Below are 41,526 nucleotides of genomic sequence, written 5' to 3' on the forward strand. Positions count from 1 at the left end.
CATGCTGAAGCGCCGGCCGGACCTGCCCCGCTATATGGCGGGCGGCCAGGACAATCCGCTCGGCGCGAGAGCGCTCTATCTCGGCTCCAGCGATTATCGCATCCACGGCTCCAATGAGGGCGAGACGATCGGCGAGGCCGTCTCCTCCGGCTGCATCCGCATGACCAATCGCGACGTCGCCGATCTCTATGATCGGGTGAAGGTCGGAACCCGCGTGGTCGTGCTGAAATGACAGGGGCGCCCTTCTCGAGCTATCAACCGCGCAGCCCTATTCACGGCGGCGGAGTTTCGAGGAAGAGGATCATGCGCAAGCTCTGCATTCTGGCGGGTCTCGTCGTCGCCTATGCGCTGCTCGCGGGTTGCGACAAATGCACCCACGAGCTGCAGGACATACGCCTGCCGCTGCCGCCGCAGGCCTGCGCGCGCTGAACGCTTTTTCTGCGGCCGCCTTTGCTCTATAGAGCGCCCTGACGCGGATCGGGAAAGGTGAGCGCAGATGGCGGCTGGCCATTTCGTCGAGATGAAGAAGCGCGGCGAGAAATTCGTCGTGCTGACCGCCTATGACGCGCCGACCGCCCGGCTCGAGGTGGAGGCGGGCGTCGATATCGTCATGGTGGGCGACAGCGTCGGCACCAATGTGCTGGGCTATGCCAGCGAGCGCGAGGTGACGCTGGACGATATGGCGCATCACATCGCCGCCGTGCGCCGCGGCGCGCCGGGCGTCTATCTCATCGGCGACCTCCCCTACGCCACCTATGACAGCGAGGCGCAAGCTCTCGCCAGCGCCGCGCTTCTCGCGCAGGCCGGCGCCGATTGCGTGAAATTCGAAGGCGCGCAGCCTGACATCGTGCGCGCTCTGAAGCGCGAAGGATATGAGGTGTGCTGCCACATCGGGCTCGAGTCGCAGCATCAAGAGGGCAAGCGCCGCCAGGGCAAAACCGCCGAAGCCGCCGCCAAGCTCCTCGCCGACGCGCTGGCGCTGGACGCGGCGGGCGCCGATTTTCTCGTTCTCGAGCTCATCCCGCGCGAGCTCGCGGCGAAGATCACAGAGCGTCTGCGCGCGCCGACGATCGGAATCGGCGCCGGCGCCGATTGCGACGCGCAAGTGCTGGTCGTGCATGATCTCGCCGCGCTGGGAACGCGCGACTTCAAGCATAATCGCCGCTATGTGGAGCTGGGCGCCGCGTTGCGCGAGGCGGTCGCCGCTTACGCGCGCGATGTCCGCGAGGGGCGCTTTCCGGCCGAGGACAATGGTTTCTCAATGGAGGCGGCGGAACTCGCGGCCTTGGAAAAGATCATCGCATGAGCGCGTCTCGCATCGGACTTCTGCTCGTCAATCTCGGCACGCCGCAGGGCGCCGATTATTGGTCGGTGCGCCGCTATTTGCGCGAGTTTCTGTCGGATCGCCGCGTCGTCGATCTGCCGCCCGTGCTGTGGCGTCCCATTCTCGAGAGCTTCGTGCTCACCTTTCGGCCGCGCCGCTCCGCGCGCGCCTATCGCTCCGTCTGGAACGAGGAGCGCGACGAAGGCCCGCTGAAGACGATCACCCGCGCGCAGGCGGAAAAGCTCGACGCCCGCTTCACGGATACGGGCGTCGTCGTCGATTTCGCCATGCGCTACGCCGGGCCTTCCATCGGCGAGAAGATCGACGCGCTGCGCGCAAAGGGCTGCGAGCGCATTCTTCTGTTTCCGCTCTATCCGCAATATGCGGCCTCGACGACGGCCTCCGTCTTCGACGATGCGGCGCGCGCGCTGGCGCTATTGCGCGAGCAGCCGACATTGCGCATCGTCCCGCCCTTCTATGACGATCCCGCCTATATAGAAGCGCTCGCCGCCTCGACGCGCGCGCAACTCGCTGCGCTGGATTTTACGCCGGATGTTCTGATCGCCTCTTTCCACGGATTGCCGCAAGCGCAGATCGACCGCGGCGATCCCTATCGCCGCCATTGCGAGGCGACATACGATCGTCTGCGCGCCGCGCTCGGCATGTCGACGCAGCATTTGCGCCTCGCCTTTCAATCGCGCTTCGGCCGCGCGCAATGGATCGGCCCCTATACGGCGAATGTGCTGCAGGAGCTGGCGCAGAGCGGCGTGAAACGCGTCGCCGTGCTGACGCCGGGCTTCGTCTCCGATTGCCTGGAGACGCTCGAGGAGATCGGCGTCGAGCTGCGTCATTCTTATTTGACAGCCGGCGGCGAAAAATTCGCGCGACTCGATTGCCTCAACGACAGCGAGGATGGATTGCGCGCGCTAGAGACGATCGCGCGACGAGAGCTCGCCGGCTGGCTGGACTCGTGAGCAGCCTCAGGCTTCTGCCGAAATCTTTCCGCCGCTGATCGTGACGATGCGGTCGGCGGCGTCGAAATAGCGATCGTCATGGGAGATGACGACGAGCGTCTTGCCGCGCCGCTTCAGATCGGGAAGAATCTCGCGATAGAAAGCGCGGCGAAACGCCGGGTCCTGCTCCGCCGCCCATTCGTCGAAGACCATCACCGGCCGCCCCTCGGCGAAGGCGGACACGAGCGCGAGACGCTTGCGCTGTCCGGCGGAGAGCGCCGTGGTGGTATAGACGCCATTCTCGATCGCAGTCTTTTCCGAAATCTCCATGAGCGCGAGATAATCCTGCGCCGCGGCGGCCGACTCCTGCGAGACGCTCACATCGTCGAAAAGGAAATAATCGAAGAAAACGGCGGAGAAGAGCTGACGATAATCGTCGCGCTCGGCGTCGGAGACCGGCCGGCCATCGACGAGGATTTCGCCGCTCGTCGGCGGATAGACGCCGAGAATGAGCTTGAGCAGCGTGGTCTTGCCGCCGCCATTCTCGCCGACGATGAACACGATCTCGCCGGGGCGAATGTGAAAATCCGCCGGCCCGAGCGTGAAGCCGGCGACATTCTCCGCCTGCGAATATTGGAAGGTCACGCCGCGCAACTCCACCGAGCCGAAGAACGGCGAAGGCGGCTGCGCTGCGCTTTCGACGAGCCGCGGCTCCGCCGTCGTGAAGCTCTCGGAGAGATCGACGACACGGCGAAACGACGTCGCGGCGCGGCCGAACCTCGGGACATTGGCGATCATCGCAATGACGGGCGTGCGCATATAGAGAAGCGCGACGATGAACGTCCCTGTCGTGGCGGGCGCTTCCCCCAGCGCCGATTGCGCGGCGGTCAGCGCGCCGATGACGATGAAGATGGACGTCGTGTCGATCGCCTCGACGGTGGAGAAAATCACGAAATTGCGCGTCGTCAAATCGCGTATGCGCTCGATCCGCGCGAACAGCCGATCATTGCGGAACGCCGCGCGCCGCGCGCGATTGAGGCGCAGCTCCTTCGCGCCCTCGATCAGCGCGTCGTAATCCTTCTGCAGCTCGTCGCGCGCGCGTCTTTCGGCGTCGAATAGCTCGAAGCCGCTCGAAAGGGCGCGCCGCATGAGATAGATCGGCAGGCCGGCGAAGGCGACGGCGACCAGCGCGAGGCGCCAGGACAGAAAAACGAGATAGGCCGCGCAGCCGAGCGCGGTGAGCACGGACACGAATAGAAAGGGAAGTCCGCGCACGAACTCGCAGATTTCATCGACGTCGTGATTGAGCGCGGTGACGATGCGATGCCGCTGCAAGCGCTCGAGCGCCGCCACCGGCGCGCAGAGAATCTTGTCGACCAGCTCCTTGCGAAGATCGGCGACAGCGCCCTGGACGACCTCGCTGTTCGAGCGGTTCGCGACGATTTCGCCTGCGAGAATCGTCGCGCAGAGCCCGGCGAAAATCGCGATCTCGGCGGCGGCGAGGCCATTGCCGAGGGCGCGTTCGATCATGGCGAGAACGCCGACCGTCGCGAGGCTCGCCGCGCCGCCCGTCAGCGCCGCGGCGAGAGCCTGCCTTTTATAGGGCGCGAGCAGACGAGCGGACGCGCGCAGAAGAGACCTGTTCCGCATCTATGGCCTCGTTGAAATGCATCGAATGAAATCACTGCGTCCGCCCCGTCAGCCGCCGCCACAGCTCGTCGAAGGGCCGATAGACGAAACGCACCTCATGCTTGCCCTGCGACACGGCGACGGCGCGGAACATCACATTGGCGCGGAGAATTTCCGCCGGCTCGCCGTCGATTTCCGCCGTCCAGGACGGGTGGTAGATGTCGTTCAGCACCACATAGCCGCCGCCGCGCGGAACATCGGCGTCGATCACCACTTCCGTATTGGCGTAAGAGCGGATGCGCGCGCCGCTCGCCTCGCCCTCCTCCGGCCGCGAATGGCGGCAGACGGGCGGCTCCTGCAGCAGAACGCTGGCGCGATAGTCGAGATCGGGCCAGACGCCATCCTCGATCATCTGCGCGAAATCGACGCGCGTGGCGCAGGTCGCGAGCAGCACGCGCGGCAGCGCGCGCTTATTCTCATAGACATAGGCGTCCTTGGTGCGCGCGATGAATTCGAGATCGCCGGGCTTCAAATTTTTGTCGATCTCCTCGATCGGCACGCCGGTCGCGATGAAGCGCAGCCCGATGAGATCGGCGAGCGTCGAGCGATAGGAGGGATAGAGCTTGGAGAAGACGCGCTGATCGGGCAGCGCGAGATGATCGCCGACGCCGGTCGCCTCCTCGAGCAGGCGCAGGCGCACCGGGTTATAGCCGAACTCCTGATCGAAGCCGTGCACGAGCGAGGCGTTGGGCCAATGGAAATCAATGCCGGCGAGCTCGGCGCGGTCGCGCCGATCCGGCGCCGCCGTCGCCGCGAGACGCGCCCGCAGCAGAGCGATCGTATCGTTTTGCGTGTCCGCGCGCAGCACGTCGAAATTCTGCGGCGGCAGCGCCGTCGATTCATTGGGGCCGTTGTTGACGGCGAGATCGAGTGTCATCGTCGCGCCGACGGCGGCGAGCAGCGCATAGCGGCGCATGGCGAGCCACGGCGCGAAGGCGATGACGAGAAAGGCCAGCGCCACGAAGCCGGCGCTCTCGGCCAGCGGCAGGAGCGCCGCGGAAAGATGATCCTTGCTCCAGGCGAGCGCAATGGCGAGCGCGAACAGCACGCCCAGCGCCGCCGCGAGATAGCGCAAGGGCGGTCTGCTCGGCGCATTGGCGACGACATTGAGGCCGAAGCCGGCGAGAATGGCGAGCACGGCGCAGAGCGGGAAGGTCGCGTCCGCCGGGCGGCGGAAGAGATCGACGCCCGGAATATGGAACATCAGCGCGAAGGCCGGCGTGAAGCGGCCGAGCGCATAGAGCAGCAACGCCAGCGCCGCGGCGGAAAAGAAGCTGATCTCGCGATTGGACGGCAGGCCGTGACGCGTCAGCGCGATGAGCGAGAGCAGCGGCAGCGCGCCAATGTAGACGTCGCACATATTGCGCGCGAGAAAGAGATCCGGCGAGCCGAAGACGAGCGCCGGCGGACCCCAGAAATTCGCGAGCGGACCATCCGTGCCGAAGAGATTGGCCGAGACGAAAGTGAGCAGCGCCGCCGGATGCAGCGAGCCGCGCAAGGCGCCTTCGAGATCGATGGCCGGCCGATTGGATTGCGACGCCAGCTCCATCGTCAGCAAGAGCGGAACGATGATGATGGCGACGCCGCAGGCCGCGCCGGCCGCGAGCGGAGCGACGGCGGTAGAGATCTTCGTGTCGTCGGAAAAGACGCGGAAGACGGCGTAGGCCGAGAGGATGAGCACTTCGAGAAAGGCGACCTGATCGCGGCCGAGCACGAGAAAGGCCGCCGCCACGCCGGCATAGGCGCCCCATTGCGCCGAGCGGCGATCGAGCGCGCGGGCGAGCAGAAAGAGCGTCACCGGGAACCAGGCGAGGCTCATCACCTGCCCCGTATGCTGAATGCGCCAGGCGGCCGAGCCGCCGAAGGCGAAAGCCAGCGCGCAGAGTAGCGCGCCTTCCGCCGAGAATTTGCGGTCGCGGAAATAGGCGATGAAGGCGAGCCCGCCCATCGCCAGCATCGAGAAGACGATGCCGTCCTCGAGCGCGAAACTGGGCTCGGGAACGAGCCAGGCCGCGAGGAGGAAGAAGGGCGAGAAGATCAGCGATTGCGGATCGGCCAGCTGCGGCGAGCCGGCGAAGACATTGGGCGTCCAGAAGGGCGATTGGCCAGAATGCAGCGCATGGGCAAGAAAGGCGAATTGCGGCTGGAAATGCGCCTTGGCGTCCCAGGGGACGGTGACGCGGCCGGACAGCCACGGAAAAGCGAGCACCACCGCCGCCGCCAGAAAGACGAGCGCAGCGGCGCCATAGGAAACATTGGTCTGCGGACGCTCGGTCACTCTCGGCTCACTCCGACGAATCTCATTCGCGCTGCATTGCGCATGATTTTTTCAAAAGCGCAAAGGAGAAGGCCGCGCTGGCGCGCTCACGCGCCGACGGCGCGCTGCGGCCGTGGCGCCGCGGCCTGCTTTTCCGCCTCGCCATCGAAACGGCGCCGCGATTCCTCGATGGTCTCGACATTCTCGAGCGCCCAATCGCCCAGCCTATGCAGCGGCTCGCGCAAGGAGCGGCCGAGCGGCGTCAGCTCATAATCGACGCGGGGCGGAATTATGGGATAGACGGTGCGCGTCACGAAGCCGTCGCGCTCGGCCGCGCGCAGCGTCAGCGTCAGCATGCGCTGCGAAATGCCGCCGATGCGACGCCGCAGCTCGTTGAACCGCAAAGGCCCGTTCCCGAGCGATTCGACGACCAGCACAGTCCATTTGTCGCCGATGCGTGACAGAATGGCCGCAATGCGCCCGCATTGGGCAGGAACATGAATGTGACCCCGTTCCAAAAATGTGCCTCCTTGCGCGTCGCAGCGACAGGGGGCAACCTAGCCTAAGTTACCCTTTGATACCAGGAGCGAGCCGGATGACCCGCCTTTTGCAGATCGATTCGAGCATTATGGGAGAGAAATCGCTGAGCCGCCGGCTCACCGCCGAGCTGGTGGCGAAGCTGCGCGGCGATCGTCCCGGTCTCGAGGTCGTCTATCGCGACGTCGCCGCCGCGGCGCCGCCAATGCTCTCCAGCGCGCTTTTTTTTGCTCGCGGAGCCGGCTCGGAGCCGGAGGATGCGGCGCTGCGGGCCGAGCTTTCCACCGCCCGCACGATTCTGGAGGAATTTCTCGCCGCCGATATCGTCGTCATCGGCGCGCCAATGTATAATTTCTCCATTCCCACGCAATTGCGCGGCTGGATCGACCATCTCGTCGTGCCGGGCAAGACCTTCGCCTATACGGCCGACGGACTTCGGGGCCTCGTGACCGGCAAGCGCGTCATCGTCGTCTCGACGCGCGGCAGCCTCTATGCGGGCAATGCGACGCTTTCGGCGCAGGATCATCAGGAGGCCTATCTGCGCACGACCTTCGGCAATCTCGGCGTCACCGATTTCGCCTTCGTCCGCGCCGAGGGCGTCGGCCTCGGCCCGGCGCAGAAGGAGGAGGCGCTGGCCTCCGCCCGCCGTGATATCGCCGCGCTGGCGGCCGCCTGAAACAAAAAAACGGCCCCACGGGCGAACGTGGGGCCGCGACCTGAAGGGGAAATGACTACGTCCTAGAATTCCGCACAACCGCCCGAAGGGCGGCGACTCGCGACGCCACACACGACTGACGCGTTCAGTCGAACACGGAGCCCAGCGCTGCTCCGATGAGACCGAAAACCACTGCGCTGGCGAGGATGGCCGGGCCGCCCAACAGGCCATAGCCCACCACCCCGCCGATGACCGCGGCTATGCCGCCGACGATCAGCTTGCCAGTGTTATTGTCCTTCTTGCCGGCCTCGCCGGACTTTTCCGCGATATTGTCGGCCATTTGCGCTTCTCCTCGAGAAGAGTAAGCCCTCGGACGCCGCATCACGGCTCCTCTCCTAGCAGGCGCGTGTAATGCTCTCGTGTGAGTCTCTTGACGGGGGAGTGACAGGCCTTTCGCCCGGCGCGGCTTTCGCCCGGGACGAAAGCTTAGTAAAGTCGCGCCGCATTTTCGGCCGGCCCGAGGAGCCGGTCCCCAATCGAGGACAAAAGACGTGACAGGGACATTGGATACGAGCGGGCGCGCCACGGCGAGCGTCAATGCGCTGGCGGGCGAGATCGTCGACAGGCTCGTCGCAGGCGCGGAGCGCTATCGCCTCGCCGTTTCGCGCGGAAGCCTCGGAGAGCTGCTGATCGACGCCGGCGCCAAGGTGGCGGGCGGCATAGACGCCGGCCTTCTGCTCACGGAAATCTGCCTCGGCGGCCTCGGCAAGGTCACGCTCTCGCCGGCTCCGGGCCAGAAGAACTGGCCCTTCTGGCTCACCGTCTCCAGCAATGACCCGGTCGTCGCCTGCCTCGCCAGCCAATATGCCGGCTGGAGCCTCTCCCATGAGAAATTCTTCGCGCTCGGCTCCGGCCCCGGCCGCTCGCTGGCGCGCAAGGAGGCGCTGTTCCAGGAGCTTCCCTATAAGGACTCCGCCGATCGCTCGACCATCGTGCTCGAGGCCGGCGCGCCGCCGCCGGAGGCCGTCGTGGCCAAGGTCGCCAATGATTGCGGCGTCTCGCCGGACAAGCTCGCCTTCGTCTATGCGCCGACGCAGAGCCTCGCCGGCAGCGTGCAGGTCGTCGGCCGCGTGCTCGAGGTGGCGCTGCACAAGGCGCATGAGCTGAAATTCCCGCTCGAGCATATTGTGGACGGCATCGCTGCCGCGCCGCTCTCGCCGCCGCATCCCGATTTCGTCACGGCCATGGGCCGCACCAATGACGCGATCATCTATTCCGGCCGCGCTCATCTCTTCGTGCGCGGATCGGCGGCGGCGGCCAAGGAGCTGGCCGAGAAACTGCCGAGCTCGACCTCACGCGACTACGGACGGCCTTTCGCGGAAATTTTCAAAGCGTATAAGGGCGACTTCTACAAGATCGACCCCAGCCTGTTCTCGCCCGCCGAGGCGATCGTGACGGCAGTGGAGACAGGCGAGACTTTCCGTGGCGGAGCCATCGACGAAAAACTGCTCGAAGCCTCTTTCGGCTGAGCCCGCGCGCCCCCGAGAGGGGGCGCTGCGCATCGCGATCTTCACCGACGAGCTCGACTGGCATGTCGAGCGTCTCATCAAGGGCTTCGCGCGTCACGGCGCGCGGGCCATTCCCGTGCGGCTCGGCGCCTGCAAGATCGACACGGCGCGGCCGCAGCACATCGCCATTCCTGGCTTTCACGGCGCGCTGCCGGACGCCGCCGTCGTACGCGCGATCGGCGACGGCTCGCTGGAGACCGTCACGCTGCGGCTCGGCGTGCTGCACGCGCTCGGCGCGCTCGGCGTTCCGCTGGTCAATAGCGCCCGCGCGATCGAGCGCTGCACCGACAAATCCGCCGCGAGCTTTCTGCTCGCCGCCGCGCGCATTCCGACTCCCGCGACCTTCGTGACCGGCTCGCGCAGCGAGGCGCTGCGCATCATCCGCAACGAATGTGGGCTCGCGCCGCTGGTGCTGAAGCCTTTGTTCGGCGCGCAGGGCTGGGGCTTGAAGCTCATTCGCCGCGAGGAGGATCTGCCGACGACGGAGGAAGCGCGCGGCGTCTTCTATCTGCAGCGCTTCGTCCCGCCGCGCGACGTTTGGTACGAGGATATGCGCATTCTCGTCTCCCATGGCGAGATCATCGGCGCGATGCGGCGGCGCTCGCGGCGCTGGATCACCAACATCCGCCAGGGCGCAAAGCCGGCTCCCTGCGAGCCGAGCGCGCGCGAGCGCGAATTGGCGCTGCGCGCCGCCGCCGCGCTGGGCGCCGATTTCGCCGGCGTCGATATCATCAGCGGCGCGGACGGCCTGCCCATGGTGCTGGAGGTCAACAGCATGCCGGGATGGAGCGGGCTGCAGAGCGTGACCCCCTATCAGATCGCCGAGCGCATCGCCGGCGACATAATGGCGGCGATCGGCGCCGCGGCGCGCCGCGCCAATGGCTGAGTCCCTTTCGGAGCAGATCGCGCGCGCCTTTATCGCCGCCTGCGAGGACGAGCTCGCCGCGCCCAAGCCCGGCAATGTCCATATATATGCGCCCGGCCATGGCATGGAGGCGCAGGACTTCATCGCCAGCGCCGCCGCCGCCGCTCCGCATCTCGCCGCGACGGGCGCGAGCGTCGGCGAGCGCATCTTCGGCGCGGTGGACGCGACCTGGGCGCGCGTCGGCTGCAACACGAATCTCGGCATTATTCTCTTATGCGCGCCGCTCGCTCACGCCGCGCTGCGAGAGGGCGAAGGGGGACTCGCCGAAAAGCTGGCGGCGACGTTGGAATCGCTCGATTCGTCGGACGCCGATCTCGCCTTTCGCGCCATAATGCGCGCCTCGCCCGCCGGTCTCGGCGCGGCGCCGCAGCACGACGTCGCCGCGCCGGCGCAAATCTCGCTGAGCGACGCCATGGCGCTCGCCGCCAACCGCGACCTCGTCGCGCGGCAATATGCGAATGGATTCGCCGATATTTTCGCGCTGGGCCAGGAGGCGATCCGAGATGCGCGGGCGCACGGCCATGACCGCGAGACGGTGACGCTGCTTCTCTTCATGACTTACGCACGACTTTTTGCCGACACGCATATCCAGCGGAAATTCGGCGAAAAAGTCGCTCTCGAGACCTTGACGCGCTTCCAAGAAGCGGCTTCTCTTCTAGACGCCGCGCACGATAGAGAGTCCATGTTCCGGATCGCTCTGGAATTGGATCATTCTCTCAAAAAAAGCGGCTATAATCCGGGCGCCTGCGCGGACCTGACGGTCGCCGCGCTTTTTGTCGATTATCTCCTCGCCATCTTGCCGAACGTCCACAAAAATGGTTGAGTTCGCGCCGCGCGAGATGGTCTCGCGACCGGCTCGTCCGGCTCGGCCGCATTTCGGCCTGACGCCGGAGAGACAGAGGGAGGCGCCCGCGCTGGCAGCCGCGTGGGCGACAAGTCGAGTTTATCGAAAGGAAGAAACATGGCCCTGATCAACAAGCTCATGGTCGGCGAGTCGCTCGTCGGCGAAGGCAATGAAGTCGCTCACATCGACCTCCTGATCGGACCGCGCGGCAGCGCGGCCGAGACCGCCTTCGCCAATGCGCTCGTCAACAACAAGGACGGCTTCACCACGCTGCTCGCCGTCGTTGCGCCGAATCTGCTGGCCAAGCCGAACACGATCCTCTTCAACAAGGTCACCATCAAGAACGCCAAGCAGGCCGTTCAGATGTTCGGACCGGCTCAGGCCGGCGTCGCCAAGGCCGTCGCCGACTCCGTCGCCGAAGGCGTGATCCCGCTCGCCGAGGCCGATGACCTGTTCATCTCGGTCGGCGTGTTCATCCATTGGGAAGCCAACGACGACAAGAAGATCCAGGAGTACAACTATCAGGCCACGAAGGAAGCCATCGCGCGCGCCGTCAAGGGCGAGCCGAAGGCCGCCGAGGTCGTCGCCAAGCGCAACGACGTCAAGCATCCTTTCGGCGCGAACTGAGCTCATCGCTCGTTCGGCCGGCGAGCGTCGGCGCGCCTCGCGCGCGTCGTCGCCTCGCTGCGATGCGGCGCCCGTCGCCGGATTTTCGAGGAGCCGTCCGCGGCTCCTCTTCGTCGACTCGAATTGAAGCGAATCGATCCGCGGTCGGCGCGTCACCAGTCGGCTTCCTGACGGAAGTTGCAGCGAGATTGGGGGGCCTCGCGCAGGCCGAGAACAACGCCGCCAAGGCGTGACGAACAGACCGAAAGGAAATCGAATATGGCTTCGATACTGGATAAGATTCTGGGCGCCCTCTTTCCGAAGGCCGGCGCCAGCTCCTCGACCCCCAAGCTGCTGGTCGGCGAATCGCTCGTCGGCGAGGGCAATGAGGTCGCACATATCGATCTGCTGATCGGACCGCGCGGCAGCTCCGCCGAAACGGCTTTCGCCAATGCGCTCGTCAACAATAAGGACGGCTTCACGACGCTTCTCGCCGTCGTCGCGCCGAACCTCCTGGTCAAGCCCTACACGATCCTCTTCAACAAAGTGACGATCAAGAACGCCAAGCAGGCGGTTCAGATGTTCGGCCCGGCGCAATATGGCGTCGCCAAGGCCGTCGCCGACAGCGTCGCCGAGGGGATCATCCCGATCGAGCAGGCCGACGACCTCTTCATCTCGGTCGGCGTGTTCATTCATTGGGAAGCCAATGACGACCAGAAGATCCAGGACTTCAACTATCGCGCCACCAAGGAAGCCATCGCCCGCGCGCTGAAGGGCGATCCGAGCGCCACCAAGGTGCTCTCCGAGCGCGTGACCGCCAAGCACCCCTTCGCCGCCGCCGACTGAGACGCAGCGCAGGCTTGCAATCGACTAAAGAGGAGCCGCCGACCGCGGCTCCTCTTTCTTTTTATGCTCTACGCAAATCGTCTGGCGACAGCCGCCCGTCATGCAGCGCCGAGGCGACGAGCACGCCGGCGACGCCGATACGCGCCAAGGCCTCGAGATCGCGCGCATCGCGCAGCCCGCCGGCGGCGTAGATTTCCCGGCCCGGCGCGCGGCGCGCCAGCGAGGATAAAAGCGCGACATCCGGCCCCGCGAAGGCGCCGACGCGCGCCAGAGTCATGGCGATGATTCGCGGCGGCCAGAGCCCCGCATCGTCGAGAAGCGCGCGCGGCCCGAGAAAAGCGTCGCCGCGAAAATCGAGCGAGAGAATCGCGCGCGCGTCATGCGAGAGATCGGGAGCGGCATGCTGCGCGAGACTCTCGCTGCCGACAACATGATCGATATTGCGCTCGGCATGAGCGAGCCTGAAGGCTCGCGGTCCAGGCGCCGCATCGGACCGCGAGCCTTCAGGCTCGCATGCGGCGCCATCATCGACCCAGAACGAGATTTGCGGAAAGCTCCGCGCCAGCGCGTCGATCGCCTCGGCGTGATCGCCACAACGCTCGATCGCGTCGAGATCGGCGATATAGATCGTATCGAAATCGAAGAGGCGCAGAAAGCCCGCGACGATCGCATCCGGCGCGCTGCCGGCGGCGAGCGGCGTCTCTATCGGCGCATAGGCGGCGCGCTCGCCGCGAAAGGCGCGCACGACATGGCCGCCCTTCAGATCGATGACCGGAATGATCCGCATAGGCGCGCGTTATAAGGGATAACCCGCCCCCGCGCGACGGCGCCGCGATTTGAAATTCCGAGAGGCGCCAGGAGCGGACGTTGTGCCGTCGCCATTTGCGCGTGGTATCACCAATCCGAAAAATTGTTTAGAAATGCTCAATACTTTTTGGCGTGCGGCGCCGACAAGTTCGGCCATCTAAACTGTGGAGCGGTCTTTGCGGTATGACCCAAATCCAAAGCACAAGAGCTGGATGCAACCGTTCGATCCAGACGCTACATTGTGCCCGTCGTGGTCGCATAACCTAGCGCAGGCGCTGCTAGACGAAAGTTCGGAGGATCCACCAAACGGTTCGCGTTTTGCCACGAGGGATGGAATGGCCTTCATCGCGCGCCATACCGTCGGTGATACCTGGCATGGGTACCCTGTACCCTGGTCTGCGGTGCCGGATGCGATAAGAGAGGCTATGATCGCCGAGAACAAAGTGACGAGGCGTCAGATCAAGAGTCTCTTCTCATCCGAGAAACTAGCAAAGGAATTAGACGGATAATGACTTGGTCCACCTTTGGTGATCCGAATAGCTTCGCGATTCAAGCTCGCCTGGTCGACGACCCAGCTCCCCGTGGCGGTCCGGAAGCCTATGGTTGGTCCTATGGCGATTGGCGCCTGTTTGTGCGTGGCCGTTCGCTGACGAGGCACACACGTCCCAACGGCGAAATCCGTGACGAAGTGCGATGGTACCTAGGGCCGCTCCTCCAATGGCTTGGGGAGGTGTGGTCCCCCTTTTTCCATGAACAACGGCCGCCTGCTTCAATCGGCGGCCATGAAAACCTGATAGTGGCGTTCGAACAGGGCGAACGTATCCTGTTGGACGACGAAGGAGAAACTGCACGGGTTCTGCGGTCCGAAATGCAGGATTGGCGGCGGCGCCACTCGGTTTGGGCTGGCTCCGCGGGCGGTATTTTTCCTAACATCTGGTTCCGCAGACAAAGCGATCTCATGGAGATCAGCTACGATCCGGGTCCCACGGTGGGGTCTCCTGCAGGTCTCGAGTTTCAGTTCAATCGAGGTGCTGCTTTGATCGATGTCGGAGTAGTTGCCAGTGCGATGTCGGAGTGGCTCCAATGGGGCCGAAATGTTGCCGAGTCTCGGCGTCACTTCAACTTCATTCCTGTCCCATCCGCCGGGATGGAGGAAGAGCAGGAAGCCGAGAACTGGTTTATGGGCAAGCATCTCTCGCGCCTTCTGCGCACGAGTCATAAGACATCCTCGCAGGAGATGCAGTTCGGGGTCCTCCACCCGCTCTCCCCGGAAGTGGCTATGTTTGGGACACTTACTCCCAACCTTTCGGAGGAGGATGCGACAATTCTTCTGTTAGAACTCGACGCAGCGCGGACAAACCGGCCGGAGCCATCTCTTTTGTCGGAACTTTCAGAGAACAGGGCGCCGCCTTCTCGCGATGCGGCGTGGGAGGAAGGCTACGAGTTAGCTCTTGAAACCCATGAACGCATCGGCGGGAGTGTTGCCTCAACTCGGTCTGTCGACATCGACAAAATTATAAATACGCTCGGCGTGAACCTCCGCTATGTCAGCGTCAAGGATCAAAGCCTTAGAGGCGTGGCGATCGCAGGGCCGGGCTTTACTCCCACTGTCATCGTGAACCAATTCGCAAAGTGGAATAAAACTAAGCAGGGACTTCGCTTTACTATCGCACACGAACTCGCGCATATTCTGTCGGATCGCGGCTCAGCACGAACGATAACACATTCCAGCACCCCTTGGGCTCCAGAGACAATCGAACGGCGTGCAAATGCTTTCGCGGCAATGTTCTTAATGCCATATCGATTGGTCGACGCTGCGCTTCACGTCGTCGGTCCAATTAAAGATGTAGATTCATTGACGCGTGTTGCGCGACGCCTGGAATGCGGAAAAAGCGCCGTGCTAGAGCATCTACAGAATATCGACCGCATAGATCGAACGATATTCTTTCGTATGAAGGCAGAACTTGCTCGGCCTTAACGATTCCGGGGGAAGGGAAGAAGATATTTAAACGTCCGTTCAGGGTCAGAGTTTTGCGTTGACCAACGTCGAGGCCCTGCAAATTGGCGGTTGCGAGGGCCATGCGGTTTTGGAGCTGCTTACTCTTGCAGTACATAGTCGCCGGTATCGAAGTCCCGCATCAGGGACGTGCCGACCGGCGAATCGATCCACGTCAGGCAACTGTCGTCGAGGTTGAGCACCGCGCCCAACGCCACGTAAGAAAGCGAGCGGGCATCCATCTCGATATCGGTTGCCGAACCTTGCCGCCCCCGAATGCGCCAACCACTGTCTGGGTATTCGTCGCCCTCCTCCTCGAGGTTTGGTTCCTCACGATAGAGGAACTCGATCGGCTCGCTCCCATCAATGACGCAATCGTCGACCACGCATCGTTCCCAATATTCCCTTTGCGTCGAAGACGGAGGGGCCATTTCAGGATGGTCCCACTGGATCGCAATGATATGATGGCGCTGGAAAACGATGACATCACCTGGCGAGAGCGGGGAGGTCGGCTCGTCAGGCGAATTGCAGAGCGCGCCACGAAGAACGTCGCCATCCGTTTCGCCGACAGTCACCCACATCCGTTCCGTGGGCCATCTTTCCGTTTGATGCGTATAGTCGAACATCAGCTTGACGATGTCCATTGGCGCCACCGCGGCGAGCTCGTCTAGGGTCGGAAGAAAAAAAGTGTAGGGCGCATTCGCCGCGAGGGGTCGCGGATCGGCCAAGTCGTAAGCAGGAAAATCATGTGTGCTCATGAGTCGAGGCTAACAGCAGCTCGTCTCGGAGTATAGCGAATGACGCCAAGTTGGCGCTAATCGAGCTGTCGCTCTGCGTCTTGGGAGAGGTCGCTTATGGTTCAGAGTTCCTCGTTCGCCGTCCCCAACGGCCGGGCGGCGCCAGAAGGGGACGTTCGCACTGGTTCCATATAACGGGAACTATGCGAATGCTGCGTCCGCATGGGACGCAGTTCCATTTTCGTAAGTTGAGCGAAGGCCCCGCCTGACGGGCACCTCTCCTCGCACGATGAGGCGATTGATCGCTATTCGATAGCTATCTTAACGCGGTTAACACCGCCAGCTTTTTCCCATGCTTTGTAGCGATGATTTGCAGCACCAAAGCTGATGTTCATGAGTTCCGAAACAGCATAGCGAGTTTTGCCAGCATCAAAGTAGCGATAGCAAATTTCAACGCCGCGATTCGTGAGCTTTTCTAAGCCGCCTACGTCGTATTTGTTCGCTGGGTCTTTGGGGTCGAACTCCGAAGAGTCAGTGCTCTCTTCTGGGACAAGGAGCAGCCTAAGGCGCTCTAAAGCGGAAATGATGTTGTCGATAGCAGCGCCAACGGCAGCGGGGTCGTAGGGAGGTTGGTTGAGAGAGGGCATCATAATTCACTCCTTTCAGGCTTGGCACGAACTATGACTATCTGTAAATACCTTAAGGAAGCTGGTGTCAACCCACTTCTGTAACCTAGTTACAGAAATTTGGTTTGACGATAGGCGATGTTCAAAAATCACCGCCTTCGCAAGTCTGCACGACACCCCGAATTTTCAACCGCTTGGCTTGTGCAGAAGATACTGTCAAAAGTCGAGCGATGCTGTGGTCCAAGGTCAACCCGCTTCCGCGAAGGTCTCATTTGGGTCAAAGCCGAACCTCCCCACCGCCCGCCCCTTGACACATGCTGAAAATATTCCTATCTCCGCCCTCGCTCCCGCCGACGCAAGGGCGCGTTTCTCGGGTCAGGGAACGCGGGCGGGGGCCGGCTCCATCCGGGACGGCGACCCCCGTCCCTGGACAGGCGGCGCGTCGCCGGACCGGCGTTTCTCTCCCGTCCATAGGGAGAGCGAGAGCCGTTCCGTGAGCCCAGGCCATCGGAAGCGATCGGGTCCTGAATGTGAAAACCCAGGATTCGCGGGTCCGAATGCGCCTCGGGACGTCGACGAGAAGGCGAAGCCGCGTTTCGGGACGCTCCGGAACCGACAGAATTTCTTCGCGCTGCGGCCGAAAGGGGCCGGAGCGTCCCGAACCGCCCTTCCTCCCCCGCCGCCGCGAGGCGCCGGGCGCATCGGCGCGCCTTTGCGGCGCGCGGCGAAAAGGCGTAAACGAGGCCCGTCGCTCACAGCCGCAGATCGTTCCCCCATGAAGACTTACCTTTCCGCCGCTCTGGCTCTCGCTCTTTCTTGCGCCTTTGCTGCGCATGCGCAGCCGCAGGCGGCGGGGCAGAGCGATTGGCCCTGCCGTCAGGTGAAGGTGCAGAGCGTCGCCGTCGCTGGCGTCTGGACCGGCCCCTCGCTCGACGGCGCCAAGAGCTGGCGCGAGGATTCCGCGCTCGGCGATCTCGTGGCTCGCGTCAGCGCGCGGCGCACGCCGATCGAGACCGCGCAAAAGCTCGTCGCGGATCTCGCCGCGGCGGCGGGAGACAAGCGCAAGGAGCGGCTGACGGCGCTTTTTTCTGGCGTCTATGACACGCTCGAGGCCGAGCGCCGCGAAGTGCTCTCCGGGCTCGACCGCTATGGCGCCAAGCAGAAGCTGCTCGCCGAAAGGCTGCGCGAGGAGACGCAGGCGATGCGCGCCGAGCAGGACAAGCCGACGCAGGACGCGCAAAAGCTCAAGGACGCCAGCGAGGCGCTGCAATGGGATTTGCGCGTCTTCGACGAGCGGCGCCATGCGCTCTCCTATGTCTGCGAGACGCCCGCGCTCATCGAGCAGAGGCTCGGCGCGCTGGCGCGCGTCATAGAGGCGGCGATCGATTAACGCTCGGCTTCGATGAGGGGAAGCGGCTCGCGCCCTCCCCGGCCCAGATTCGGCGCTTCATCGAGATTTCGCGCAGCATTCGCCGTCCCCTCTCGGGGGAGGGTGAGGGAGGGACCTCCCAGCGCCGCGCTTTTGCTCGATTGCATGGAGAATTGCGATGCAGGAATATGGAGCCGCGCCTTCGCATCGACTGGTCTTGGCCGAGCGCTACGCCGCCGGCAAGGAGCGGCGGCGCTTCGTGCCGCGCGAAAGCCTCGCGGATTTCTCGCCAGTCGAGCGCGACCCCACTGCTATTCTCGCCGCCACGGACGAAGGCCGCGTCGCCTCGCTGCTGCCCATTCGCTATGAGCGCATGGCGCATTCGCCCTTCTCGTTTCTGCGCGGCGCCGCCTCGATCATGGCGCAGGATCTCTCCGCTCTGCCGACGCCGGGCCTTTCGACGCAATCTTGCGGCGACTGCCATTTGATGAATTTCGGCGCGCTTTTGTCGTCGGAAGGCAATGTGCTCTTCGACATCAATGATTTCGACGAGACTCTGCCCAATATCGACTTCACCGTCGATCTGCGGCGCCTCTGCGCGAGCTTCGCCGTCGCCGCTCTGGACGCCGGCCGCTCCGAAAAGCGCGCGCGCCATGCGGCCGAGCTCGCCGCGCGGGGCTATCGCCGACATATGCGCGGCCTCTCGCGTCTGTCGCCGCTGAAGGCGTGGCGCGACCGCATCGATCTCGTCCATGTCGCGGATGGGCTCGCCGAGCGGCTCGCGCGCAAATTGCGCGGCCTCGTCGCGGCGACGCGGCCCGATCGCGAGGACGATAATTTCCCGCATCTCGAATCGACGCCCATGGGCCTGCGCATAGAGGAGCGGCCGCCGCTCATCTATCACATCGGCAATGGCGGCTGCGACGCCACGCGTTTCGACATACCTGCGACCTTCACGAGCTGCGGCGCGACGCTCAATCCGGAAGTGGTCGCGCTGCTGCGCCGCTATGCGCTGACCGACACGGCGTTCAAGGTCGTCGGCATCGGCAGCGTCGGCACATTCTGCGCCATCGGCCTCTTCGCCACCGCCGACGACGAGCCTTTGTTCCTGCAATTGAAGGAAGCGCGCCCCTCCGTGCTGGCGCGGCTCGCGCCGGAGGCCGCGGCGCAATGGAAGGACGCCGAGGGCAAGCGCGTCGTGCATGGCCAGCGCGTGATGCAGGCCTCGACCGATCTCTTCCTCGGCTGGACCAAGGACGAATCCACCGGTCGGCATTTCTATGTGCGTCATTTGAAGAACCGTCGCCTCGGCTCGGTCGCGGAGCTCTTCGAGGAGCATGCGCTCGACGATTACGCCGCGCTCTGCGGCAGCGTGCTGGCGCGCGCCCATGCGCGCTCCGCCGACCCTGCGATCATCTGCGGCTATATGGGCAAGAGCGGCGCCTTCGACGATGCGATGGCGTCCTTCGCCATGCTCTACGCGGCGCGCAACACATGCGATCACGCCGAATTTCTCGCCTGGCGCGCCAAGGCGAAAAACGAAGCGCAAGGGAGCGACAAAGGCCGATGAGCGATTCGACACCGAAGCTGCACGCCGTCATCGCAGAGGGCGTCGCGCGCGTCCTCATCGACAATGGCGAGCGACGCAACGCCTTCGATTTCTCGATGTGGCGCGCATTGCCTCCGCTGCTGGCCGCGCTCGACGCGGACGAGACGGTGCGCGTCGTGGTGCTGACCGGCGCGCCCTCCCTGCCCTTTTGCTCCGGCGCCGATATTTCGGAATTCTCCACCGTGCGCGCGACGGCGGAAGGCGGCCGAGCCTATGAGCAGGCCAATGTCGAGGCTTTCGACGCGCTGTCGCGGCTGGGCAAGCCGGTGATCGCGGCGATCGCCGGCTATTGCATGGGCGGCGGCATGGGGCTCGCGGCGGCCTGCGATCTGCGCATAGCGGCAGAGGCTTGCGTGTTCGGCATTCCGGCGGGACGGCTCGGCGTCGGCTATCCGCCGGAAGCGATGAGCTATGTCGTCGCCGCCGTCGGCCCGCAGAACGCCATGGATCTCTTCTTCACCGCGCGGCGCATAAACGCCGAGGAAGCGCGCGCCGCGGGCTTCGTCTCGCGCGTGCTGCCGAAAGACGGATTCGACGCGGCGATCATGACGATCGCGCGCGGGATCGCCGCCAATGCGCCGCTCACTCTCCGCGCGGCGAAGGCGGCGATAAGACGCGCGGCAGGATTGCCGCATGCGCTCTCGGCGGAAGACTGCGAGAAGCTCACCGCAGCCTGTTTCGACAGCGCCGATTATGCAGAAGGCCGCACGGCGTTTCTCGAGAAGCGCGAGCCGAAATTCAATGGGAAATGAGCTGGGGAAATGACATGAGCGCGCCGCTCACGATCGCCGATGTGGAAGCCTCAGCAAAACGCATCGCTCCTTATATCGAGGCGACGCCATTGCTCACGGCGCCGCTGCTCGACGAGGAGATCGGCTTTCGCCTTTTGGTGAAGGCGGAAAATCTGCAGCCGATCGGCGCCTTCAAGCTGCGCGGCGCCTTCAATCAAATATTGCAATTGACGGAAGACGAGCGGCGCCGTGGAATCATCGCCGTCTCCTCCGGCAATCATGCGCAGGCGGTCGCCTTCGCCGCGCGCGCGATGGGCGTCGCGGCGACGATCGTGATGCCGCGCGACGCGCCCCGCGTGAAGCTCGAGCGCACGAAGGCGCTGGGCGCGCGCGTCGAATTCTATGATCGTCTGAGCAATGATCGCGATGCGATGACGCGCCGCCTCGCCGAGCAGGACGGGCTGCGCTTCATTCACCCTTACGACGATCCACGCACCATCGCCGGACAAGGAACCATCGGCCTCGAGATACTCGCGCAGACGCGCGCGAAGGACATTGCGCCGGATGCGATCATCGCCTCCTGCAGCGGCGGCGGGCTCGCCTCCGGCATTGCGCTGACCTTGCAACTCTTCGAGCGCGCGCCGCTGATGTTCACAGCGGAGCCCGCGGGCTTCGACGACATGCGCCGCTCATTGGAGAGCGGCGCCGCGCAAGTGAATCCAGCGCTCACCGGCTCGATCTGCGACGCTCTGCTCGCGCCGACCCCCGGCCGTCACACTCTGCCGATTCTGCTCGCCTGTGGCGCGCAAGGGCTCACGGCGACAGATGCGCAAGTCGAAGCCGCGATGCGCGTCGCCGCCGAGCATTTCCGCATCGTGCTGGAGCCCGGCGGCGCGGCGGCGCTCGCCTGCGCGCTCGAGGAGCGCGAGCGCTTCGCGGGAAAGACGGTGATCGTCATCGCTTCGGGCGGCAATGTCGATCGCAAGGACTTTGCCGCAATTCTCGATCGTTCGAGCTGAAGCGCCCCTCCCTCACCCTCCCCCGCTTTCGCGAGAGAGGGAAGCGGCAAACGCTACGCGAAACCTTTATGAAACGCGCAATCTGCCCCTCGCCCGCGCAGCGGAGGAGGGAGTCCCCGCACATCACTTGCGACGTGGGCCAGCCGCGCTCTTCCTCACGCCACGCGCGGGCGCTGTAGACACTTTCGCTTTCTCCACCGGCGCGGCCTCCGCCAAAAATCCCTCGAGCGCGCGGGCAAGGCGGCGGAATGTCTCCTTGCGCGCCGAGGAGGCGCGAAAGACGAGGCCGATGCGGCGGAAGGGCGCCTCGCCCGAGAGCGGCCGCACCACGAGATCGAGCCCGCGCAATATTCCGGCGTCCAGCGCCATTTGCGGCAGCAACGTCACGCCGAGCCCATTGGCGACCATTTGCGCCAGCGTGTGCAGGCTGGTGCCCTGAAAGGCCACATTGCGCCGCGCGCCCTCGAGCGCGCAGGCGGCGAGCGCATGATCGCGCAGGCAATGGCCCTCCTCGAGCAGCAGCAGATCCTCGACCGCCATATCGTCATGGCCGACGGAAGCGAGACGGCTGAGCCTATGGCCCGGTGGGCAGACGACGACGAAAGGATCTTCGCCGAGATCGATCGTCTCCATGCCGCGTGAGGGATAGGGCAGCGCCAGCACGGCCGCGTCCAATTCGCCGGCGTCGAGACGCGCCAGCAGAGGCTCGGTCTGCTCCTCGCGCAGATAGAGCTTCAGCTCTGGAAAGGCGGAGCGCAGCCGCGGCAGCACGCGCGGAAACAGAAACGGTCCTATGGTCGGTATGACGCCGAGCCGCAGCGGCCCGGACATGGGCGCCTGGGCGGCGCGCGCCAGCTCGACGATATCCTGCGCCTCGCGTAGCAGCGTGCGTGCGCGCTCGGCCAATTCGCGCCCCACCGGCGTCGGCGAGACCTTGCGCTTGGTGCGCTCGAAGAGGCGCACGCCGAGCAATTGCTCGAGCTCCAATATTCCGGCGCTGAGCGTCGATTGGCCGACGAGGCAGACCTCGGCCGCGCGGCCGAAATGCCGCTCGTCCACGACGGCGACCAGAAAACGCAGCTGCCTGAGGGTGGGCAAAACCGCCATCCGCACAGCATAATCGTTAAATTCGATTATTGAAGCCTGTTTTTTTCGCTTTTATCGATGGTGAAACCCCTCTAGGTTCCCGGGCGTCTTCCCCGAAGGCCCGCGGACTCATCCGCCTCTCGCGCGCCTTCACCACTCGAGGAGAAAATCGAATGTCTCTCATCGGCTCCGAGATCAAGCCGTTCAAGGCGACCGCCTTCCACGCCGGCAAGTTCGTCGACGTCACCGAAGCCACGCTCAAGGGCAAGTGGTCGGTGTTCTTCTTCTATCCGGCCGACTTCACCTTCGTCTGCCCGACCGAGCTCGAGGACCTCGCCACCAACTACGCCGCCTTCAAGGCGGTCGGCGTCGAGATCTACGGCGTCTCCACCGACACGCATTTCGCGCATAAGGCTTGGCACGACACCTCGCCGGCGATCGGCAAGATCGAGTATCCGCTGGTCGGCGATCCGACGCTGACGCTGAGCCGCAATTTCGACGTGCTGATCGAAGAGGCCGGCCTCGCCGACCGCGGCACTTTCGTCATCGATCCGGACGGCAAGATTCAGATCGTCGAGATCAACGCGGGCGGCGTCGGCCGCAATGCGCTCGAGCTGCTGCGCAAGATCAAGGCTGCGCAGTATGTCGCGGCGCATCCGGGCGAGGTTTGCCCGGCCAAGTGGGAAGAGGGTCAGAAGACGCTCGCTCCCTCGCTCGACCTCGTCGGCAAGATCTGATTTCGCTTCACGCCTCCGGCCGGTTCGCCGGCCGGGGGCGCTCTACCCGCCCCTCGCCCGCAGCTTCCGTCCCTCATCCTGAGGCGCTTTTTGCGGAACGCAAAAAGCCTCGAAGGATGCTCCAGAACGCGCTGCGGCGCACCCTTCGAGACGCCTGCTGCGCAGGCTCCTCAGGGTGAGGGGATTGTTCTCGAAAATCGGGAGTCGAAGATGCTGGACGCCGCTCTGAAAACCCAGTTGCAGGCCTATTTCGCGCGCATCGTCACGCCCATCACGCTCCGCGCCTCGCTCGACGACAGCGAGAAATCCACAGAGCTCGCCGAACTGCTGCAGGAGGTCGCGAGCGTCTCGGACAATATCTCCTATGTGCGCAGCGACGATGATTCGCGCCGCCCCTCTTTCGCGATCGAGCGTCAGGGCGCCGATATCGGCCTGCGCTTCGCCGCCATTCCGGGCGGACATGAATTCAACTCCTTCGTGCTGGCGCTGCTGCATGTCGGCGGCCATCCGCCCAAGGAGGACGAGGAGACTCTCGCGCGCATAAAGGCGCTCGATGGCGAATATCGCTTCGAGACCTATTTCTCGCTCACCTGCCAGAACTGCCCCGAGGTGGTGCAGGCTCTCGACACTATGGCGGCGCTCAATCCGCGCGTGCGCCATGTGGCGATCGACGGCGGCCTCTTCCCCAAGGAGGTGGAGGAGCGCGGCATAATGGCCGTGCCCGCCGTTTATCTGAACGGCGAGCCCTTCCAGCACGGCCGCGCGACGCTCGAGCAGATTCTCGACAAGCTCGACGCCGGCGCCGGCGAGAAGAAGGCCGCGTCCATTTCCGCCAAGGAACCCTTCGACGTGCTGGTGGTGGGCGGCGGCCCGGCGGGCGCCGCGGCGGCGATCTACGCCGCGCGCAAGGGCGTGCGCACCGGCATTGTCGCCGAGCGTTTCGGCGGCCAGGTGCAGGACACGGCGGGCATAGAGAATTTCATCTCGGTTCCGCACACGGAAGGCCCGCAAATGGCGGCGGCGCTGGAGCGTCACGTCGCGGAATATTCCGTCGATGTGATGAACGGCCAGATCGCCTCGGCGCTGGTTCCCGCAGCCGAGGCCGGCGGTCTCGCGGAGCTGAAGCTCGCCAATGGCGCGACGCTCAAATCGAAGACGATCATTCTGGCGCCGGGCGCGCGCTGGCGGCGCATAAATGTGCCGGGCGAGACGGAATATATGACCAAGGGCGTCGCCTATTGCCCGCATTGCGACGGGCCTTTGTTCAAGGGCAAGCGCGTCGCCGTGATCGGCGGCGGCAATTCCGGCGTGGAAGCCGCGATCGATCTCGCCGGCCTCGCCTCGCATGTGACGCTGCTCGAATTCGACGCGAAGCTGCGCGCCGATGGAATCTTGCAGGAGAAGCTGCGCTCGCTGCCCAATGTGACGATTCTCGTCTCGGCCCAGACAACGGAGATTCTCGGCGACGGCGCCAAGGTGACGGGTCTCGTCTATCGCGACCGCGAGAGCGAGGCCACGCGCACTGTCGAATTGGAAGGAGTGTTCGTGCAGATCGGACTGCTGCCCAACACGGAATGGCTGAATGGCGCAGTGACGCTCTCGCAATATAAGGAGATCGAGATCGACCGCCGCTGCCACACCTCCGCGCCGGGCGTGTTCGCGGCCGGCGACGCCACGACGGTTCCCTATAAGCAGATCGTCATCGCCATGGGCGAAGGCGCGACGGCGGCGCTGTCGGCCTTCGACCATCTGGTGAGAATGTGATGCGAGTTCGCTTCTCGGTCTATGCGAGAAGCGTGAGCCGCGAAGCAATCCAGAGCGCCCCTCGTCTCTGGGTTGCTTCGCTCCGCTCGCAGTGACGACGGCGCGCGCCGGTCAGATCTGGCCTTTGATTTCCAAGAGCTCGACATCGAAGATGAGCGTGGCGTTGGGCGGAATCACGCCGCCGGCGCCGCGCGCGCCATAGCCCATCTCAGGCGGAATGACGAGCGTGCGCTTGCCGCCGACCTTCATGCCGAGAATGCCCTTGTCCCAGCCGGGAATCACTTGTCCGGCCGAAAGGCGGAACTCGAAGGGCTGGCCGCGGTCCAGCGAGCTGTCGAACTTCTTGCCCTTGGCGCCGTTCTGCGCGACCCAGCCGGTGTAATGCATTTTCAGCATCTGCCCCGGCTCCGCGCCGGCGCCGGTTCCGACCTTGGTGTCGGTGATCTTGATTCCGGTGGCGGTGGTGGTCGTCGCAGGGCTCTGCGCGATCACCGGGAGCGGCGCGGCGACGAGCGCCAATGCGGCGAGGACGGGCAGAGCGTGAAAACGGAATACGGCGCGCATGTCGGGTCCTTTGGGAATAGGGCGCGGCGAGCAGCCCTGCGCGCATCGGCGAGGGCGGTCGAGCGGCGCCGCCGATCATCGGCCGTGGGTCGGCCTTCGTGACCTTTTCGGGCGTCGCCACGGGCCTGTCTGCCTGCGGCGCAGGCGGGTGTCAACCAGCGGCGGACCAAGCGAGGCGAAGCTCGCTCTGCGCTTTCGGGACAGTGGACAGCCGGGAAGTCGCGCGGGTGGGATGGTGCTGCAAGAGAGGATTGAACTCTCGACCTCTCCCTTACCAAGGGAGTGCTCTACCACTGAGCTACTGCAGCGTCGGGCGGCCTTGTGCCACAGTGATCGCGACTGCGCAAGACATTCGCCGCGCCTATCCGCCGAGCGGAAGGAGGAAAATCGTCGAAAGGGGAAAAGTGGAGCAAATGGTGGGCGGCACAGGGATTGAACCTGTGACCCCTCCCGTGTGAAGGGAGTGCTCTCCCGCTGAGCTAGCCGCCCGAGGGCCTCACCGAGGCCGAACAGTTCTGTAAGAGACGACGGCGTCTCCCGTCAAGTGCATGCGGAGGCTTCCAGCACGCCGAGCGAGGCCACGGCCTCCCATAATTCGTCGAAATGCGAGATCACCCGGTCGGGGCCGAAGGACGAGACCGGGGTCTCCGTATAGCCGAAATCCACCGCGACCACAGGCACGCCGGCGTTTTTGGCCGTCGCTATGTCGGTCTGCGAATCGCCGACCATCACCGCGCGCGCCGCATGGCCGCCGGCTCTTTCGATCGTCAGCGTCAGCGCGCTCGCGTCGGGCTTGTGCGCGGGAAAAGTGTCGCGGCCGCAAATGGCCGCGAATCGCCCGGCGACGCCCAGGCGCTCCAGTAGCAGCACGGCCAGCTCCTCGGATTTATTGGTGCAGACGGCGAGCGCGAAGCCGGCCTCGGCGAATCGCTCCAGCGCCGCTTCCGCTCCGGGGAAGAGCCGCGTCTCGACGGCGATTCGCTCGCGATAATGGGCGATAAACTCGGGAAACAGCGCCTCGACCCGCTCCGGCGGGAGCGGCGCGCCCGTGGCCGCAAAACCACGCTCGATCATCGCCCGCGCGCCGGCCCCGGCCAGCGTGCGCACGGCGGAGAGAGGCACGGGCATGCGGCCGTCGCGCTCCAGCAGCACGCCCAAGGTCGCGATGAGATCGCCGGCGGTGTCGGCCAGCGTGCCGTCGAGATCGAAGACCAGAGTCGGCGCGCCGACCATTCGCTGCCCCTACCCTATTCGGCGCCGTCTCGCGATTGCCGCATCGGCGTGTAGACTGCGCCCTGTGATTCGTCGAAGGAGTGTAACCTTGCGCGCAGCCATTCGTCTCCTCTCTCTCGGGGCCGCCCTGGCGGCGCCCGCGGCGCTCGCCGGCAATTACGAGTTTCTCGCCGCCCCGCAGACCGATCTCAACCGCGTGTTTCGCCTGGACCGCGCCAGCGGCGAGGTAGGGGCCTGCCAATATGGGCTGAAGGAGGGGGCAGCCGTCGGCGTGACGCTGTGCTATCCGCCGGGCGAGGGCGCCAAGGCGGGGCAGTTCAGCGAATATGCGCTGATCGCCTCCCGCCATACGGGCGAGGGCGGCGTGTTCCGCGTCGATCTGCGCTCGGGACAGATGTCGATCTGCTTCGTCTTGAACGAGAGCTCGGTGGTCTGCACGCCGCCGGCGAAATAGCGAGACCCCGAATAGGAGACAGCGAGCCCGAAGGCTCGCTTTCGCCGATCAATTGTTGAAGCGGAAATGCAGCACGTCGCCGTCGGCGACGACATATTCCTTGCCCTCGAGCCGGAACTTCCCCGCCTCGCGCGCGCCCGCTTCGCCGCGCAGCGCGACATAATCCTCATAGGCGATCGTCTCGGCGCGGATGAAGCCCTTCTCGAAATCGGTATGGATCACCGCCGCCGCCTGCGGCGCGCGCGTGCCCTGCTCGATCGTCCAGGCGCGCGCCTCCTTGGGTCCCACGGTGAAATAGGTGACGAGGCGCAGCAGCGTATAGCCGGCCCGGATGACGCGGTTGAGGCCCGGCTCCTCGAGCCCGACCGCCTCGAGATAGTCCTTCTGCTCCTCGGCCGGCAGCACGGCGATCTCGCTCTCGATCTTGGCCGAGACGACGACGCTCGCCGCGCCCTCCTCGCGCGCCCGCGCGGCGACTTTCTGCGAGAAGGAATTGCCCTCCGCGGCGGCGCCCTCCTCGACATTGCAGACGTAGAGAACGGGCTTGGACGACAGCAGGCCGAGACCGGCGAGCGCTTCGCGCTCCTCCGGCGCGATCACGACGAGGCGGGCGGGACGGCCCTCGCGCACCAGATCGAGGCAGCGGCGCATCAGATCGAGCAGCTCCTTGGCGTCCTTGTCGCCGCCTTTGGCCTTCTTCTCGAGCGGAACGACGCGCTTTTCCAGGCTCTCGAGATCGGCGAGCATCAGCTCGGTCTCGATCGTCTCGATGTCGCGGATCGGATCGACGTCGCCCTCGACATGGGTGATGTCGCCGTCCTCGAAGCAGCGCACCACATGGGCGATGGCGTCGCATTCACGGATATTGGCCAAAAACTGATTGCCGAGCCCCTCGCCCTTGGAGGCGCCGCGCACGAGGCCGGCGATGTCCACGAAGGTGAGGCGCGTCGGGATGATCTGCTTGGAGCCGGCGATCTCGCAGAGCTTTTCGAGGCGCGGATCGGGCACGGCGACGTCGCCGACATTGGGCTCGATCGTGCAGAAGGGATAATTGGCCGCCTGCGCCGCCGCGGTCTGCGTCAGCGCGTTGAAGAGGGTCGACTTGCCGACATTCGGCAGGCCGACGATTCCACATTTGAAGCCCATGGCGTCCCGTTTCCTCGCGCAATCTCGCTGCGGCGCGGTATGGGCGGGACCGGCGCAAAAGGCAAGGGGCGCGCGAGAACAGGGGCGCGCGGGCGCGCCCCGCCTCCTTCAGTAATTCAGCGTCGTTCCGGCGATGTGGAAGGTCACGAAGACATAGGCGATCATCAATGCGCTCGTCGCCAGCGCGCTCTGATGGAGGCGCGTCCAGGCCCCGCCGACGCGCCGGCGCCAGAAGGCCGAGGCCGCGTAGAGGGCGATCGCCGCCCCCGCCACGCCGAGCCAAGCCAAAGCGTAAATGGCGATCAGCGCCGGATCGAGCGCGTCGTTCATGACACTCGGATCTGTTCTCGCAAAGAGCGCGACCAAAGCCGCGACGACCAGAAGATCGGCGAGGAGCGCGAGCCTCGCGGCGGCGAGGAGCCGGCGATCGCCCGCCGCCAATGGGGCGGGCCGCCTCCGCCAGCGCCGCCACAGAGCGGCGGCCGGCCAGGCCACGAGCGAGAGAGCGCCGAAGGCGAGGCTGGCCAGCAAAGCGGGCGCGATCCAACGCGCGTCGAGGCGCCAGGGAACGCGCTGCCAGCGCATCGCGATCATGTCGAAATAAGGCGGATCGCCGAGGACCGGCGCGAGGCGCATGCCGCCCGGCCCCTCGAACACATTGTCGCCGGCCGGCTTCATCGCGCGGCTCTCGCCGAACGGCCATGCGGCCGAGGACATGCGCAGCCCGCCATCCGGCTCGACGCGAACAACGATTTGCGACAGCAGAGCCGAAGCCCGCAAGAAGCTCGAATCGGCGCGTCGGGTGGACTGATAGACGCCCTCGAGACGCCGGTCGGCCGGGCCGGCGGCGAGCTGCGGCGCCGTCGCCTGCGGCAGCAAGCGCCCGGCTATGGCCCTCGCAATGTCGGGCGCCTCCTTCTGATCGCTGAAGCCGTCGCGCGAGACGAACACGCCGAGCCCCTGGTCGCGGAACAGCTCCAGATCGCTGATGAAGGCCAAGGTGCCGCCGCCATGGCCCACGGCCTCCGCGCCGCCGATGCGACGGCCGAAGAAGACGAGACCGAGCCAGCCCGCCGCCGTCGGCTCATGCGGCGTCAGCATCTCCCGCAGCCGCGCCGCCGGCAGGATGCGCGCGCCGTCGAGCTCGCCGTCATTCAGCAGCGCACGCATGAAACGGCCCATATCCTCGCCGGTCGCGGAGAGCGCCCCGGCGGGAGCGGCGTGGATGGTCTCGAAAAACCCGAGCGGCTTGCCGCGTGAGCGGTAGCCCTTCGCCGCCAGGGGCGCGAGCGTTTCCGGCAGAGGCTGGCGGAAGCTGCTGCGCTCCATGCGCAGCGGCGCGAGAATGTGGCGCGCGACATATTCCGCATAGCTCTCGCCGGAGACGCGCTCGACGACCAGGCCGGCGAGCGCGAAGCCGTAATTGGAATAGGCCGGAACATCGCCCTGCGGAAAAAGCCGCGGCGGCCGCGATTTTTCGACCCAGGCGGCGAGCGGCATGGGCGCTCCGCCGGCGAAGAACAAATCCCTTCCATGCTCCTCGAAGCCGGCGCGATGGGTGAGCAAAAGACGCATCGTCACCGGCTTTCCGCCCGGCGGCGTCGGTATCGCGAAGCCGACATAGTCGGAGACGTCGCGATCGAGATCGAGCTTTCCCTGATCGACGAGCTGCATCGCCGCTATGCCGGTGAAGAGCTTGGAGATGGAGCCCGGACGCGCCAGCGTGCGATCCGCAGAGAAGGGACGGCCCGCCTCCTTATCTGCGAGACCATAGCCTTTGGCGAAGATCGGGCCGTCGCGACCCACCACCACCACAACGGCGCCGGCGCCGCCATGGTCGACCCATTCCGTCATGAGCGGATCGACGACCCCGGCGACGTCGCTCTCCAAGAGAGCGGCCGGCTCGGCCGCGCCGTGGAGACAGGCCGCGAAGAATACGGCGATAGCGAACGAAAAAAATCGCGCGAGACGCGCGAGACGAAAACGCAGCATTTCGAAAATTCCCTTTCTCGGAAAGGCGCATCGCCGGCGCACGGGTTGACCGCGAGCCCCGCAAGGCGGAAAAGCTCCGACGAGAGCAGCGTCGGCGACTTTTCGGGCGCGATTCTGGCGCGGAACGATATGCGAAACAAGTTACGGATCGGACAGGCTCGTCGCGCGATCGCGACATTCGCGGCGGCGGGATTGCTCGCCGCGCCGCTCTTTCCCGCGCTGGCGCAGACGGCCGCAGAGCCGCCGGCTCCTCCCGTGGCCCCGGCCGCTCCCGCCGCGCCGGCGCCGGTCCCCGTGGCTCCTCCGGCGGCCCAAGCCCCGGCTCCTGCTCCTGCCTCTGCGCCCGCCGCCCCGGCCGAGCCCGGAGCCGCGCCGACGGCCGCCGCGCCCAAGCCCAAACCAAAGCCGAAGCCCAAGCCCGCGCCGCCGCGCGAGATGGCGCTCTCCGACGATCCGACCCCTGCGCTGCAGCCCGAGACCTTCTTCGCCACCTCGCTCGCCTCCGAGCGCTATGCGGCCATCGCCGACGCCGGCGGCTGGCCCAAGGTGGGGACGCCATTGCAGCCCGGCGGGCGCGGCAAGGCGGTGGCGGCGCTGCGCAAGCGCCTCGCCGCAGAGGGCGATCTGCCGGCGGAAGCCGCCGGCGGCGAGGCCTGGGACGCGGGCCTCACCCAAGCGGTGAAGCATTTTCAATTCCGCATGGGGCTGAGGCAGACCGGCGTGGTCGCCGGCGCGACGCTACGCGAATTGGACGTGCCGGCCTCGGTGCGCTTTCGCCAACTGGCCTCCTCGGCGCAGCGGCTCGCCGGCAATGATTTCCCCTTCGGCCCACGCTATATCGTCGTCAACATCCCCTCTGCAGCGGTCGACGCCGTGGAGAACGGCCATGTCGCGCGGCGCTATACGGCGATCGTCGGCGATGTCGAGCATCCTTCGCCCGAGGTCGAGGCGAAGATCGGCGCGGTCAATCTCAACCCCACATGGACAGTCCCGGTCTCGATCATCAAGAACGAGATCATGCCCAAAATGCAGAAGGACCCGTCCTATCTCGCCAAGGCGCGCATTCGCGTCTTCGACAATCACGGGACCGAGATCGAGCCGAAATCGATCAATTGGGCCAGCGAGCGGGCCGTCAATTACACGCTGCGCCAGGACAGCGGCGCGCAGAACTCGCTGGGCTCGATCCGCATCGCAATGCCCAACAAGCATGCGGTCTATATGCACGACACGCCGAGCAAGCGGCTCTTCGCCAGCGACTACCGCTTTCTCTCGCATGGCTGCGTGCGCGTCGAGGGCGTCTATGACCTCGCGGCCTGGCTGCTGGAAGGCGCGCCGGGCCAATGGGACAGGGCCGCGATCATGTCCAAGATCGGCGGCGAGCGTCAGGACGTGACCCTGCCCAAGCCCGTGCCGGTCGTCTGGGTGTATATGACCGGATGGGCTTCCGCGAATGGAACCGTTCACTTCCGCAACGATATATATGGGGTGGACGCGGTTGGCGAAGCGCGCGGAGAGCGCTGATTCGCTCGTCCCTTCGGAGGAACGATGCGCGGCGCTTCGATCGTTTTCGCCCTGGCCTTCTCAGGCGCTCTCTGTGCGGCAGCCGCAGAGCGGCGCTCCCCTCCGCCGCGGACGGCGGAGACCGTCGTCGTCCTCCCCGTGCAATATTGCGAGAAAATGTGCCCGCAGGACTTCGCGCCCTGTGATCCGCCTTATTTCAAGACCGCCGATGCGCGCTGCGCACAGGTCGGCGCCGGGCGATGAGGCGCGGAGAAGGATGCGCTAATCGTCCAATCCGCGCGCGCTCTCGTGCCAGCGTGAGAGGGCGAGGCGCGACAGCGCCGTCAGCCCCGCATAAATAACGATTCCCGCCAGCGACACCAGCGCCAACGCCGCGAACATGCGCGGAATGTCGAGGCGATAGCCGGCCTCCGAAATGCGGAAGGCGAGGCCCGCCCCCTGCCCCGCGGCGCCGGCCGCGAGCTCCGCCGCTATCGCGCCGATGAGCGCCAGCCCGCCGCCGATGCGCAGCCCTGCGAAAAATTGCGGCAGCGCCGCCGGCGCGCGCAGATAGACGAGCTTGCGCCAGGGCGAGGCGCGATAGAGATCGAAAAGCTCGACCAATGAGCGATCGACCGAGGCGAGGCCGAGCGACGTATTGGCGAGAATGGGGAAGAAGGCGACGAGAAACGCGCAGACCAGCACAGCCTCGGCGGGGGCGAGATAGACCAGCAGCAGCGGCGCTATGGCGATGATGGGCGTCACCTGCAGCACGATGGCGAAGGGCATCAGCGCGCGCTCCATCCAGCGCGAGCGCGAGATGAGCAGCGCGAGGGCCACGCCGCCGATCGTCGCCAGCGCCAGCGCCTCCAGCGCCGTCGTCAGCGTGACGAGGAGCGAGGCGAAGAGAATGTCCCTGTCCTTCACCAGAGTCTCGGCGATGAGGCTCGGCGCCGGCAGCACATAGGCCGGAATGGCCCAGAAGCGCACCGCCGCCTCCCAAGCGGCGAGCGCGGCCGCCAGCACGGCCAGCGGCAACAACGCCTCGCGAAGCGGGCTCGTTTGCGTCATCGCAGCTCCTCCCCATAGGCGCTGCGCAGAGCGGCGGAAGCGCGCCGGCAATATTGCGCGAACTGGGGACTCGTGCGGAATTCTTCGTCGCGCGCGATGGCCGCATCTATGTCGATCGTATCGACGATCGCGCCGCCGCGCGCGGCGAGCGCGAGAATGCGCGTCGAGAGATAGACGCTCTCGTAAATGGAATGCGTGACGAAGACGATCGTCGTCTCCAACCTCTGCTTCATCGCGAGAAGATCGTCGCCGAGACGAAAGCGCGTCACCTCGTCGAGCGCGGCGAAGGGCTCGTCCATCAGCAGCAATTTCGGCCGCGTCACCAGGCCGCGCGCTATGGCGACGCGCATCTTCATGCCGCCGGAGAGCTGGCGCGGCAGCGCCGTCTCGAAATCGGCGAGGCCGACGAGCGCCAGCGTCTCGCGCACCAGCGGCGCGGCGGCCTCGCGCGTCTTGCCGGCGAGACGCAGCGGCAGATAGACATTGGCGAAGACATCGGCCCAGGGCAGCAGCGTCGCCTCCTGAAACACGAAGCCGATGTTGTGCGCCGCGGCCGAGTCGCGCCAATCGATGACGCCGGCGCTCGGCGTCGCGAGGCCGGCGATGAGCCGCAGCGCCGTGGATTTGCCGCAGCCCGACGGGCCGAGCAAAGTCAGAAACTCGCCGTCGCGAAGATCGAGATCGAAATTCTCGAGCGCCGCGACGCCATTGGCGAAGCTTTTGCCGATCCCGCGCAGCGAGACCAGAGGCTCCGCGACGCCCATCGTCACTGCGCCCCCGCCGCATGCGACGGCCGCAGCTCCAGCCCGACCTTCTTGTTAACGAAGCGCGTGGTGTAGCCTTGCGCTATGGCGAGATCGGCGGGGAAGACGCCGGCCTTGGCCATTTTGTCGAAGAAGCTGCGCAAGCGCGCGTCGGTCATCACGCCAATGCCGAGGCTGAGCGAATCGCCGGAGTCGACGATGCCGCGCTCCTTCAGCTTCTCGACGGAATAAGCGAGCTGGCCCTCGGACATTTCGGGATTGTCCTTGCGGATGGCGGCGTTGGCGGCGCTATTGTCGCCATAGATGTAATGATACCAGCCGATGATCGACGCGTCGACGAAACGCTGCACGAGATCGGCCTTGGTCTCGATCGTCTCCTTGCGCGTCTCGATCGTCGTCGAATAGCTGTCATAGCCGTAATCGGCGAGCAGGAAGACATTGGGCGTGAAGCCGCCCTGGCGCGCGATCTCGAAAGGCTCGGAGGTCAGATAGCCCTGCTGAATCGATTTCTTGTCGGCGAGGAAGGGCGCCGAGTTGAAAGTGTAGGGCTTGATCTTCTCTTCCTTGAAGCCATAGGCCTGTTTCAGCCATTGATAGACCGAGACGAGATTGTCATTGCCGATGAAGGCCGTCGCCTTGGGCAGATCCTCGAAGCGATCGAAGCCCTCGCCCGGATGCGACATGAAGATGATCGGGTCCTTCTGGAACATGCTGGCGACGGCGACGATGGGCGCCTTCTGCTGCACAGCGGAGAAGGTCTGGATGAGATTGGCGCCCATGCAGAAATCGACGCGGCCGGCGGCGAGCAGCAGCCGGGCGTTGGATTGCGGACCGCCCTGCAATATTGTGACGTCCAGGCCGTATTTGGCGTAAGTGCCGTCGACGAGGGCTTGATAAAAGCCGCCATGCTCGGCCTGCGCCCGCCAATTGGTGGCGAAGGAGACCTTGTCCAGCGCGAGGGCCGGAAGGGCGGAGAGGAAGAAAGCCAAAGCCGCGATCTGTGCTGCGAAGCGTTTCGTCATCGATTGCCTCACCTCGATTTTTTCAACGATCTTCGGGTTCTCCCTTCTCCCACTCTGTGGAGAAGGGCGGTGAAGAAGCATATCCCCAACCCTCGTCCTGAGGAGCCGCCGTAGGCGGCGTCTCGAAGGACGGCCGCGAGCTGAAATCAAAGGATACGGCCCGCTGCCGTCCTTCGAGACGCCCGCTTCGCGGGCTCCTCAGGACGAGGGTTGCAGTCATTATTCCTCCACCCGGTCGCCGCAGAAGGATTCGCCCCCGCTATGGCGATCCCCGTCCGAAAGGTCTACCCTCTCCGCCATGCTGCCGTCCCGCTATTGGATCGACCTCGCCACCATCGACTACCGCGACCTCGAGATGGAGCGCGTCATCGCCGTGCTGCCCATCGCCGCCGTCGAGCAGCATGGGCCGCATCTGCCGGTCGGCGTCGATTCGCAGATCATGCGCGGCATGATCGAGCGCGTCGTGGACCGCCTGCCGGACGATCTCGACGCGCTGTTCCTGCCATTGCAGGCGATCGGCGTCTCCATCGAGCATGGCGATTTTCCCGGCACGCTCAGCCTCTCGCATGAGACGGCGCTGCGCCTTCTCTGCGAGATCGGCGAAGGCGTCGCCCGCGCCGGCTGCCGCAAGCTCGTACTCCTCAATTCGCATGGGGGCAACTCGGCGCTCATCTCGCAAGCGGCGCTCGAGCTGCGCATTCGCCGGGAGCTGCTCGCCGTCGCCTGCTCCTGGCATCGCTTCGGCTATCCCGACGGCCTGTTCGGCGAGGAGGAGATCCGCCTCGGCATCCATGGCGGGGAGATCGAGACCTCGCTGATGCTCGCGCTCGCGCCGGATTTCGTCGATATGGCGCGGGCGCGGCATTTTCGCTCCGCCAGCGCCGATTTCGAGCGCGATTTCACCTGGTTGCGCGCCGACCGGCCGATCGGCTTCGGCTGGAAGACGCAGGACCTCTCGAAGGAAGGGGCGATCGGCGACGCCGCGGCGGCCAGCGCCGCCAAGGGCGAGGCCGCGGCCGATTATTGGGCGACCGCCTTCGTCGAGCTGCTGCGCGACGTCGAGGCCTTCGATCTCGAGCGTTTCGCCGGCGCGCCGCCGAAATAGCGCCGGAAACGCAACAGGGAACCGGCCTTTCGCCGTCTTTGGAGGCTTTCGCCTCGGCGCGGTTCGGTCTACAACGCGCGCAACTGCGCAGCCAGACGCTCCAAAGAGGCCCCGATATGACCGAAATCATCGATATTCACGCTCGCGAGATACTCGATTCGCGCGGCAATCCCACGGTCGAGGTCGAGGTCGTGCTGGAGGACGGCTCCTTCGGCCGCGCCGCCGTGCCGTCGGGCGCCTCCACCGGCGCCCATGAGGCGGTGGAGAAGCGCGACGGCGACAAGACCCGCTATCTCGGCAAGGGCGTGCTGGACGCCGTGCAGAGCGTCAATGAGGACATAGCGGGCGAGCTCGTCGGCTTCGAGGCCGAGGATCAAGTGGCGGTCGACGAGGCGCTGATCGAGCTCGACGACACGCCGAACAAGTCGCGGCTCGGCGCCAACGCCATTCTGGGCGTCTCGCTGGCCGTCGCCAAGGCGGCCGCCGACGCCTCCTCTCTGCCGCTCTATCGCTATATCGGCGGCGTGCAGGCGCGCGTGCTGCCAGTGCCGATGATGAACATTATCAATGGCGGCGCCCACGCCGACAATCCGATCGACTTTCAGGAATTCATGATCCTGCCGGTCGGCGCGCCCACCGTGCGCGAGGCGATCCGCTGGGGCGCGGAAGTTTTCCACACGCTGAAAGCCGCGCTGAAGAAGGCCGGCCTCTCCACCTCCGTGGGCGACGAAGGGGGCTTTGCCCCCAATCTCCCCTCCGCCGAGGCGGCGCTCGACATCATCGTCGAGGCGATCGTCACGGCGGGATTCGTGCCGGGCGAGGACATCTATCTCGGCGCCGACGTCGCCTCGACCGAGTTCTTCAAGAACGGCAAATATGTCTATGAGGGCGAGAAGGTCACGCGCACCATAGAGGAGCAGGTCGCCTATCTCGCCAAGCTCGCCGAGGCCTATCCGATCGTCACGATCGAGGACGGCATGGCCGAGGACGATTGGGAGGGCTGGCGCCTCCTCACCGACACGCTCGGCGACAAGATCCAGCTCGTCGGCGACGATGTCTTCGTCACCAATGTCGAGCGCCTGGCGCGCGGCATCGACGAGGACGTCGCCAATTCGCTGCTGGTGAAGGTCAATCAGATCGGCACGCTGACCGAGACGCTCGCCGCCGTGGAGATGGCGCATCGCGCCGCCTATACGACGGTGATCTCGCATCGCTCCGGCGAGACGGAAGATTCGACCATCGCCGACATCGCCGTCGCCACCAATAGCGGGCAGATCAAGACCGGCTCGCTGGCGCGCTCGGACAGAGTCGCGAAGTATAATCAGCTCATCCGCATCGAGGAGGAGCTGGGATCGGCGGCCATCTACGCCGGCCGCAGCGCGCTGAAGGCGCTGGTATAAAGCCCTCACCCTCCCCCGCTCACGCGGGAGAGGGAAGTCGGCGACATTGCGCGAACTTTGGATGAAGGCCCGAATCTGCTCCCTCTCCCGCAAAGCGGGGGAGGGTTGGGGAGGGGGCCTTCGACACGGATATTCGGCTCTCCCCCATGCCCATGGAAAAGACCTTCGACCCCTCGACCATCGAAGCGCGGATGCGCGAGCTCTGGGAAGAGGCGGGCGCCTTTCGCGCCGGCCGGCCGGAGCGCGCCGGCGCGAAGCCTTTTTCCATCGTCATTCCGCCGCCGAACGTCACCGGCTCGCTGCATATGGGCCATGCGCTCAACAATACGCTGCAGGATATTCTCGCGCGCTATCATCGCATGCGCGGCGACGATGTCCTGTGGCAGCCGGGCACCGACCATGCAGGCATAGCGACGCAGATGGTGGTCGAGCGCAAGCTGATGGAGCGCCAGCAGCATCGCCGCGAATTGGGCCGCGCCAAATTCTTGGAAGAGGTCTGGGCCTGGAAGGCGGAGTCGGGCGGCGTCATTGTCGAGCAATTGAAGCGGCTCGGCGCCTCCTGCGACTGGTCGCGCGAGCGCTTCACGCTGGACGAAGGGCTTTCCCGCGCCGTGGTGAAAGTCTTCGTGCAGCTCTATCGCGATGGGCTCATCTATAAGGACAAGCGCCTCGTCAATTGGGACCCGAAGCTGCTGACCGCCATCTCCGATCTCGAGGTGCAGCAGATCGAGGTGAAGGGCCATTTGTGGCACTTCAAATATCCGGTGGTCTATCACGACGGCCAGCCGACCGGCGAGTTCATCACCGTGGCGACGACGCGCCCCGAGACCATGCTCGGCGACACGGCGGTGGCCGTGCATCCCGAGGACGAGCGCTACACGAAATTGGTCGGCAAGAATGTGCGCCTGCCGCTGGTCGGTCGCCTCATCCCTATCGTCGCGGATGAATATTCCGATCCCGAGAAGGGCACGGGCGCGGTGAAGATCACCCCCGCGCATGACTTCAACGATTTCGAGGTCGGCCGCCGGCATGGTCTGCGCCTCATCAATGTGCTCGACGCCGAAGGCGCGGTGACGCTGAAGGACAATGCGGATTTCTTCGAGCATGTCGCGCCCTCTCCCGAGCTCGACATGACGGTCGCCGCTCTGCACGGCCTCGACCGCAACGCCGCCCGCGCGCGCGTGGTGGCGATGATGGAGGAGCATGAGCTGCTCGCCGAAGTGTCGGACCATAAGCATATGGTGCCGCATGGCGACCGCTCCGGCGCCGTGCTGGAGCCGCGTCTCACCGACCAATGGTATGTCGACGCCAAGACTCTGGCGCAGCCGGCTCTCGCCGCGGTGCGCGAGGGCCGCACCAATTTCGTGCCGAAGAATTGGGAGAAGACCTATTTCGATTGGCTCGAGAACATCCAGCCCTGGTGCGTGTCGCGCCAGCTGTGGTGGGGCCATCGCATACCGGCCTGGTATGACGAGGACGGCAATGTCTTCGTCGAGGACAGCGAGGAGGCCGCCCTCGCCGCCGCACGCGCGAAGCACGGACGCGACGTGGCGCTGACGCGCGACGAGGATGTGCTCGACACGTGGTTCTCTTCCGCGCTCTGGCCCTTCTCGACGCTCGGCTGGCCCGACGAGACGAAGGAGCTCGATCGCTATTATCCCACCAATGTTCTGGTGACGGGCTTCGACATCATCTTCTTCTGGGTCGCCCGCATGATGATGATGGGCCTCTATTTCAAAAAGGAGGTCCCCTTCCACGACGTCTACATTCACGCCCTCGTCCGCGACGAGAAGGGCGCCAAGATGTCGAAGTCGAAGGGCAATGTCATCGATCCGGTGCACCTCATCAACGAATATGGTGCCGATGCGCTGCGCTTCACCCTCGCCGCCATGGCGGCGCAGGGGCGCGACATAAAGCTCTCGACGCAGCGCGTCGTGGGCTACCGCAATTTCGCGACCAAGCTGTGGAACGCCTCGCGCTTCGCCGAGATCAACGGCTGCGCCCGCGTCGCCGGCTTCGATCCGAAGAATAATCAGATCACGCTCAATCGCTGGATCGTCAGCGAGGCGGCGCGCGCCTCCGCCGAGATCGCCGCGGCGATCGAGGCCTATCGCTTCAACGACGCCGCCAATGCGGCCTACCGCTTCGTCTGGAACCAGCTCTGCGATTGGTATCTCGAGCTGGCCAAGCCCCTGCTGCAAGGCGAGGACGGCGCCGCCAAGGACGAGACGCGCGCCACCACGGCGTTCCTGCTCGATCAGACTTACGCGCTGCTGCATCCCTTCATGCCCTTCATCACCGAGGAGCTGTGGGGCGTCAAAGGTTTCGAAGGTCCCGCGCGCGAGACGCCGCTGGCGCTGGCGCAATGGCCCGATCTTTCCGGCCTCGAGGACGCCGCCGCGGAAGCGGAGATCGGCTGGATCGTCGATCTCGTCTCCGAAGTGCGCTCCGTGCGCTCGGAGATGAATTTGCCCGCCGGCGCGGAAGTTCCTCTCGTCCTCGTCGGCGCCGACGCTGATGTGCAGTCGCGCGTGACGCGCTGGGACGAGACTTTGCGCAAGCTCGCGCGCCTCTCGCAGATCGGCTTCGTCGACGCCGCGCCCAAGAGCAGCGCGCAATTGATCGTGCGCGGCGTTCTCGCCGCCATACCGCTGGAAGGCGTCATCGATTTCGCGGCGGAGAAGGTGCGTCTCGCCAAGGAGACCGCCAAGCTCGAAGGCGAGGCGAAAAAGATCGAGGCCAAGCTCGGCAACGCCGATTTCGTCGCCCGCGCGCCGGAAGAGGTGGTGGAGGAAAATCGCGAACGCCTCGAGGAGACGCGCGAGCGCATCGAGAAACTGACAGCCGCGGCCAAGCGCCTCGGCTGAACCTCATCCCGAGTCCTGCCGTCGTCCCGAAGGACGGCGGCTCGGATCGCCGCGCGGCCCTCGCAGAGACAGCCGCCTAATCGGCGAGGCGAGGCGCGCCGCTCCTTTCCATTGCGATCTCCTTCGCAATGTCGTCGATCGCGCGCCGCAACGTCTCCTCGAGCACCGCCGATCCGCCCCGCGCCAAGGCGTAGATCGCCTCATCCGTCTTTTGCTCGATTATCCGCAGCGTGAAACCATTCGGCGACTCGCATCCCGATCGCGCCAAGGAGAGATCACGCAGAGCGAGCGCGAATTGCCCGCGCGTCGCCAACAACATGCGCGCGAGCGAGAGAACCAGGGCGAATTGCCGATCGCCGGCGTCGCCCATCCGCGCGGCGCCCGGGAGTTCCCTCGCCTGATTGTCATTGCACAGCGGCGCGACGCCCGTTTCCGTGGGACGGCGACGGTCCCGACGCCCAAACCAATCCGCGTCACGCAGGCCGTCGCGTCGGACGAAATCTCTCCAACTGCAAATCATGGGCGCAACAAGCCGCACGGTGACACGCCACATCCGGCGTGTTAACCGTAAATGGAAACCAACTCCGCGCCGAAGGTCCCGCATTCGCGCGTCTCTGTCAAGCAAATATGAGAGAGTGCGTGCCGGAAACGAAGGCAAATCCCGTATTCGACAGAGCCGGCCTCGCGCAGAGATTGGGCCAGGCGGTCGATGCGGCGGGCGGTCCGGCCAGAATCTTGCGGGACGCGGGCGTCACCTCCTCCACTTATAGCCGTTATCTCAATGGTGAGACCGAAGCCTCCGCCGAGAAGCTCGGCCGCATCGCCGAGGTGACGGGCGTCTCGCTCGACTGGCTGGTGCTGGATCGCGGCGCTCCCATATTCGAGGCCGGCGCGCCGCCGGCGATTCCACTCGGCCCGGATATGGCGCAAATCCCGCCGCTGCGGATCGGCGAGGCGGCGGAGCGCGAAATCGCCGGCGAGCGGATCGCCTTTCCGCGCGCTCTGCTGCGGCGCCTCGGAACCGAGATCGAGGCGCTCGAATTTTTGCGCGCGCGCGGCGATTCCATGCGGCCGACGATAGAGGATGGCGCGATCGTGCTGATCGACCGCTCGCAGCGGGACATCATCGGCGACGCCGTCTATCTCGTCTCGCTCGACGATGGCCCGTTGATCCGTCGCGTGCGCCGCAATGTGGATGGCGCGATCACGCTGATCTCCGACAATCGCGCCTGCTACGAGCCCGAGAGGCTGGAGCGCGCCGACGCCGAGCGCCTCTGCGTCCACGGCCGCATTCGTTGGACCGAATCGCTGCTCTGACGCGCCCTGGACCCCTCCGCTTTCACGAATTGGCGGTGTCAAAGCCGCAGTCGTCTCGCCATCGTCAGCATGGCCGAGCCATTCGGCCGTGCGACCAATGAAGAAAAACCAACGGAGGGAACAATGGCGTTGAACGTTCATGGCGGCACGAATTACGGCAAGATCGTCATATGGGCGGTCGGCCTCGTCGCCTTCGTCGCCGTCGCGCTGACGAAGGTTCCAGAATGGATTTCCCCCAAGAGCGCGAGCGTGACCGGCGACACCGGCGCCACCACGCGCATGATCAATTGAGGAACGCGCGGCGAGCCGCAATTCATCTGAATTCGTCTCGTTTCGCTTCGCCCCGCGCGCCCGAGCGGGGCGATTTTTTTTGCGCGCGACGCTGGACCGATCGTGCCCCTTGGAG

At 65.3% G+C, this 41,526-nt stretch carries 40 protein-coding genes and 2 tRNA genes (1 of these 42 cut by a window edge); 24 read left to right on the top strand and 18 right to left on the bottom strand.

The genetic code is table 11. The features are described 5' to 3' along the window. The 4 genes from A1351_RS13435 to hemH form a co-directional block, all read left to right on the top strand. Nucleotides 1-232, top strand: the 3' end of a protein-coding gene (locus A1351_RS13435) for a L,D-transpeptidase (protein WP_198022777.1). The gene continues 347 nt to the left of window position 1, outside the view; the window shows 232 of its 579 coding nt (coding positions 348-579); its start codon lies beyond the left edge, outside the window; the stop codon is at nucleotides 230-232. Nucleotides 233-303: 71 nt separating this feature from the next. Next, nucleotides 304-429 (top strand): hypothetical protein, encoded by a 126-nt coding sequence (locus A1351_RS26005; RefSeq protein ID WP_255461795.1) that lies wholly within the window; start codon nucleotides 304-306, stop codon nucleotides 427-429. 67 nt (nucleotides 430-496) lie between these two features. Continuing rightward, nucleotides 497-1,306: a 3-methyl-2-oxobutanoate hydroxymethyltransferase gene (gene panB / locus A1351_RS13440; RefSeq protein WP_064033223.1), complete on the top strand. Its 810-nt coding sequence runs from the start codon at nucleotides 497-499 to the stop codon at nucleotides 1,304-1,306. After that, entirely contained in the window at nucleotides 1,303-2,298 is a 996-nt protein-coding gene (hemH, locus tag A1351_RS13445; RefSeq protein ID WP_064033224.1) for a ferrochelatase, read from the top strand. Before panB ends, hemH begins: the two co-directional genes overlap by 4 nt. Nucleotides 2,299-2,304: 6 nt before the next feature. Here hemH and A1351_RS13450 read toward each other — a convergent pair whose 3' ends face one another. The 3 genes from A1351_RS13450 to A1351_RS13460 all read right to left on the bottom strand — a co-directional run bounded on the left by A1351_RS13450 (nucleotide 2,305) and on the right by A1351_RS13460 (nucleotide 6,741). After that, entirely contained in the window at nucleotides 2,305-3,927 is a 1,623-nt protein-coding gene (locus A1351_RS13450; RefSeq protein ID WP_064033225.1) for a cyclic peptide export ABC transporter, read from the bottom strand. Between the two features lie 31 nt (nucleotides 3,928-3,958). After that, nucleotides 3,959-6,244: a YfhO family protein gene (locus tag A1351_RS13455; RefSeq protein ID WP_064033226.1), complete on the bottom strand. Its 2,286-nt coding sequence runs from the start codon at nucleotides 6,242-6,244 to the stop codon at nucleotides 3,959-3,961. An 86-nt stretch (nucleotides 6,245-6,330) separates the two neighbouring features. After that, the gene (locus A1351_RS13460) at nucleotides 6,331-6,741 is read right to left on the bottom strand and encodes a helix-turn-helix domain-containing protein (RefSeq protein ID WP_024881058.1); all 411 of its coding nucleotides are present in this window, start codon (nucleotides 6,739-6,741) and stop codon (nucleotides 6,331-6,333) included. Between the two features lie 77 nt (nucleotides 6,742-6,818). Between A1351_RS13460 and A1351_RS13465 the strand changes: the two genes are divergently transcribed. Next, nucleotides 6,819-7,436 carry an FMN-dependent NADH-azoreductase gene (locus A1351_RS13465; protein ID WP_024881059.1) on the top strand — a complete coding sequence of 206 codons (618 nt, stop codon included), beginning with the start codon at nucleotides 6,819-6,821 and terminating at the stop codon, nucleotides 7,434-7,436. A gap of 124 nt (nucleotides 7,437-7,560) precedes the next feature. Here the strand turns inward: A1351_RS13465 and A1351_RS13470 are convergent, their stop codons facing one another. Then, a complete protein-coding gene (locus tag A1351_RS13470; protein WP_024881060.1) occupies nucleotides 7,561-7,755 on the bottom strand; it encodes a hypothetical protein in 195 nt (64 codons plus the stop codon). 211 nt (nucleotides 7,756-7,966) lie between these two features. Between A1351_RS13470 and mch the strand changes: the two genes are divergently transcribed. The 5 genes from mch (at nucleotide 7,967) to fae (A1351_RS13495) (ending at nucleotide 12,204) form a co-directional block, all read left to right on the top strand. Further along, a complete protein-coding gene (gene mch, locus A1351_RS13475; protein ID WP_036291185.1) occupies nucleotides 7,967-8,944 on the top strand; it encodes a methenyltetrahydromethanopterin cyclohydrolase in 978 nt (325 codons plus the stop codon). Next, nucleotides 8,898-9,869, top strand: coding sequence for a RimK family alpha-L-glutamate ligase (locus A1351_RS13480; protein WP_083967320.1), 972 nt, complete (start codon nucleotides 8,898-8,900; stop codon nucleotides 9,867-9,869). The genes mch and A1351_RS13480 overlap by 47 nt, the downstream gene beginning before the upstream one ends. After that, nucleotides 9,862-10,731 (top strand): triphosphoribosyl-dephospho-CoA synthase, encoded by an 870-nt coding sequence (locus A1351_RS13485; RefSeq protein WP_064033227.1) that lies wholly within the window; start codon nucleotides 9,862-9,864, stop codon nucleotides 10,729-10,731. The genes A1351_RS13480 and A1351_RS13485 overlap by 8 nt, the downstream gene beginning before the upstream one ends. A gap of 138 nt (nucleotides 10,732-10,869) precedes the next feature. Next, complete coding sequence (gene fae, locus A1351_RS13490) at nucleotides 10,870-11,379, top strand: formaldehyde-activating enzyme (protein WP_064033228.1); 510 nt, start codon at nucleotides 10,870-10,872, stop codon at nucleotides 11,377-11,379. A 258-nt stretch (nucleotides 11,380-11,637) separates the two neighbouring features. Next, nucleotides 11,638-12,204, top strand: coding sequence for a formaldehyde-activating enzyme (gene fae / locus A1351_RS13495; protein ID WP_024881064.1), 567 nt, complete (start codon nucleotides 11,638-11,640; stop codon nucleotides 12,202-12,204). 61 nt (nucleotides 12,205-12,265) lie between these two features. On the opposite strand, the gene A1351_RS13500 is transcribed toward fae (A1351_RS13495), so the two are convergent. Beyond that, the gene (locus tag A1351_RS13500) at nucleotides 12,266-12,991 is read right to left on the bottom strand and encodes a HisA/HisF-related TIM barrel protein (RefSeq protein WP_064033229.1); all 726 of its coding nucleotides are present in this window, start codon (nucleotides 12,989-12,991) and stop codon (nucleotides 12,266-12,268) included. A gap of 528 nt (nucleotides 12,992-13,519) precedes the next feature. Here A1351_RS13500 and A1351_RS13505 point away from each other — a divergent pair. Further along, nucleotides 13,520-14,989, top strand: a complete 1,470-nt coding sequence (locus tag A1351_RS13505; RefSeq protein ID WP_083967321.1) for an ImmA/IrrE family metallo-endopeptidase — start codon at nucleotides 13,520-13,522, stop codon at nucleotides 14,987-14,989. Between the two features lie 119 nt (nucleotides 14,990-15,108). Here the strand turns inward: A1351_RS13505 and A1351_RS13510 are convergent, their stop codons facing one another. Continuing rightward, nucleotides 15,109-15,651: a DUF2185 domain-containing protein gene (locus A1351_RS13510; protein ID WP_245291653.1), complete on the bottom strand. Its 543-nt coding sequence runs from the start codon at nucleotides 15,649-15,651 to the stop codon at nucleotides 15,109-15,111. Nucleotides 15,652-16,049: 398 nt separating this feature from the next. Continuing rightward, a complete protein-coding gene (locus tag A1351_RS23995) occupies nucleotides 16,050-16,394 on the bottom strand; it encodes a hypothetical protein (RefSeq protein WP_245291654.1) in 345 nt (114 codons plus the stop codon). Between the two features lie 751 nt (nucleotides 16,395-17,145). On the opposite strand from A1351_RS23995, the gene A1351_RS13515 reads away from it, so the two are divergent. The 4 genes from A1351_RS13515 (at nucleotide 17,146) to A1351_RS13530 (ending at nucleotide 21,098) form a co-directional block, all read left to right on the top strand. Continuing rightward, nucleotides 17,146-17,760 carry a hypothetical protein gene (locus A1351_RS13515; protein WP_024881067.1) on the top strand — a complete coding sequence of 205 codons (615 nt, stop codon included), beginning with the start codon at nucleotides 17,146-17,148 and terminating at the stop codon, nucleotides 17,758-17,760. A gap of 157 nt (nucleotides 17,761-17,917) precedes the next feature. After that, the gene (locus tag A1351_RS13520) at nucleotides 17,918-19,309 is read left to right on the top strand and encodes a DUF2252 domain-containing protein (protein ID WP_064033232.1); all 1,392 of its coding nucleotides are present in this window, start codon (nucleotides 17,918-17,920) and stop codon (nucleotides 19,307-19,309) included. Next, nucleotides 19,306-20,100, top strand: coding sequence for an enoyl-CoA hydratase (locus A1351_RS13525; protein WP_064033233.1), 795 nt, complete (start codon nucleotides 19,306-19,308; stop codon nucleotides 20,098-20,100). The genes A1351_RS13520 and A1351_RS13525 overlap by 4 nt, the downstream gene beginning before the upstream one ends. A gap of 14 nt (nucleotides 20,101-20,114) precedes the next feature. Continuing rightward, on the top strand, nucleotides 20,115-21,098 hold the full coding sequence (locus tag A1351_RS13530; RefSeq protein WP_083967324.1) for a threonine/serine dehydratase: 984 nt from the start codon (nucleotides 20,115-20,117) through the stop codon (nucleotides 21,096-21,098). A gap of 123 nt (nucleotides 21,099-21,221) precedes the next feature. Here A1351_RS13530 and A1351_RS13535 read toward each other — a convergent pair whose 3' ends face one another. Next, on the bottom strand, nucleotides 21,222-22,205 hold the full coding sequence (locus A1351_RS13535) for a hydrogen peroxide-inducible genes activator (RefSeq protein WP_064033235.1): 984 nt from the start codon (nucleotides 22,203-22,205) through the stop codon (nucleotides 21,222-21,224). A gap of 152 nt (nucleotides 22,206-22,357) precedes the next feature. On the opposite strand from A1351_RS13535, the gene ahpC reads away from it, so the two are divergent. Next, nucleotides 22,358-22,921: an alkyl hydroperoxide reductase subunit C gene (ahpC, locus tag A1351_RS13540; RefSeq protein ID WP_024881072.1), complete on the top strand. Its 564-nt coding sequence runs from the start codon at nucleotides 22,358-22,360 to the stop codon at nucleotides 22,919-22,921. Nucleotides 22,922-23,131: 210 nt separating this feature from the next. Beyond that, a complete protein-coding gene (gene ahpF / locus A1351_RS13545) occupies nucleotides 23,132-24,685 on the top strand; it encodes an alkyl hydroperoxide reductase subunit F (protein WP_064033236.1) in 1,554 nt (517 codons plus the stop codon). A 111-nt stretch (nucleotides 24,686-24,796) separates the two neighbouring features. Here ahpF and A1351_RS13550 read toward each other — a convergent pair whose 3' ends face one another. The 4 genes from A1351_RS13550 to A1351_RS13565 form a co-directional block, all read right to left on the bottom strand. Then, a complete protein-coding gene (locus tag A1351_RS13550) occupies nucleotides 24,797-25,249 on the bottom strand; it encodes an FKBP-type peptidyl-prolyl cis-trans isomerase (RefSeq protein WP_026599407.1) in 453 nt (150 codons plus the stop codon). A gap of 233 nt (nucleotides 25,250-25,482) precedes the next feature. Beyond that, a tRNA-Thr gene (locus tag A1351_RS13555) sits at nucleotides 25,483-25,557 on the bottom strand. A 106-nt stretch (nucleotides 25,558-25,663) separates the two neighbouring features. Next, nucleotides 25,664-25,738, bottom strand: a tRNA-Val gene (locus A1351_RS13560). Nucleotides 25,739-25,789: 51 nt separating this feature from the next. Beyond that, complete coding sequence (locus A1351_RS13565; RefSeq protein ID WP_024881075.1) at nucleotides 25,790-26,482, bottom strand: HAD-IA family hydrolase; 693 nt, start codon at nucleotides 26,480-26,482, stop codon at nucleotides 25,790-25,792. An 88-nt stretch (nucleotides 26,483-26,570) separates the two neighbouring features. Here A1351_RS13565 and A1351_RS13570 point away from each other — a divergent pair, with 88 nt between their 5' ends. Next, nucleotides 26,571-26,936, top strand: a complete 366-nt coding sequence (locus A1351_RS13570) for a hypothetical protein (RefSeq protein WP_018266706.1) — start codon at nucleotides 26,571-26,573, stop codon at nucleotides 26,934-26,936. A gap of 48 nt (nucleotides 26,937-26,984) precedes the next feature. Here A1351_RS13570 and ychF read toward each other — a convergent pair whose 3' ends face one another. Together ychF and A1351_RS13580 are read right to left on the bottom strand one after the other, a co-directional pair. Then, a complete protein-coding gene (gene ychF, locus A1351_RS13575) occupies nucleotides 26,985-28,082 on the bottom strand; it encodes a redox-regulated ATPase YchF (protein WP_024881076.1) in 1,098 nt (365 codons plus the stop codon). Between the two features lie 108 nt (nucleotides 28,083-28,190). Then, nucleotides 28,191-30,074 carry a serine hydrolase gene (locus tag A1351_RS13580; protein ID WP_157096304.1) on the bottom strand — a complete coding sequence of 628 codons (1,884 nt, stop codon included), beginning with the start codon at nucleotides 30,072-30,074 and terminating at the stop codon, nucleotides 28,191-28,193. Between the two features lie 129 nt (nucleotides 30,075-30,203). Here A1351_RS13580 and A1351_RS13585 point away from each other — a divergent pair, with 129 nt between their 5' ends. Next, nucleotides 30,204-31,595, top strand: coding sequence for a murein L,D-transpeptidase (locus A1351_RS13585; protein WP_245291655.1), 1,392 nt, complete (start codon nucleotides 30,204-30,206; stop codon nucleotides 31,593-31,595). 261 nt (nucleotides 31,596-31,856) lie between these two features. On the opposite strand, the gene A1351_RS13595 is transcribed toward A1351_RS13585, so the two are convergent. From A1351_RS13595 to A1351_RS13605, 3 genes are read right to left on the bottom strand one after another with little or no spacing between them, the layout of a single operon-like run. After that, nucleotides 31,857-32,645 (bottom strand): ABC transporter permease, encoded by a 789-nt coding sequence (locus tag A1351_RS13595; protein WP_064033238.1) that lies wholly within the window; start codon nucleotides 32,643-32,645, stop codon nucleotides 31,857-31,859. Further along, nucleotides 32,642-33,409, bottom strand: coding sequence for an ABC transporter ATP-binding protein (locus A1351_RS13600; protein ID WP_064033239.1), 768 nt, complete (start codon nucleotides 33,407-33,409; stop codon nucleotides 32,642-32,644). Before A1351_RS13600 ends, A1351_RS13595 begins: the two co-directional genes overlap by 4 nt. 2 nt (nucleotides 33,410-33,411) lie before the next feature. Then, the gene (locus A1351_RS13605; protein WP_064033240.1) at nucleotides 33,412-34,431 is read right to left on the bottom strand and encodes an ABC transporter substrate-binding protein; all 1,020 of its coding nucleotides are present in this window, start codon (nucleotides 34,429-34,431) and stop codon (nucleotides 33,412-33,414) included. Nucleotides 34,432-34,729: 298 nt separating this feature from the next. Here A1351_RS13605 and A1351_RS13610 point away from each other — a divergent pair, with 298 nt between their 5' ends. The 3 genes from A1351_RS13610 (at nucleotide 34,730) to A1351_RS13620 (ending at nucleotide 39,803) form a co-directional block, all read left to right on the top strand. Further along, nucleotides 34,730-35,536 carry a creatininase family protein gene (locus A1351_RS13610; RefSeq protein ID WP_064033241.1) on the top strand — a complete coding sequence of 269 codons (807 nt, stop codon included), beginning with the start codon at nucleotides 34,730-34,732 and terminating at the stop codon, nucleotides 35,534-35,536. A gap of 116 nt (nucleotides 35,537-35,652) precedes the next feature. Then, entirely contained in the window at nucleotides 35,653-36,936 is a 1,284-nt protein-coding gene (eno, locus tag A1351_RS13615; protein ID WP_024881083.1) for a phosphopyruvate hydratase, read from the top strand. Nucleotides 36,937-37,088: 152 nt separating this feature from the next. Further along, nucleotides 37,089-39,803: a valine--tRNA ligase gene (locus tag A1351_RS13620; RefSeq protein ID WP_024881084.1), complete on the top strand. Its 2,715-nt coding sequence runs from the start codon at nucleotides 37,089-37,091 to the stop codon at nucleotides 39,801-39,803. Between the two features lie 76 nt (nucleotides 39,804-39,879). On the opposite strand, the gene A1351_RS13625 is transcribed toward A1351_RS13620, so the two are convergent. Continuing rightward, complete coding sequence (locus A1351_RS13625; protein WP_064033242.1) at nucleotides 39,880-40,173, bottom strand: hypothetical protein; 294 nt, start codon at nucleotides 40,171-40,173, stop codon at nucleotides 39,880-39,882. 269 nt (nucleotides 40,174-40,442) lie between these two features. Here A1351_RS13625 and A1351_RS13630 point away from each other — a divergent pair, with 269 nt between their 5' ends. Next, the gene (locus A1351_RS13630; RefSeq protein WP_245267393.1) at nucleotides 40,443-41,120 is read left to right on the top strand and encodes a LexA family transcriptional regulator; all 678 of its coding nucleotides are present in this window, start codon (nucleotides 40,443-40,445) and stop codon (nucleotides 41,118-41,120) included. 123 nt (nucleotides 41,121-41,243) lie between these two features. After that, on the top strand, nucleotides 41,244-41,411 hold the full coding sequence (locus tag A1351_RS25380) for a hypothetical protein (RefSeq protein WP_018267973.1): 168 nt from the start codon (nucleotides 41,244-41,246) through the stop codon (nucleotides 41,409-41,411). The last annotated feature ends 115 nt before the right edge of the window (nucleotides 41,412-41,526 follow it).

The organism is Methylosinus sp. R-45379 (genome assembly GCF_001644125.1).
Lineage (GTDB): Bacteria > Pseudomonadota > Alphaproteobacteria > Rhizobiales > Beijerinckiaceae > Methylosinus.

Excerpts from the sequence above, each read along its gene's own strand:
- A1351_RS26005 (WP_255461795.1), top strand. The coding sequence starts at position 304 with ATGCGCAAGCTCTGCATTCTGGCGGGTCTCGTCGTCGCCTATGCGCTG.
- panB (WP_064033223.1), top strand. The coding sequence starts at position 497 with ATGGCGGCTGGCCATTTCGTCGAGATGAAGAAGCGCGGCGAGAAATTC.
- hemH (WP_064033224.1), top strand. The coding sequence starts at position 1,303 with ATGAGCGCGTCTCGCATCGGACTTCTGCTCGTCAATCTCGGCACGCCG.
- A1351_RS13450 (WP_064033225.1), bottom strand. The coding sequence starts at position 3,927 with ATGCGGAACAGGTCTCTTCTGCGCGCGTCCGCTCGTCTGCTCGCGCCC.
- A1351_RS13465 (WP_024881059.1), top strand. The coding sequence starts at position 6,819 with ATGACCCGCCTTTTGCAGATCGATTCGAGCATTATGGGAGAGAAATCG.
- A1351_RS13470 (WP_024881060.1), bottom strand. The coding sequence starts at position 7,755 with ATGGCCGACAATATCGCGGAAAAGTCCGGCGAGGCCGGCAAGAAGGAC.
- A1351_RS13485 (WP_064033227.1), top strand. The coding sequence starts at position 9,862 with ATGGCTGAGTCCCTTTCGGAGCAGATCGCGCGCGCCTTTATCGCCGCC.
- fae (WP_064033228.1), top strand. The coding sequence starts at position 10,870 with ATGGCCCTGATCAACAAGCTCATGGTCGGCGAGTCGCTCGTCGGCGAA.
- fae (WP_024881064.1), top strand. The coding sequence starts at position 11,638 with ATGGCTTCGATACTGGATAAGATTCTGGGCGCCCTCTTTCCGAAGGCC.
- A1351_RS13500 (WP_064033229.1), bottom strand. The coding sequence starts at position 12,991 with ATGCGGATCATTCCGGTCATCGATCTGAAGGGCGGCCATGTCGTGCGC.
- A1351_RS13505 (WP_083967321.1), top strand. The coding sequence starts at position 13,520 with ATGACTTGGTCCACCTTTGGTGATCCGAATAGCTTCGCGATTCAAGCT.
- A1351_RS13510 (WP_245291653.1), bottom strand. The coding sequence starts at position 15,651 with ATGGACATCGTCAAGCTGATGTTCGACTATACGCATCAAACGGAAAGA.
- A1351_RS23995 (WP_245291654.1), bottom strand. The coding sequence starts at position 16,394 with ATGATGCCCTCTCTCAACCAACCTCCCTACGACCCCGCTGCCGTTGGC.
- A1351_RS13515 (WP_024881067.1), top strand. The coding sequence starts at position 17,146 with ATGAAGACTTACCTTTCCGCCGCTCTGGCTCTCGCTCTTTCTTGCGCC.
- A1351_RS13520 (WP_064033232.1), top strand. The coding sequence starts at position 17,918 with ATGCAGGAATATGGAGCCGCGCCTTCGCATCGACTGGTCTTGGCCGAG.
- A1351_RS13525 (WP_064033233.1), top strand. The coding sequence starts at position 19,306 with ATGAGCGATTCGACACCGAAGCTGCACGCCGTCATCGCAGAGGGCGTC.
- A1351_RS13530 (WP_083967324.1), top strand. The coding sequence starts at position 20,115 with ATGAGCGCGCCGCTCACGATCGCCGATGTGGAAGCCTCAGCAAAACGC.
- A1351_RS13535 (WP_064033235.1), bottom strand. The coding sequence starts at position 22,205 with ATGGCGGTTTTGCCCACCCTCAGGCAGCTGCGTTTTCTGGTCGCCGTC.
- ahpC (WP_024881072.1), top strand. The coding sequence starts at position 22,358 with ATGTCTCTCATCGGCTCCGAGATCAAGCCGTTCAAGGCGACCGCCTTC.
- ahpF (WP_064033236.1), top strand. The coding sequence starts at position 23,132 with ATGCTGGACGCCGCTCTGAAAACCCAGTTGCAGGCCTATTTCGCGCGC.
- A1351_RS13550 (WP_026599407.1), bottom strand. The coding sequence starts at position 25,249 with ATGCGCGCCGTATTCCGTTTTCACGCTCTGCCCGTCCTCGCCGCATTG.
- A1351_RS13565 (WP_024881075.1), bottom strand. The coding sequence starts at position 26,482 with ATGGTCGGCGCGCCGACTCTGGTCTTCGATCTCGACGGCACGCTGGCC.
- ychF (WP_024881076.1), bottom strand. The coding sequence starts at position 28,082 with ATGGGCTTCAAATGTGGAATCGTCGGCCTGCCGAATGTCGGCAAGTCG.
- A1351_RS13580 (WP_157096304.1), bottom strand. The coding sequence starts at position 30,074 with ATGCTGCGTTTTCGTCTCGCGCGTCTCGCGCGATTTTTTTCGTTCGCT.
- A1351_RS13585 (WP_245291655.1), top strand. The coding sequence starts at position 30,204 with ATGCGAAACAAGTTACGGATCGGACAGGCTCGTCGCGCGATCGCGACA.
- A1351_RS13595 (WP_064033238.1), bottom strand. The coding sequence starts at position 32,645 with ATGACGCAAACGAGCCCGCTTCGCGAGGCGTTGTTGCCGCTGGCCGTG.
- A1351_RS13600 (WP_064033239.1), bottom strand. The coding sequence starts at position 33,409 with ATGGGCGTCGCGGAGCCTCTGGTCTCGCTGCGCGGGATCGGCAAAAGC.
- A1351_RS13605 (WP_064033240.1), bottom strand. The coding sequence starts at position 34,431 with ATGACGAAACGCTTCGCAGCACAGATCGCGGCTTTGGCTTTCTTCCTC.
- A1351_RS13610 (WP_064033241.1), top strand. The coding sequence starts at position 34,730 with ATGCTGCCGTCCCGCTATTGGATCGACCTCGCCACCATCGACTACCGC.
- eno (WP_024881083.1), top strand. The coding sequence starts at position 35,653 with ATGACCGAAATCATCGATATTCACGCTCGCGAGATACTCGATTCGCGC.
- A1351_RS13620 (WP_024881084.1), top strand. The coding sequence starts at position 37,089 with ATGGAAAAGACCTTCGACCCCTCGACCATCGAAGCGCGGATGCGCGAG.
- A1351_RS13625 (WP_064033242.1), bottom strand. The coding sequence starts at position 40,173 with ATGGGCGACGCCGGCGATCGGCAATTCGCCCTGGTTCTCTCGCTCGCG.
- A1351_RS25380 (WP_018267973.1), top strand. The coding sequence starts at position 41,244 with ATGGCGTTGAACGTTCATGGCGGCACGAATTACGGCAAGATCGTCATA.